This window comes from Nakamurella endophytica (genome assembly GCF_014646215.1).
Lineage (GTDB): Bacteria > Actinomycetota > Actinomycetes > Mycobacteriales > Nakamurellaceae > Nakamurella > Nakamurella endophytica.
The window spans coordinates 383,827-441,497 of record NZ_BMNA01000001.1 but is presented as its reverse complement, the minus strand read 5'-3'; the positions used below and the strand labels follow the sequence as shown (position 1 = coordinate 441,497).

Below are 57,671 nucleotides of genomic sequence, written 5' to 3'. Positions count from 1 at the left end.
CTCGCCGTGGATGTTCGGCACGTCCGTCCCGGCGCTGGCGCGGGGGTTCTGGCACGCGCACATGGGTTGGCTGTTCCACCGGGACAACACCAACCAGGAGCGCTTCGCGCCCGACCTGCTCGCCGACCGGGACATCGTCCGGCAGGACCGCATCTTCTGGGTCTGGACGCTGGTGTCCATCTTCGGCCCCGGTCTGGTCGGCGGGCTGGTCACCTGGTCCTGGCAGGGCGCGCTGACCGCGTTCTTCTGGGCCGGCCTGGTCCGCATCGCGCTGCTGCACCACGTCACCTGGTCGGTGAACTCGATCTGCCACATGATCGGCGAGCGGCCGTTCTCCGCCCGCGACCGGTCCGCCAACTTCTGGCCGCTGGCGTTGCTGTCCTTCGGCGAGTCCTGGCACAACCTGCACCACGCCGACCCGACCTGCGCCCGGCACGGCGTGCTCCGTGGCCAGCTGGACATCTCCGCCCGGGCCATCTGGTTCTTCGAGCGGTTCGGCTGGGCCACCAAGGTCCGCTGGCCCAATGCCCAGCGGTTGGCGCGGATCCAGGCCACCGCCGGCGAGATGGGGCACTGACCGCCGCCCCAGGCACGCCCACCGCGGCGGCGGTCCGCGCGGCTGTGGCCGCCGTCCTCCCGGTGGCGCGACGGTGACCGCTGTCGGTCCCCGCGGGTAGCGTGGATGCCACAACCCCCCTCCGAGATCGGTGGGGGGCTTGTGTGCGTGCGCCGGGGACCACCCCGGCCGGCGCGCTGCCCCCGGCGGGTGGCGTGCCGGCTCCTCGCGCGCCGATCGTGGAGGGAACCACCATGTCCGACATCGCGCCGCTGAGCGGGCTGCTCGACGGTGTCCTGACCGACCCGTTCGTCACCGCCACCGTGGAGGCGGCGGGGACACCGCGCCATCGGATGACCGCGCCGGCCGGTCTGCGGCCCTTCCTGGCCGCCGCCCTGGCCCGCGACACCGGACGCGGCGGGGCCGGCGTGCCGGTGCTGCTCGTCACGGCCACGGGCCGGGAGGCCGAGGTGGCGACGGCCGCGGTGGCGGACCTGATCGGCGCCGACCGGGTGACGCTCTTCCCGTCGTGGGAGACGTTGCCGCACGAGCGACTCTCGCCGCGGTCGGACACGGTCGGCCGCCGGCTGTCGACGCTGCGCCGGCTCGCGCACCCGGACCAGCATCCGGCGGGCGCCCCGGCGGTCGTGGTGACGACGATCCGCTCGATGATCCAGCCGATGGCTCCGGGACTCGGCGACATCGTGCCGGTGTCCGTCCGGGTCGGCGACTGGGTCGACCTCACCGAGCTGGTCGAGCGGCTCGCCGAGCTGGCCTACAGCCGTGTCGACATGGTGGAGAAGCGCGGCGAGATGGCCGTGCGGGGCGGCATCCTCGACGTCTTCCCGCCGACCGACGACCACCCCAGCCGCATCGAGTTCTTCGGCGACGAGGTGTCCGACATCCGGCGGTTCGCCGTCACCGACCAGCGGTCGCTGGACCGCGTGGAGGTGCTGGACGCACCGGCCTGCCGGGAGATCCTGCTGACCGCCGAGGTGCGGGAGCGGGCGGCGACGCTGTCCGCGGAGGGCACCGGCGACCCGACCCTCGCCGAGATGCTCGGCAACCTGGCCGAGGGCATCGCCGTCGAGGGCATGGAGGCGCTGATCCCGGTGCTGCTGCCGGGACGGCTGGTCCTGCTGTCCGAGCTGTTGCTGCCGGGCACCCACGTGCTGCTGGCCGACCCGGAGCGGATCCGCACCCGCGCCGACGACCTGGTGCGCACCGGCGCCGAGTTCCTCGCCGCCTCGTGGATGGCGGCCGCGTCCGGCGGGCGCGCACCGATCGACCTGGCCGAGTCCGCGTACCGCACGCTCGGCGAGGTGCAGGACGCCGTCCGGGACGCCGACCTGCCGCTGTGGCGCATCGGGTCCTTCGGCGTCGACGTCCCGACCGACAACGCGGCGGCCACCGACGGCAGCGCCGGTGCCGGTGCGGCCGCGGCGGAGGCCGGCGAGCCGCCGGCGCTGCCGGCCCCGTCCTACCGCGGAGACCTGGCGTCCGCGATGAACCAGGCGCGGGACCGGTCGGCCGCCGGCGGGGCGACGGTCGTCGTGGTCCCCGGTGCGGGCACGGCGGAGCGCGCCGTGGAGCAGATCGCCGAGGCCGGGCTGTCGGTCACCGCGGCCGCCGACCCGATGCTGCACCCTCCGGCCGCCGCCGTAGTGACGGTGGCCCGCGGCCGGCTGGAGGACGGGTTCGTGCTGGCCGGATCCGGCGTGGCCGTCATCACGGAGACGGACCTGACCGGCAACCGCGGGGGCGCGGTCCCCGGCGCCGCCACCAAGATGCCGTCGCGCCGCCGCAACGCCATCGACCCGGTGGCGCTGACCCCCGGCGACTACGTCGTGCACAGCCAGCACGGCATCGGCAAGTACGTCGACCTCGTCTCCCGCACCAGCGGCGGGGCGACCCGCGAGTACCTGGTGGTGGAGTACGCGCCGAGCAAGCGCAACCAGCCCGGCGACCGGCTCTTCGTGCCGACCGACGCCCTGGACCAGCTGTCCAAGTACGTCGGCGGCGAGGTCCCGACGCTGAACAAGCTCGGCGGTGCCGACTGGGCGAAGACCAAGGGCCGCGCGCGCAAGGCCGTCCGGCAGATCGCCGCCAAGCTGGTGCAGGTCTACGCGGCGCGGGCGTCCGCGCCCGGTCACGCCTTCGGTCCGGACACCCCCTGGCAGCGCGAGCTGGAGGGAGCCTTCCCGTTCACCGAGACGCCGGACCAGCTGGCCGCCATCGACGAGGTCAAGTCGGACATGGAGAAGCCGGCCCCGATGGACCGGGTGATCTCCGGAGACGTCGGCTACGGCAAGACCGAGATCGCGGTGCGCGCCGCCTTCAAGGCGGTGCAGGACGGCAAGCAGGTCGTCGTCCTCGTCCCGACGACACTGCTCGCCCAGCAGCACCTCTCGACGTTCGGCGAGCGCATGGCGTCCTTCCCCGTCACCATCCGGGGGCTGTCCCGGTTCACGTCGGACGCCGAGGCCACCGAGACCATCAAGGGTCTCGCCGACGGCACGGTGGACATCGTGATCGGCACCCACCGCCTGCTGCAGCCGTCGGTGCGTTTCAAGGACCTGGGGCTGGTGATCGTCGACGAGGAGCAGCGCTTCGGCGTCGAGCACAAGGAGCACATCACCGCCATGCGCGCGCACGTCGACATGTTGACCATGTCGGCGACGCCCATCCCGCGCACGCTCGAGATGAGCCTGGCCGGCATCCGCGAGATGTCGACGATCGCCACTCCGCCGGAGGAGCGGCACCCGATCCTGACCTACGTCGGCGCCTACGACGACAAGCTGGTCGGCGCGGCGATCCGGCGGGAGCTGCTGCGCGACGGGCAGGTGTTCTTCGTGCACAACCGGGTGGCCGACATCGAACGGGTCGCCGCCCGGATCCGCGAGGCCGTGCCCGAGGCCAGGGTCGCCGTGGCGCACGGCCAGATGGGCGAGGACGCGCTGGAGCGGGTGATCAACGGCTTCTGGGACCGCAGCTTCGACGTGCTGGTCTGCACCACGATCGTCGAGACCGGGTTGGACATCAGCAACGCGAACACCCTGATCGTGGACCACGCCGAGATCCTCGGGCTGTCCCAGATGCACCAGCTCCGCGGTCGTGTCGGGCGCTCGCGGGAACGCGGGTACGCCTACTTCCTGTATCCCGCCGAGAAACCGCTGACCGAGACGGCGCACGACCGGCTGGCCACCATCGCGCAGAACTCGGACCTGGGTGCCGGCATGGCGGTCGCCATGCGCGACCTCGAGATCCGCGGCGCTGGCAGCATCCTCGGCGCGGAGCAGAGCGGCCACATCGCCGGGGTCGGCTTCGACCTGTACGTGCGGCTGGTGGGTGAGGCGGTCACGGCGTTCAAGAAGGCGGCCGGGGCGACGGCCGCCGAGGGCGTGGAGGAGGAGCCGGCCGAGGTCCGGGTGGAACTGCCGGTGGACGCGAGCATCCCGCACGAGTACATCCCCGGCGAGCGGCTGCGGCTGGACGCCTACCGGAAGATCGCCGCCGCCACCGGCGAGGAGGACCTGGAGTCGGTGCGGGCGGAGCTCGCCGACCGGTACGGGCCGGTCCCCGACGACGTCGAGCGGCTGCTCGCCGTGGCCGCGTTCCGGCAGCGGGCCAGGGCGGCCGGCGTCACGGAGGTCGTCCTGGGGCCGCAGGGCCTGCGGTTCTCGCCGGTCGAGCTGGCCGAGTCGGCCCAGATGCGGATCATCCGCACCCACCCCGGCGCCCGCTACCGGGAGAACACCCACACCCTGACGCTGCGGCCGCCGGTGGAGGGCGGCCGGATGGGCGCGGCACCGCTGCGGGACCAGCCGCTGCTCGACTACTGCGCCCAGGTCCTCGAGGCGCTGCGGTCCCCGGTGCTGGCCGGCTGAGCGCCCTGCCCCGGGACGGCGAAGGCCCCGCACCGACAGGTGCGGGGCCTCGACCGTGCGACCGGGCGTGCGGGCACCGGACCCGCGGCAGGGTCAGCGAGCGGAGGTGCGGCGGGACAGGCGGGTGCCGACGACGACGAGCGCCGCGCCCACCAGCACCACGAGCACGCCGATGGTGATGGCGAGACCGAGGTTGAAGCCGGCGCCCGTGTAGGACAGCGACTGTCCCGCGGTCGTGCCGCTGACGTCCTGGACGACGGCGGAGTTGTCGGACGGCCCGACCGGCGCCGGCACGTAGTCCTGGGCAGAGGCGACGCCGACGGACAGCAGCAGGGTGGCCAGGGCCAGGGTGACGACGGCGGAGATCCGGCGGATCATGGCGTGCTCCTCACGGGTCGGACGCGACTGCGCCCGGCGACGACGGATGTACAGGTGCCGAGACCCCGATCTCCAGCGCGGTCAGACTACACGGCTGGACCTGACCGCTCCACGTCCCTGGTACGCCCGGTCGGGTGAACCTGTCACTCGGTGTGCGCGCCCAGCGGGCGCACCGTCCACCGCGGTCGGGCAAGCGCCGTCCGGTGCGGGGCCGATCCGGCGACCGCGGTGACCCAGCGCAGCGACCGACCGGGGGTGGGCGGACGGCCCTGGCGCCGGACCCACGGGCCGTGACCCCCGGGCCGGTGCCCCTCAGCCGCAGGACTCGGCCGGCTGGACCGTCAGCCGCAGGACTCGGCCGGCTGGACCGTCGTCCGCCAGGTCTGGATGCCGGGCGTCAGCAGCACCCGCGGGGCCGCGGTGGTGCCGGGAGCGACCCGCAGGGTGAGCGTGGCGGTGAGCGTGGCGGAGGACCCGGGCGGCAGCTCGACGGTCACCATGGCGACCGCGCGACCGTCCTGCGTCGTCCGGGCCACCGGCACCGCCCGGCCGTCGACCTGCACCTGCCCGAGGCCGGCGCCCAGCGGAGCGACGACCAGCACGTTGGTGCGCAGCACGTAGTCCCCGGCCTTGGCCAGCCCGAGGACGTAGTCGGACAGGCCGCTGGACGGCGCGCTCGAGGACATCGGGACGGACAGCTGCAGCACGCGGTCCGCGCCCTGGCACGCGCCGGCGGCCAGGGTGGCGGAGCCGGAGGCGTAGAAGCCGAGCTTGGCCCCGGTCGCGTCGTTGCGGAAGACCCCGACCGTCGGACCGGCCGAGTCGTCGCCGAGCTGGCCGGAGATCTCCGTGGCCGCCAGGTCCTGCTGCTCCGCCGGGTGCGCACTCCAGAGGAGCAGCCGGCCCTCGGCGGAGGCGCGGGTCAGCCCGCGGAGCTCCGCGGAGGCGTCGTTCGGCGACCGGGTCACCGCCTCGAAGGCCTTGGCGGTGGCCGCGGACAGGAAGGAATCCCGGGCCTGTGCGTCCGACGGCTCCGGGAACAGCTGGTAGACCCGGGACAGCAGGATCTCGGTGATGGTCGACGACGTCAGCTGCTGCCCGCGGCCGATGTCGATCGGGTCGGCGCCCTGCAGCATGTAGCCCAGCGCCACCGGATCGATCGCCAGCACACCGTCCACCGCCGCGCCCTTGCGCTCGGCGTACATCCGGGCGAACAGCTGGGCCGCCGTCGGGAAGTCCGGCATCAGGTTGACGTCGGTGGGGTAGCGGCCGGGCAGGTCGCCGTACAGCGTGCGGGAGACGATCGGCGGCAGCGACAGCGGCGGGTCGAACTCCGGGAGTGTGCGACTCGACGCACCCTGCTCGGCCACCGAGATCGCGCCGTGGTCGACGACCAGGCGCGCGTAGGACCCGAAGATCCCGCCGGTGGCCCGCGGCTCGGCCAGGTTCTGGAAGACCACCAGGTAGCTGCGGGCGCCGTCGGCTCCGAGCATGGCCGGCGCCAGGCGGGCGATGCGGGCCGCCGGGCCGGTGGTGCCCTGCAGGTCGGTGAGCTTGTCCTGCAGCTGTCCCACGGCCTGCGCGACGGGTCCGACGAGGCCGGACCGGTCGATGCCGGTCATCCGGGTCAGCGCCGTGGACACCTCGCGGTCGGCCGCCTGCAGGTCGTTGCTCGCGGCGACCAGCGGGGCGACCGGGATGGCACCGTTCACCGGGACCATCGCCGCCGGCGTCACGGTCGTGGCCGCCTCGAGCAGGGCGGGTGCGGTGGTGTGGGACAACCCGTCCACGGTCTGCGCGATGCCCTGGATGGCCGACAGGTTCGGGCCGACCCACGGCAGCACGGTGGCGGCGCGGTAGAAGGGGTCGGACGTGGCCGACACCGCGTCCGAGGACGAGTCCTGCAGCACCGCCACCGAGGCGCGGGCCGACGGCACGTCGATGTCCGCCACACCGCGGATCGATCCCTGCAGCTGGGTGACCTGGTTCGCGGCGTCGGACAGCGCGCGGTAGGCCTGGTAGGTGCGCCAGCCGACCCACCCGGCGAACAGCAGCACCAGCACACCGACGCCGAGCAGGACGCGGCCGACGAGCCGGCGCCGCCGGTAGGCCGCGCTGTGCGTCCGGCGCACCCGGCAGACGAGCTCGGCCGGGGGATGCAGCGGGCCGGGGGACGTGCCGGTGATCCCGTGATCGGGGCCGGGCGGGCGGCTGCGCTCCACCGGCGGGGGACCGGCGAGCGGGTGCGTGCCGGGCGGGACCGCGGGCCGGTCCGGGCCGGCGGTGCCGGTGCGACGCGGTCCGGCGCCTGTGGCGGGTACGGCAGCCGGCCCGTCGCCCGGTGCGCCCGGCGGCCCTTCCGGCGGTCCGTCCCCGGTCGTCGGTCGGGCGCCCTCGAACCGGGGGGCGCCGGGGTCCGCGGTACTCCCGGGTCCACCGGTGTTGCCGGTTGCGGTGTTGCCCGTTGCGGTGCTGCCGGCCGCGGCACGGCCGGCCGCGGCGGCCCTCGCCGCTGCGGCGGCCCGGCCCACGGCCGCGGACGGATCGAGCCGGTGGCTGGCGGGCCGGTGCCGCTGCGCCGCGGGGTCGGCCGGAATCGGCCGGTTCGGCCGGAGCGGCAGCGCGCCACCGGCCGGCGGAGCCTGGTGCGTCCCGGCGGGCCGGCCCTGGGCGTCCGGCCGCGGCGGGACCGGGCCGTCCGTGGGCGCCGAGCCGTGGCGCGGCGCCGGACCCGTTCTCGGCGGACCCGGTGCGGTGTCGGCGTCGTCGCCGGGCGGATCCCCCGGTGAGGCGGGACCCGGATGGTGCGGATCGGTCACGGGCGTCCCAGCGCGCGGTAGGTCCAGCCGGCCGCGCGCCAGCGTGCGGGATCGAGGGCGTTGCGCCCGTCGAGCATGCGGCGTGCCGCGACCAGCTCGCCGACCGCCTCGGGGTCGGCGTCGCGGTACTCCTGCCACTCGGTGAGCACCAGGACCAGGTCCGCACCGGTGACGGCTTCGGTCATGGAGTCCGCGTAGGCCAGGTCCGGCCAGGCCCGACGGGCGTTGTCGACCGCCTCCGGGTCGGTGACCACGACGGACGCACCCTGCAGCTGCATCTGGGCCGCGACGTTGAGCGCGGGGGAGTCGCGGATGTCGTCGCTGTTCGGCTTGAAGGCCGCGCCGAGGACGGCGACCCGCTTGCCGACGATCGTCCCGCCGCACACTTCGCGGGCAAGGTCGACCATGCGCACGCGGCGGCGCAGGTTGATCGAGTCGATCTCCCGCAAAAAGGCCAGGGCCTGGTCGGCTCCGAGCTCGCCGGCGCGGGCCATGAACGCCCGGATGTCCTTGGGCAGGCAGCCGCCGCCGAAGCCCAGCCCGGCGTTCAGGAACCGCCGCCCGATGCGGGTGTCGTGGCCGATCGCGTCGGCCAGCAGGGTGACGTCGGCGCCGGTGGCCTCGCAGACCTCGGCCATGGCGTTGATGAACGAGATCTTGGTGGCCAGGAAGGAGTTGGCCGCGACCTTGACCAGCTCGGCCGTGGCGTAGTCGGCCACGACCAGCGGGGTGCCGTCGGACAGCGGCGTGGCGTACACCTCGTCGAGCAGGTCCTTGGCGGTCTTGCCGGCGTCACCCGCGGGCAGCCCGTAGACGAGCCGGTCCGGGTGCAGGGTGTCCTGCACGGCGAAGCCCTCGCGGAGGAACTCCGGGTTCCAGGCCAGCAGCGCGCCGCTGCCGGCCTCGTCGACCAGATCGGCCAGCCGGGCGGCCGTGCCCACCGGGACGGTCGACTTGCCGACGACGAGGTCGCCGTCCGACAGGTGCGGCAGCAGGGACTGCATGGCCGCGTCCACGAACTTCATGTCGGCCGCGTACTCGCCCTTGCGCTGCGGGGTACCGACGCACAGGAAGTGCACCCTGTTGCCGGCGGCGGCGGCCATGTCGGTCGAGAAGCGCAGCCGGCCGGAGGCGAGCGAGGACTGCAGCAGCTCGGGGAACTCCGGCTCGAAGAACGGCGACTGCCCGGCGGCCAGCTGGGCGATCTTGCGTTCGTCGACGTCGATGCCTGTCACGTCGTGCCCGAGCGCTGCCATGCACGCCGCGTGGACGGCCCCCAGGTAGCCGCAGCCGATCACGGTCACAGTCGTCATGCGTCGCATCCATTTCCTCGTCCGACGGGCCGCGCCGGTTGGGGTCGGCCCAGGGGGCGTACCGCCGTGGTGCGGCGGTCAGCCGGTGTTCCGCATGCCTGCCGCCACCCCGTTGATGGTGAGCAGCATGGCACGTTGCAGCGCGGCCTCGTCCTCCTCGGACGCGCCCGGATCGGCGTCGATCCCGCTGCCGTGCCGCAGCCGCCGGAGCAGGTCCACCTGGAGGTAGGAGATCGGCGCCAGGTAGGGCTCCCGGACGGTCAGCGTCCGCTGCAGCTCCGGCTGGCCGGCCAGCGGCTCCGGTTCGCCGGTCACCCGCAGCACTTCCTGCACGGTCAGGTCGTGCTCGGCGCGGATGGCCTCGAAGACGTGCGCGAGTTCCGGCGGCACCAGAGCCTGCACGTACAGCGCCGCGATGTCCAGGTCCGTCTTGGCCAGGGTCATCTCGACGTTCGAGACGAACGTGCGGAAGAAGTGCCAATCGCGGTACGCCTCGGCGAGCTGGGCCTCGTGACCTGCGAGGCGAGCGGCACGGAGACCGGACCCCACCCCGAACCACCCCGGGACGATCTGCCGGGACTGTGTCCAACCGAACACCCACGGGATGGCCCGCAGACCGCCGATCCCGGCGCCGGAGTCCGGGCGGCGGGACGGCCTGGACCCGATGTTCAGCGAGCCCAACTGCTCCACCGGGGTGGACGCCAGGAAGTAGGCGGGCAGGTCCGGGTCGTCGATCAGGGCGCGGTACGCCGCGAAAGCGGCGGCGCTGACGGTGTCCATGGTCTCGTCCCAGACCCGGGTCTGCTCGGGCGAGAGGCGTGGTTCGCGGTGCAGCACGCTGGCCTGCAGCGCTGCGGCCAGCGTCAGCTCGAGGTTCTCCTTGGCCAGCTCCGGCAGGGCGTACTTGTCGCTGATCACCTCGCCCTGCTCGGTGAACTTGATGGCGCCGGTGAGGACGCCGTGCGGCTGGGCGAGGATCGAGTCGTAGGTGGGCCCGCCACCCCGGCCGACCGTCCCGCCGCGGCCGTGGAACAGCACGAGCGACACGCCGTGCCGGGCGGCGACGTCCCGGAGCTTGCGCTGGGTGCGGTGGATCTCCCACTGGCTGGTGGTGATCCCGGCCTCCTTGTTCGAGTCCGAGTAGCCCAGCATCACCTCCTGCACGTCGCCGCGCAGCCGCACGATCTCCCGGTAGGTCGGCTCGGAGAGCAGCTCGTCGACCACCTCGGCGGAGCGGCGCAGTTCCTCGACCGTCTCCAGCAGCGGGGCGAAGCCGATGCGCGCGGTGGGGCCCTCGCCGGCTCCCGCGCCCAGCCCGTGGACGTCGATCAGCCCGGCCTCGCGGGCCAGGACCGCGGCGGCGAGGACGTCGTCGGCGCCGTGGGTCATCGAGATGATGTAGGTCCGGATGGTGTCCGGACCGTAGGTGTCCAGCGCCCTGCCGATCTCGGTGAACACGTCGAAGGTCCGGGTCCCGGCCTCGTCGAGCCGGACGGGGCGGGTGGCCAGCGGGCGGCGCGAGGCCAGCTCCGCGCCCAGCAGCCGCAGTCGCTCCGGCCGGTCCAGGTCGGCGTAGGGCACCGACAGCTCGCCGAGCCGGTCGACCAGCTGGCCGACCGCCTGGTGGTGGGCGTCGGAGTGTTCGCGCACGTCCATCGTGGCGGCCTGCAGACCGGTGGCGGCGACCGACCGCCGCGCGGCGGCCAGGATCCCGCCGGCGGCCAGCTCGCCGGCGTTGCGGTCCAGCGAGTCCGCGACCACCGCCAGGTCGGCCTGCAGCTGCGACAGCTGCGCGTAGTCCCGACCCGGTTCGTGCGGCGTGCCGGCGACGACCCGGCCGCGGGTGTTGAGCAGCTTGGCCTTGATGCACGTCAGCTTGAGCCGGTACGGCTCGTCGCGGTTGAGCTCCTTGACCCGCGGGTCGAGGCCGGGCAGCCGCCGCAGGTCCTCGGCCAGCGAGTCCAGCAGCTCGACGGAGACGGTCACGATCTCCGTGGACGGCGACAGGGCGGCGATCAGCCGGTCCACGGTGTCCAGGACCAGCGCGACCGCCAGCTGGAAGTCCAGCTCGAGGACCTGCCGGGTGACCGGTGCGGTGACGTTGGGGTTGCCGTCGCGGTCGCCGCCGATCCAGGTGCCCATGGTCAGCGGGACGGCATCCGCGGGCAGCTCGACGCCGTGCCGGCCGAGGTGGTCGGCGAGCTCGTCGAGCAGCTCGGGCAACGTGCTGCCGAGGATCTGCCGGAGGTAGTAGGCGACGTTGCGGGCCTCGTCCATCGGCGTCGGCCGCACCTGCCGCAGCTCGTCGGTCTGCCAGAGCAGGTCGATGGCCTCGGCCAGGTCCCGGTCCTGCCGGGCCCGTGCCGCGGAGCCGGGCACGGTGTCGGTGGCGAGCAGGTCGGACACCCGGCGGAGCTTGGTGAGCACGCTGCGCCGGGACGCCTCGGTCGGGTGCGCGGTGAACACCGGCCGGACGTCCAGGTCCGCGATCGCCTGCCGGGTGCCCTCCGGGCCAAGGGTGGCGACGACGTCGTCGACGGCGCGGGCCAGCCACCCGCCGTCAGCCGGCCGCCGGCGCAGCTCGCGCACCCGGTCGACCTGCTCGGCGGCGTTCGCCAGGTGGAAGTACGCCGAGAAGGCGCGCACGAGCGCGGTGGCCCGGTCGGTGGGGAGATCGGCCAGGATCGCGCGCACCTGCGCCGTGGCCGCCGCCCGCTGGGCCGGGTCACCCGCCTCCGCCGCCTGCTTGGTCAGCGCCCGGACCTGCTCGACGAGGTCGAGCAGGTCCTGCCCGTCCTGGCGCACGAGCGTCCGGCCGAGCAGCGTGCCGACCCGGCGGACGTCGGCGCGGAGGCGAGCGCCCTGCTGCTCCGTAGTCAGCGATCCATCACCGTCGGTGACGTCGGACGGGGACGGGTGGTGCGGGACGGACGTGGTCGACATGCCCAGATCGTCCCCGATGCGGATGACGGCGGTGTGACGCGGGCCCGGAGACCACCTTCCCGAAAGGGATGGTCCTACCCGTCCGGACCAACCGAGCCTGCTCTCTGGGTGATGCGGCGACGTAACCTACTCCTCCGGGCGATGGTCCGCGGCATATCCGATCGCGCGGTCGACGCCGTGAAGTCTTCGCGGCGAAGACCGACTCACCGCGGAGGGTGATCTCCACCCGGTCGCTCGCGCCAAGGGGTGGATTGGTCACGGTTCTGTTGCACTCCCGGGACACCGCAGTGACGAAGTGTTATCGTTGCCGTACTCCGATCGGAGTGCAGCGCAGGTGTGACGTCGGGGATCCCTGCAAAGCGGTAGGCCAGCACCACACCGAGGGGATCCCCAACTTTGTCCGGCACCTTGCACCGGCGCGCGCGCAGACACGCCGCGCGACTGTTCACCGCCACCTCGACGGCAGCGTCGTTGCTGCTCGTCCCGGTCGTCTCCGCGCACGCCGCCGGCGCTCCCGCGCCGGCCAGCAGTGTCGCCCCGAGCCCGACCGGAGCCTCGTTCCTCGGGATGACCATGGTCACCGCTGCCTGGGCCGTCGCCGGCCTGCTTGCCCTGATCGCCGGCCTCGCCGTCGCCGGCCGGGACCGCACCCGCCGCCACTCCTCGACCGCCTCCAACCCTGTCGCCGCCGCGGCGCCGCTGGCCCCGTTGTCCGTGGTCCCCGCCATCGCGCCGGTCCGCATCCCGGAGCAGCGGTCCGGACCCCGAGCGGCGGTCTGACCGGTGTCGCACTCCACCTCTCCCTCGTCCCGGCGAGGGCCGCTGACGATCGCCCTGATCGGCACCCGCGGGGTGCCGGCCCGCTACGGCGGGTTCGAGACCTGCGTCGAGGAGGTCGGCCGCCGGCTGGCCGATCGCGGCCACCACGTCACCGTGTACTGCCGCAACGCCGACGCGGACCGGCCGGCCCGATACCTCGGGATGGACCTGGTCCACCTGCCGGCCCTGCACCAGCGCACGCTGGAGACGCTGTCCCACACGGGTCTGTCGGTCGCCCACGCGGTCACCCACCGCCCGGACGCGGCGGTCGTGTTCAACTGCGCCAACGCCCCCTTCCTGCCCTTGCTGCGGGCTGCGCGGGTGCCCTTCGCCACGCACGTCGACGGGCTCGAGTGGCGGCGCGCCAAGTGGGGACCGACCGGGCAGCGGTACTACAAGCGCGCCGAGCGGATGGCCGTCCGCTGGTCGGACGCCTTGATCGCCGACGCGCAGGGCATCGCCGACTACTACCGCGAGACCTACGCCGCGCCGACGGATCTCATCGCCTACGGGGCTCCGGTCGTGGACCGCGAGGCGCACCGGTTGCCCGAGCTCGACCTGCGCGCCGACGGCTACCACCTGGTCGTCGCGCGGTTCGAGCCGGAGAACCACGTCCTGGAGATCGTCCGCGGCTACTCGGCCAGCAAGGCCGAGCTGCCGCTGGTCGTCGTGGGCTCCGCGCCGTACGCCCAGGAGTACACCGACCGCATCCACCAGGCCGCGGACGCCCGGGTGCGGTTCCTCGGCGGCGTCTGGGACCAGGAGCTGCTCGACCAGCTCTACGCCGGCGCGCGGACCTACTTGCACGGGCACTCGGTCGGCGGCACCAACCCGTCGCTGCTGCGAGCGGTCGGCGCCGGCGCGGCGACAAGCGCGTTCGACGTCGGCTTCAACCACGAGGTGCTGGGCCGGTCCGGCCGCTTCTTCCGCAGCTCGGAGGACGTCGCGGAGCTGGTCGAGGACGCCGAGCGGCATCCCGAGGAGGTGGCCGAACGGGGCCGCCTGGCCCTGGAACAGGCGCGCCGCTACGACTGGGACGACGTGACGGACCGCTACGAGGACCTGTGCCGCCGGCTGGCCACCAGCCGGGCGACGCGGCGCCGCGGACGACGAGCAGAGGGGACGGCGTGATGGCCGCAACCGACCAGAGCACCGCACCCGCGGGACGGCCGACCGTGGGCGGCCGGCTGCGGCCGGCGACCTACCGGGACACCGTCGAGGCCCTGGCGCGGGCGCAGAAGACCAGCAAGGGCGCACCCGCGTACTCGCGGTTCGTCAACCGCCCGCTGGGTCGCCGCATCGCCGCCGCCGCCTTCCGGCTCGGCATGACGCCGAACCAGGTGACGGCGATCAGCGCCGCCTGGTCGTTCGCCGGCATCGCCGTGCTGGCGCTGATCCGGCCGAGCTGGCCGATCGGACTCGTGGTCGCCGCATGCCTGGTCCTGGGATACGCCTTCGACGCAGCGGACGGCCAGCTGGCCCGGCTGCGCGGCGGCGGCAGCCCGTCCGGCGAGTGGCTGGACCACATGGTCGACGCGACCAAGATCTCCAGCCTGCACCTCGCGGTGCTCATCAGCTTCTACCGCTTCGTCGACCTCCCGGCCCGGGCCTTCCTCCTGGTGCCGATCGGGTTCGCCGTGGTGGCGGCCGTCATGTTCTTCGGCATGACGCTCAACGACCTGCTGCGCCGCACGGTCACGGCCCGAACCGGCCGGACCATCGAGCGGGGGACGACCTCTGGTCTGCGGTCGCTGCTGGTCGTGCCGACCGACTACGGCCTGCTGTGCGTGGTGTTCCTGCTCCTCGGGGCACCCGTGGTCTTCGCCTGGGTCTACCTGGCGATCTTCGCGGCCAATGCCGGGTTCATGGCCCTGGCCGCCGTCAAGTGGTTCACCGACATGAAGAGCCTGTCGGAACCGGGGGACACGTCCGTCAGGAGTACGGGAACAGTGCGAGGCACCACCACATGACCACCATCCACACCGCGCAGCGGCGCCGCTGGGCGGCCGTGCTGGCCGCGGCCGGCGCCGCGATCGTGCTGACCGCGGGCTGCACGTCCGCCCCGGACGGCGCGACCAGCAGCTCGGCGTCCGCGACCGGCACCTCCTCGTCCGCGTCGGCCGCAGGCGGGAACGGCGTCACCGACTCCGGTGTCGCCGCGGCCACCACGGGCGCCGCCGCGCCGTCGACCGGTTCCGGCACCGACAGCTCGGACAGCTCCGCCGGTGTCACCGGGGCACCGACCGGCACCCGCACCGGGACCGGCACCGGCACCGGCACCGGCACTGCCGCGACGACCGGCAGCAGCTCCGGCCGCAGCACCTCGGCGCAGGGTGGCACCGGCCACACCAGCGCTCCCGCATCGACGCCGGCGCGGGTCACCACTCCGGTGCCAGCACCGGGCGGCGGGAACGTCCACCAGACGGTGCCCACCGGGACCGTCGAGACCGCTCCGCCCGTACCGCTCACCAGCGCCGCCGCCTACGGCAACGGCGTGACCGTCACGGTGTCGTCGATCAAGAAGGTGACGACGACGGCGCAGCTCCCGGGCGAGATCTCCGGGCCGGGCGTCCAGATCTCGCTGACCTTCCGCAACGCCTCGTCCGCACCCATCGACCTGGGGAACGTCGTCGCGGATCTGCAGGACGCCTCCGGGGTCTCGGCCGGCGCCATGTCGGCCAGTCCCGCGAAGCCGGTGACCGGCTCGCTCGCTCCGGGGGCCACGGCCACCGGCATCTACGTCTACACGCTGGGCGCGCAGTTCAAGAACCCAGCACACCTGTCCGTCAGCTACTCCGCCCAGGCGCCCGTCGCCCTGTTCAGCGGAACCCTCTCATGACCAGAAGGAGCACTGCGGTGCGCGTTTCCACGACGACGCGGAAGCTGTCGAGCATCGTCCTGACCGGTGCGCTGGTTCTGGGCGGACTGGGGGTCGCCGCCGTCGCGGCGCCGTCGGCGCTCGCCGACCCGGGACCCGTCCTGCCGATCACGTCGACCATGCCGACGACCGACGTGCTGCCCACCACGCAGATCGACGGCGTGGCGTTGACCCAGCTGATCGTCGGCAACACGGTCTACGTCGGCGGCAAGTTCGCCAACGCGCGGCCGGCCGGCGCCGCGCCCGGGACGAGCCTGACTGCCCGGTCGAACATGCTGTCGTACAACCTGAGCACCGGGGCGCTCAACACGGCGTTCAACCCGGCGCCCAACAACCAGGTCAACGCCATCGCGGCGTCCCCGGACGGCAAGCGCATCTACGTCGCGGGCCAGTTCACCACGATCGGTGGCGGATCCCGAGCCAGGGTGGCCGCGCTCGACGCCACCACCGGTGCGCTCATCACCACGTTCAACGCCGGCGTGGACTACACCGTCAAGGCCATCGTCGCCACGGACACCACCGTGTACGTCGGCGGGGCGTTCGCGAAGTCGGGAGCTGTGGCGCGCTCCCGCTTCGCCGCGTTCAACGCCAGCAACGGCGCGCTCACCGGCTGGGCCCCGACGGCCGACAACACCGTCAACGCGCTCGTCGTGTCCCCGGACGGAGCGATCATCGCGGGCGGCGCGTTCGCCCACGTCAACGGGGACACCACCCAGTACGGGTCCTACGGGCTCGCCAAGCTGGACCCTGCCAATGGCGCGCTGCTGCCGTGGAACGCCACGAACACCGTGCACAACGCCGGCAACGACTCGGCCATCCTGTCGCTGAAGACGGACGGGCAGAACATCTTCGGCAGCGGCTACACCTTCGGCGGCGGCGGCAACCTCGAGGGTGCGTTCTCCGCGGACCCGGTGACCGGCAACATCAACTACCTGGAGGACTGCCACGGCGACACGTACGACGTGTGGCCGGGCGCCGACGCCTTCTTCACGGTGAGCCACGACCACTACTGCGGCAACATCGGCGGCTTCCCGCAGTCCGACCCGTGGTCGGTCAACATGCGGCACGCCCTGGCCTACACCAAGCGCGCCACCGGCACGGCCGCTCATGACCCGTACGGCTACTGGGACTACTACGGCACGCCGACCCCGTCGCTGATGCACTGGTTCCCGGAGTTCGCCGTCGGCAGCGTCACCGGGAAGGACCAGGCCGCCTGGTCGGTCACCGGCAACAGCCAGTACGTCGTCATGGGCGGGGAGTTCCCGTCCGTCAACGGCATCGCGCAGCAGGGCCTCGTCCGGTTCGCGGTCAAGCCGATCGCCCCGGGCAAGTCGGGTCCGCAGTACCTGGGCAGCAAGACGAACCCGACGGTGACGGCCATCGGTGCCAAGGCCCGTATCTCGTGGCGTGCGAACACCGACGAGGACAGCGACACGCTGACCTACGTGCTGACCCGCAACGGCACCGAGATCTACCGGACGACCGCCAAGTCGAACTTCTGGACCCGGCCGACCCTGGGCTACATCGACTCGAACGTCGTGCCCGGAACGACCTACAAGTACCAGCTGACGACCTCGGATCCGGACGGCAACTCCACGCAGAGCCTGTCGATCACCTACAAGGCGCCGGCCGACACGCAGACCGCCTACGCCAAGCGGGTCCTCGCCGACGGAGCGGCGACGTACTGGCCGATGAACGAGTCGACCGGGACCATCCTCATGGACAACGCCGGCTTCAACGACGCAGACGCCGGGGCGGGCATCACCCGCGGCACGGCAGGTGCCATCCCGGGCGACGCGGCGACCACCTTCGACGGCAGCACCAGCGCGGCCACCCGGACGGCGATCGACAGCCCGGACACGTTCACGGCCCAGGCGTGGATCAACACCACGACCACGTCCGGCGGCAAGATCCTCGGCTTCGGCAGCAGCGCGACCGGCTCCTCGGGCTCCTACGACCGGCACATCTACATGGACAACGCCGGGCACATCTGGTTCGGCGTCTACCCGGGCTTCACCGCGACGGTGAACTCGGCCGGCACCTACAACGACGGCCAGTGGCACCAGATCAGCGCGTCGCTGGGCCCGGACGGCATGAAGCTGTACGTCGACGACCGGCTCGTCGGTCAGCGCACCGACGTGACCTCCGGCCAGGACTTCTCCGGGTACTGGCGCATCGGCGGCGACAACATCGGTGGGTGGCCGAACCAGCCGGCGTCGCAGTACTTCGCCGGTGCCATCGACGAGGTCGCGCTGTACCCGACCGTGCTGTCCCGCAAGACCGTGGACGCCCAGTGGGTGGCGTCCGGCCGCACCACCACCATCCCGGCGGCCCCGTCGGACACCTACGGCGCCACCGTCTTCAACGACAACCCCCTGCTGTTCTGGCGTCTGGGCGATACCAGCGGCACCACCGCTGCGGACTCCGGACCCGACGGAGCCCAGACCGGCACCTACTACGGCGGCTACACCCTCGGCGTGCCGGGCGGTGTGAAGGGCACCTCCGACACCGCGGTGACCTTCGACGGCCAGAACGGTCACGTCACCGGCACCGGCCAGTTCGCCAACCCGATGAACTACTCCGAGGAGGCGTGGTTCAAGACCACCTCGACCGGCGGCGGCAAGATCATCGGCTTCGGTGACCAGCAGGCGAACCAGTCGGGCAACTACGACCGGCACGTCTACATGAGCCCCAACGGCCGGGTGAACTTCGGCGTGTGGACCGGCTTCTCGAACGTGATCACCAGCCCGACGTCGTACAACGACGGGCAGTGGCACCACGTGGTGGCCACGCAGTCCAACACGGACGGCATGAAGCTGTACCTCGACGGCCAGCTCATCGGCACCAACGGCCAGACGCAGGCGCAGGGCTACAACGGCTACTGGCGCGTCGGCGGGGACAGCACCTGGGACGGCAACCCGTTCTTCGCCGGCACCATCGACGACGCCGCCGTCTACGGCACGGTGCTCTCCGCGGCACAGGTCTCGGCGCACTACGCGGCCGGCTCCACCGGCACGGCGCCGAACCAGCCGCCGACGGCGGCCTGGACGTCCACCAAGAACGGGCTCAGCGTGTCGGTGGACGGCTCGTCGTCCACGGATCCGGACGGGACCGTGGCGTCGTACTCCTGGAACTGGGGTGACGGCACGGCCGCCGGGACGGGTGCGACCGCGTCGCACACCTACGCGGCCGGTGGCACCTACACCGTGACGCTGACCGTGACCGACGACAAGGGTGCGACGGCGACCAAGTCGGCCGACGTCTCGGTCGTCGCTCCGAACCAGCCGCCGACGGCGGCCTGGACGTCGACCAAGAACGGTCTGACCCTGTCGGTGGACGGCACCCCGTCCTCGGACGCGGACGGCACCGTCGCGTCGTACTCCTGGAACTGGGGTGACGGCACGGCCGCCGGCACCGGGGCGACCCCGTCCCACAGCTACGCAGCCGGTGGTACCTACACCGTCACGCTGACGGTGACGGACAACCAGGGCGCCACGGCCACCAAGTCGGCCGACGTCTCGGTGGTGGCGCCGAACCAGGCCCCGACGGCCTCGTTCGTGGCCCCGACGTCGCAGCTGACGGCGAACTTCGACGCCAGCGCGTCGAGCGACCCGGACGGCACCATCACCGCGTACGCCTGGAACTTCGGGGACAACAGCACGGGCTCCGGGAAGACCGCGGCGCACACCTACGCCGCGGGGGGTACGTACCCGGTGACGTTGATGGTGACCGACAACCAGGGCGCGACGACGTCGACGACCCAGAACGTCTCCGTCACCGCGCCGCCCCCGAACCAGCCCCCTGTGGCGACGTTCACGGTGGCGCAGAACAACCTGACGGTGAACGTCGAGTCCACCTCGACCGATCCGGACGCGAACGGTTCGATCGTCAGCACCTCGTGGAACTTCGGTGACGGCGCCTCCAGCACCGACACCGCGACCACGCACACCTACGCCGCCGCCGGGACGTACTCGATCACCCTGACGGTGACGGACAACGCCGGGGCCACCGCGACCAAGACCACCGCGGTCTCGGTCACCGCGCCGCCGCCCACGAATAAGGCGCCGGTCGCGGCCTTCACCGCGGGGAGCAACGGCCTCACCGCCGCGTTCGACGGGTCCGGGTCCTCCGATCCCGACGGCACGGTCAAGAGCTGGGCATGGGACTTCGGCGACGGCGCCACGGACGTCTCCGGAGCCACGGTGTCCCACCCGTACGCGGCTGCCGGCACGTACCGCGTCACCCTGACGGTGACCGACAACGCCGGGGCCACTGCCACGGTTTCCCACGACGTGACGGTCACCTCGCCCGCTCCCGCCGCGCTGGTCAAGGACACCTTCTCGCGCACCGCGACGGGTGGCTGGGGATCCGCGGACACCGGCGGGGCGTGGACGGTCGCCGGCGGCGCCGCGAACTTCTCGGTCGCCGGCGGCATCGGCCAGATCAAGCTGGCGGCGGCCGGCGCAGGGCCGTCCGCGACGATCGGTGCGCCGTCTTCGGCGGACGTCGACGTCCTGGTCGACGCCTCGATCGACAAGGCGCCGACCGGCGGCGGTGTCTACCTGCAGATGGGTGCCCGCAAGGTGGGCAACTCCGAGTACCGGACGACGGTCAAGCTGCTGGCGAACGGCCAGGTGCAGCTGCAGCTGGTCAAGATTGTCAACGGCGCCTCGACCACTCTGAAGGCCGTGACGGTCACCGGACTCACCTACACCGCCGGCGACTCGGTGACCACCCGGTTCCGGATCACCGGCGACAGCTCGGTGGCGGTGTCGGCCAAGGTGTGGAAGACCGGGGCTGCCGAGCCGTCCGCGTGGACCGCCACGGCGACCGATAGCAGCAGCCCGCTGTCGACCACGGGCTCCGTGGCGCTGTACCCGTACCTGTCCGGCTCGTCGACGAACGCGCCCGTTGTGGCCCGTTACGACAACCTGACGGTCTCCGGGGTGGCACCGTAAGCGGAATGGATCGACGGTCGCTGCTCATAGCCCACCCCAGCGCGGACCTGTACGGGTCCGACCGGGTGATGCTCGAAGCGATCGACGCGGCCGTGGGCCGGGGCTGGCAGGTGCACGTCACCGTGCCGGGCCCCGGCCCGCTGGTCGAGGAGGTCCGGCTGCGGGGCGGGGACGTCTCGTTGTGCCCCACGCCGGTGCTCCGCAAGAGCGCCCTGCGGCCGGCCGGCCTGGTGCGGCTGATCGGCGCCACCGTGCGGGGGACGGTGGCGGGCGTCCGGTTGCTCCGGACCGTCCGGCCGCAGGTGCTGTACACGTCGACGTTGACGATCCCGCTCTGGATCGCGCTGGCCCGGCTGTCCCGCCGGCCGGTGCTGGTGCACGTGCACGAATCCGAGCGGGCGGCGCCGCGGCTGCTGCGCCGCCTGCTCGCCACGCCGCTGCTGGTGGCCACGGCGGTGGTGGTGAACAGCGAGTTCTCGCGCTCCGTGCTGGCGGACTCGTTCCGCTCGCTCGGTCGGCGGTCCAGGGTGCTCTACAACGGTGTGCCCGGCCCGGAGCACGCGGTGCCGCCCCGTCCCGCCATCGCCGGTCCCGCCCGGCTGCTGTTCGTCGGGCGGCTCTCACCCAGGAAAGGTCCGCAGGTCGCAGTGGAGGTGGTCCGGTTGCTCACCGAGGCGGGTCGGGACGTCACGCTGGACGTCGTCGGCTCGGTGTTCCCCGGCTACGAGTGGTTCGAGGAGCAGCTGCGGAGGCAGATCCGCGAGGCGGGGCTCCTGGACCGGGTGCGGCTGCAGGGCTTCCGCCCGGACGTGTTCCCGAGCCTGGCGGCCGCGGACGTGCTGCTGGTGCCGTCGCAGGGCGACGAACCGTTCGGCAACATCGCGGTAGAGGGTGCGCTGGCGGCCCGTCCGGTGCTGGTCAGCACCGGCAGCGGGCTGGACGAGGCGGTGCAGGGGATGGCCGCCGCGCGCCGGCTGCCGCCCGACGACGCCACTGCATGGGCCGACGAGGTCGTCCGGCTGCTCGAGGACTGGGACGCGGTCCGCGGGGATGCCGTCACGGACGCCGTCACGGCCCGGAGCCGGTACGCGCCCGAGGTGTTCCGCACCGCCCTCGCTGATCGGCTGGACGAGCTGGCCGGCACCCCGGCGGTGACCCGATGAGCGGGTCCGTTCCGCCCACCGGGCCGGTGGCGGCCGGCCTCCCTGCCGGGTCGCCGCCGGTCGTCGTCGCCATGCTGACCTACCGCCGTCCCGACGACCTGGAAGCCGCGGTCCCGGCGGTGCTGGAGCAGGCTCGCGCCGTCGAGCCGCCCGCGACGCTGCTGGTCGTGGACAACGACCCGGCGGGCAGCGCCCGGCAGGTCCTGCAGCGGTGGGCGGCGCCGGACGTCCGGTACGTGCACGAGCCGCGCCCCGGCATCGCGGCGGCGCGCAACCGCGCCCTGGACGAGTGCCCGGACGGTGCCCTGCTGGTGTTCATCGACGACGACGAGCGCCCGCGGCCGGGCTGGCTGGCGGCACTGCTGCAGACCTACCGTGAGCACCGGCCCGCGGCCGTCGTCGGCGCCGTGGTGTCCGAGTACGACGCCGAACCCGACCGGTGGATCCGCGCCGGCCGTTTCTTCGACCGCCGGCGGTTGCTGACGGGCACCCCGACCGACGTGGCGGCCACCAACAACCTCCTGCTCGACATTGCGGTGGTGCGACGCGCCGGACTGCGGTTCGACGACCGCTTCGGGCAGAGCGGCGGGTCCGACACCCTGTTCTCCCGGCAGCTGTCGCAGGTCGGCGCGTTGATCTGGTGTGACGAGGCCGTCGTCGTGGACCGGGTGCCGGTGTCCCGGCTGACCCGGTCCTGGGTGCTCCGACGTGCGTTCCGGTCCGGCAACTCCTGGGTCCGCACCTCCGTGGTGCTCGCACCGGACGCGCGCGCCCGGTCGGCCGTGCGGTTGCGTGCGACCGGTCGCGGCGCGGTGCGCACGGCGGGCGGCTCCGCCCGGCTCGCGGTCGGCGTGGCCACCCGGTCGCTCGCCCAGCAGGCCCGCGGCCGCCGCACCCTCGCCCGCGGCGCGGGCATGCTCGCCGGCGTCTGGGGACACGTGCACGTCGAGTACCGGCGCGCGCCGGAGGCGGCGTCCGACGGTTCCGCGCCGGCGGGCGTCCCGACGGGTCGGCCCGGCCGGCTGGGCATCGTCGTCGTCAACTACGGCTCGACCGCCCTGCTCCCCGGCGCTCTCGACGGCCTGGCCGACGGGGTCCCCGCCGACGTGGTGGTGGTGGACAACTGGCACTCGGCCAAGGAACGGGCGGCGGTCGCGGAGCTGTGCGCGGACCGGGGCTGGACCCTGGTCGCCCGCGCGGGCAACGACGGCTTCGGGACGGCGGCCAACGCGGGGGCGGACGTGCTGCTCGGCCGCGGCTGCGACGTCCTGCTCGTCCTCAACCCCGACGCCCGCATCGGCCCCGAGCAGTGCCGGCAGCTGGCCGAGCGGGCGCGCCGGCAGCCGGACGCGCTGATCAGCCCGCGCATCGTCCGCCCGGACGGGACCACATGGTTCCGCGGTCTCGGGCTCGACCCGCGCTCCGGCCGTGTCGTGCGGCCGGCGGAGTGGAGGTCCGGACCGCACAGCTGGCTGACCGGCGCGTGCCTGACCGCCTCTGCGCAGCTCTGGCGCCGGCTGGGCGGTTTCGCCGACGGCTACTTCCTCTACTGGGAGGACGTGGACCTCAGCACCCGGTGCGTCCTTGCCGGCGGCACCCTGGTGGTGGCGGACGACGTGGTCGCCGAGCACGCCGTCGGGGCGACGCAGCAGTCGGCCGACGGCCGCGGGCGGGCGAAGTCCCGGGTCTACTACCGGTACAACACCCGCAACCGGCTGGTGTACGCGGCGCGGAACCTCCCGACCCGGCAGCTGCTGCGCTGGCTGGCGCACACCCCGGCCGAGAGCACGGCGATCCTGCTCCGTGGCGGCCGCCGGCAGCTTCTGGCGTCGCCCGGCGTCGCCGTCGCCGCGCTGCGGGGCACGTCGGAGGGCGTCGTCGCGAGCCTGCGCGAGCTGCTGTCCCGAGCGCGCGGCGGTGCGCGGCGGAGTCGCCAGCCGACGCGCCGGGTGGAGTCCGTGCGCCCGGACCGGCACGTCCGGATCTACGGCAACGTCCGGACCGCACATCTCGAGCGGCTGGCCGCGATGTCGCCGGCCGCGCTGGTGTACCGCCGCCACCGCTACGACTTCGACCCGGGCACCGCTCCCGCCGGGGCCGTGCTGGCGCGTCGGGGACGGCTGGCCACGATCGGCCACCTGCTGCGGCGCCGTTACGACGTCGTGGAGCTGAACGAACCGATGGCCTACGGGCGCTGGCTCGATCTCGTCGCGCAGGTCGCGGCCGTGCGGCTCCGCGGCCTGGTCACCGGACGACGGACGACGGTCGTCGCGTACTGCATCGGCTACTCCGACCCGGCGGTCGAGCTGACCGAGCGGTGGCCAGCCCTGCCGGTCCGGCCGGCTCGCGCACTGACGCGCATCGCGGTCCGGACCCTGAGCCGCTCCATGGACCGCCTGGCGTTCGGCACCACCGGCTCGCTGGAGCTCTACCGGCGGTACGTGCCACGGGCACGAGGGGACTGGCAGGTCTTCGAGGGTTTGTCAGCCCCCTGCGAATGCCTGGCCGACGGCGCGGGCAACCCCTCACCGACGGGCGCCCGGATCCTCTTCCTCGGGGCGTTCAGCGACCGCAAGGGGATCCGGCAGCTGATGCAGGCGTGGGACCAGCGCGGACAGCTCCCCGACGGTGCCTGCCTCCGGCTCGTCGGCAAGGGCCCACTGACCGACCTCGTCCGGGAGTGGGCGGACGACAGGAACGACGTCCGGGTCGAGGTGGACCCGCCCCGAGCGGAGATCCACCGGGCGCTGCGGGATGCCGACGTGCTGGTCCTGCTGTCCCAACCGGTGCGGGGGTGGCGGGAACAGATCGGCCTGCCGATCCTGGAAGGACTGAGCCACGGGGTCCGCATCGTCGCTTCCGACGAGACAGGACTGGCGTCCTGGCTGGAACGGCACGGGCACTGCGTGCTGCCGGCCGACTCGCCGCCGGCGACGACGCTCGACGCGATCCTGCGGACCGCCCGGGATCCGCGCTCCCGCGAGTCGGTGCTCGCCGACCTGCCGCACACCGACCAGCGCCTCGCGGCCGACCTCTGGCTGCACGCAGAAGGGAACAAGGCATGAACACCGCCGTCCCCGCCGTCCGGCGGATGGCCGGGCGTGGCCGCCGGCTCGCGCGGCGGCTGCGGACCGATCCCTCCGGGGCGTGGCGGACGATCCGCGTACGCACCCGGATGGCGGTGTTGCGCGCGGTCAACCGGTGGAGCCCCCGACCGGTCGTCGGCACCGGGCAGGTCGTGGTGAACCTGACCACCTACGGCCACCGGGCGGACACCGCCTTCTACGCGATCGAGTCGATCGGGCTCGGATCCGTTCGTCCGCGACGGCTGATCCTGTGGCTCGACGATCCTGCGATCCTCGCTCATCCGCCCAGGTCGCTCGACCGGCTGCAGCGGCGAGGTCTGGAGCTCCTGCCGTGTCCGGACTTCGGTCCGCACAACAAGCAGTACCCGTACGCGGTCTCGACCTCGCGGCACGACCTGCCGCTCGTGGCCGCGGACGACGACATGCTCTACCCGCGCCGCTGGCTGCGGGGCCTGGTGGCGGCATACCGCGAAGCACCCGACGTCATCAACTGCTATCGGGCCCACCTGCTGGAGTTCGACGGTGACCACCTCAGGCCGTACCTGGAGTGGACACCGCGGACGGGGCGGCAGGCGTTGCTCTCGGTGTTCCCCACCGGTGTGTCCGGGGTCATCTATCCGCCGGCGCTGCTCGACCGGTTGGCGGCGGCGGGCACCGGATTCCTCCAGGTCGCGCCGCGGGCCGACGACATCTGGGTCCACGCCGTCGCCGTCGCGAACGGCATCCGTACCCGTCAACTGGGCGACCGGCAGCAGCATTTCACCGCGGTGCCGGGGACGCAGATCGGCACGCTCTACCGGGCGAACGTCCGCGAGGGTGGGAACGACCGCCAGATCGCCGCGGCGTACAGCGACCGTCTCCTGCGTCCGCTGATCGAGGAGCGACGCCCCGCATGACCGAGCCGACGGTGGCGACGCCGGCGAAGCGACCGACGATGTCCCGGTCGGTCCTCATCACGGTCGTCGGCAACCTGTTCCCGAACGTCGCCGCGCTGGCCAGCGGTCCGATCCTGGCCCACGCGCTCGGCGTGGACGGCAGAGGTGTGGTGGCCGCAGCCACCGCACCGCTGACGCTCGTCACCACGATCGCCACCTTCGGTATCCCCGAGGCCACCACCTACACGGTGGCGCGGCACCCGGGGCTGGCCAGGATGACGATCGGCCGTGCCGCGGCCTTGACGACGGTGGCGGGCGTGTGCGCGATGGGTGCCGTGGTGGGCGCCGCCGGCTGGCTGAGCGGCGGTTCGCCGCAGGTCCACCAGCTGATGCTGATCGCCGTGCTGGCCGTGGTGCCCAACCTGCTCGTCGGGGTGCTGCGGGGGGTCGCCTCGGCTCACCACCTGTGGGGTCGGGTGGCCTTGGAACGGATCTTCGCCTCCGGACTGCGGTTGCTGGCGCTGCTCCCGTTCTGGCTGACCGGCCACCTCGGGCCGACCGTCGCCACGGTGATCCTCGCGGTGATGCCGCTGATGGGGGCACTGGCCTACCTCGGTCTCTTCCGGCGGTTCGCCGACCCGGCGGAGGACGTCACCGGTCATGCCAGCTACCGGGCGCTGTTCGGCTACGGCATGCGGATCTGGGTCGGTTCGATCTCCGGCATCCTGCTGTCCCGTCTCGACCAGACCTTGATGACCCCGTTGACCGGCTCGTACCAGCTCGGTCTGTACGTCATCGCGGTCACCGTCAGCGAGCTACCCCTGATCATCAACGGCTCCGTCCGAGACGTGACCTTCGCCCGGGATGCGTCCGAGAGCGCCGACGACCGGCTCGCGGCCGCAGCCCGCATCTCCTTCTTCCTGTGCTCCGCCTTCGCAGCGGGCATCGCCGCGACGATGTGGTGGTGGATACCGCGCCTCTTCGGTGCCGGGTTCGAGCCGTCGGTGCAGGTGGCGCTCATCCTGCTGGTGGCCGTCGCGCTCGGCACTCCCGGTTCCATCGGCGGTGCCGGACTGAGCGCGCGAGGCCGGCCCGGACTGCGCAGCCTGTCGCTGGTCGTCGCCTGCGCGGTCAACGTCGTCCTGCTGATCGTCCTGGTGCCGCCCTTGGGCGCGACGGGCGCGGCGCTGGCCACGCTGGTCGGCAACCTGCTGTCCAGCAACCTCAACCTGGTGCTGCTGCAGCGATACTTCGGCGTGCCGGTCCGGCTCTTCTACGGCCTGCGGCGGTCGGATGTCCGCATGCTCCGGAACCTGCTGACCTCGGTGCTGCGTCGCGGACGCTGACGTCTACCGCGAGCGGCGTAGCTGCGCGGCGCGTCGGTACGCCGCGGCGTGCCGAGCGGCGATCCCGGCCCACTCCCGGCCGCTCAGGTCGGGCCCGGCGCCGTCGGGGACGGTGGCGAGCGCGTCGGCCAGGTCAGCCGCAGTGAGCGGGGCGGCGTAGGTCCGCACCCACGCGGATCCGGTCTCCTCGGCCAGCGCCGACGTGACCGGGTTCCGTGGGACCAGGATGGGCCTGCCGAGCGACAGCGCCAGCAGCGCGGTCCCCGAGTTGTGCATCTCCCGGTACGGCAGGACGACGAGCTGCGCCCGTCCCACCTCGTCGGCGAGCTCCGCGTCGGAGACGTAGTCGAGTCGAGCCGAGATCCTGGGATCGTCACGGGTCGCCGCGGTGATCGCCGCCGCAAGCCGGTCGCTCTGCGCCTTGCCCACGATGCGCAGCGTCCACGTCGGATGCTCGGCAGCGGTCCCGCCGAAGACCGCGACCAGTTCCTCGACTCCCTTGTAGGGCCGGACGAGACCCACGTAGGCCATCCGCCCGGCCTCCGACGGGGGCACCGCGAGGTGCTCGAACCATTGCCGGTAGTCGCCGTGCGGGATGACCTCGAACGGCCTGTCCGCGACCGGAAGTGGCGTGGTCGGCACGAGCAGGACGAACAGCGTGGTCCACCGGTCGACGACCGTGAGCAGCGCTCGTTCCACCGCAGAACCCGTTTCGTGCGGCTCGGGGTTGTGCACCGTCCGCACCAGCGCACGCCGGCCGACCCGGATACGCAGCAGCAGGGCCAGGACGGCGATCCGGCGCAGGGCCCGGCGCGTAGCGGACGGGGACCGGAGCAGCAACTCGGGCCAGTGCACGTGCAGGACGTCGAAACGCCCGAGCAAGGCGTCCCGCCAGGAGAACACGCGGACGTCGACGTGCTCCGACAGCCCGGCGTGCAGTTGTTTCAGGTACGGGTTCGTCGTGTCCCGGAGGGCCGAGTAGGACTGCATGACCCGCAGCCGCCTCGGCGCAGACCGATGGTCGGTCACCTGGGAGCGCCTGTCCGTGTCCCCGTCACCTGCTCCATCCTTGCGGACGGCTCCGTCGAGACTGCGCCAGGAGCTCATCCTCGTCGGAAGAGCAGGACCGAGTCGAGCGGCCCGCGCCACAGGAGCCGGCCGGCGAGGCCGGACCGCTCCAGCAGGGTCTCGTCCGCTGCGGCGAAGGGCTGCGGGTAGTCGTTGCGCTCGACGACCCACACCCGCGGGCAGCGGGCGATGTCCGTCGCGGCGTCGGACAGCGGGCGCGAGACGCCGGTGAGGTTTCCGGCGGCGGCCGGTGTCCGGAGAAGCGTCAGGTCGAGCAGGCCGGCGAAGTCCCGCGGATAGGCGACGGCGATGCCGCGAGTGGTCTGCCCGATCAAGCCGGCCGCTCCCGGGTAGCGGGGGGTGTAGTAGATGCAGTCGCCCGCCTGCCGCCCCGCGTGCACCACACCGGCCACGGATACCCAGTCGCTGCCGTTCTTCGCGTACAGGTGTCGTTGCGAGACGTACACCGGCACGGTCGCCACCAGGAGTACCAGCGCGACGACCCACCGGTAGTTCCGGGCCACCGCGTCCAGGCCCGTGGCGATCAGCAGCGCGACGGCCGGCGCCGCGAACGTCAGGTACCTCGGGCTGTAGACGGGGGACCCGACGACGGAATATCCGACGACGACCACCGTCGGGACGAGCGCCCACGGAACGGCCCAGGCGAAGGGCCGGTCCCGTACCCACGTCCAGACCGACCGGTGGCGGACAGCGGCGCGGACGACCCCGAAGGCCACCGTCGACCAGCCGGCGATCGCGAGCACGACGGCCGCCGGCGCCCACCACGACCCGACGTCGCCCAGGCGCAGGACCGTCACGTCGCGACCCGTGGTGGTCGTCGGGGTGTCCCCCAGGAACCACTGGTTCACCACGACGTTGCGCAACCAGTCGAACGGACCGCGGACCGCAGAGCCGAGCTGGCCGGTCTGTCCGAGTGCCACCCAGAGCAGCGGGGCGCTGAGCACCGCGGCCCCGACGGCGGACGCCAGCCAGGCCCGCCGGGCCTGCGCCGTCACGCGGCGGTCCAGGACCACCGAGCACAAGTGCGCGACGCCGAGCAGTGCGACGTAGACGTTGAGGTAGCAGCCCGCCGCCAGCAGGACCGAATACCCTACCCACACCGTGACGGACGGCCGGCTCGTCGCGCGCAGGAGGACCGCGGTGGCGGCCGCCGCCAGCGCCACGGTGGCCGCGTACGGACGGGCCTCCATCCCGGCCCAGGTGATCCGGGGGAGCAGGGCGACCACCACACCGGCGGAGACCGCGACGCGCGTGTCGGCGAGCCGCTGGGCCACCACCACCGTCAGGCCGGCTGCCACCCCGACCAGCACCGCCGAGGGCAGCCGGATCGCGAACGCGGACCGGCCGAACATCTCGGTCCAGTAGTGCAGGAACAGGTAGTAGCAGCCGTGCACGACATCGACGGTGTGCACCATCCGCCAGAGATCGCCGACCGAGCGCCCGGCCGCGCTGATCGACGCCGACTCGTCCGTCCACAGCGACGGGTGCCACGACCAGAGGAGAGCGACCAGCGTGCCGAAAGCCCCGACCGCCCAGCCGTACCAGCGGGCGGGACGGGCGCGGAGGTCCGGCTCGCCCTCGCCCCGGGCAGCTGTGCGGACTCCGGTGGGACGGGCCGAGCCGGCGGATCGGCCCGCCGTCCCTTGTGGCCGACCCGACTGCGACACGCTCTCGAGCGGCGCTTCGGCCCGCGGTCGCGGCGTCCTCGGGACGGACGTGGGCCTTGCGTCGCCAGGACCGGACTGGCTCACCGCCCGCGAGTCCCGCCGACAGGTACCTCCGGAGAGCCTGCGGCCCCCGGAGCCGGCCTCCGGTCCTCCTCCTCGGCGCGCCACCGGCCCAACGACCCGCAGCCGAGGATGGCGACGAACAGGACCAGCGTGGAGAGGCGGTCGAAGAGGTCGAACGAGAAGAACATGAGGAACATGGAGATCAGGGCCGGCCGCACGGTGGGGGGGATCCCCCGGAACGAGGCGACCAGCGCCCCCACCACGCATCCCACGCCGACGAAGCCGCCGAGCGCGAACAAGGTGACCCACTGGTTGTCGACGGCGGTGAAGTTGTCGGTCTGCAGCAGTCCGAGGTCGAACAGCCTGGAGATGGACCCGGCTCCGCTGCCGAACAGCAACTCCGGGACAGAGCGCCCGAACAGCTTGTCGAGGGCGTCCAGCGCCGCGAGTCTGTGGTCGAGGCTGCCGGTGCCCTCCAGGCCGAGGGACGAGACGAGTTCGCTGACGCCGCTGAAGACTCCGAAGCCGAGGGCGGCCAGGCAGGTGGCGAGACGCCACGCCAGATAGTGGCGGGTCAACCGGCTCGAACACAGGCCGAACAGCAGTGCGATGACGACGCTGAGCAGCGCACTCCGGGTACCCGACAGCATCAAGCCCAGGACGAACAGCGCCGCCATCCCGATGCGCACGGACAGCCGCAGGCGGCGGAGATGGAACAGCACGAGGAGAGCCGCCACCGCCATGAACAGCCCGAGCGGGATGGCATGCCCGAAGGTGCCCGGCGCGCGCCCGGTCCACGGCAGCAATTCGTTGACGTCGAAGGTGCTGCCGCTGCGGGTGCCGTAGCCCCGCGGCGCGGACAGACCGAGGAAGGTCTCGGCCACCGCGAACGCCAGTTGGATGCCGCAGACAACGAGGATGCCGCCGACCAGGATCCCGACGTCGCGACGGTCGAACGTGGAGACCACGGCCGAGAGCGACGCCACCATCGCCAGGGTGAACGCGGTCTCCGTGTAGTCCAGGCCGGTGCCGTAGCGGACACCGCCGACGAACACCACGACCCAGAAAAGGGCCAGGGAGATCGTGACGGCGGGCCACCTCGGCGGCCGGCGGTACAGGGCAAGGATCATGACGAAGAGCAGGGTGAACAGCACCCCGGCCACCCAGGTCGTCGATCTCGGGGCCAGGAAGTCGGGGATGTAGGTGAAGACGCCGACGGCGGCCGAGACGATGACCGCGGGCACTGCGGACCGGGGGGAATGGCCCGGCGTTGCCGTGACTGCCCTCGCCGTCGACCGCGTCGGGGAAGGTCGCGTCACCACATGGAGAAGTACAGCACGCCCGTTCGTCCGTCCGGTGCCGTTCGCTCGGGACCACTGCAACGCATGAGCGCTCCGGAGAGGGAGCACCCGGCAATGTCGCCGATCCGAGCAACGCGGGCGGGGCGACGCATAGCGCATCGGTCGCTCGGTCGAGTGTGACTCAGATCACTATCGCTACTCAGCGTGCAACCTTGGTCGTCGCTCAGTCCATTGGCAGTGCACGGTCAGCCTCGGTCGGCCTAACGACCAGTCCGTGCAGTGCCGAGTAATCCGACATTACGTCGCCCTGCGGACCTGAATGCGGGGCGAGCGTCCTTGGTCACACTACCGCGCGTGATGGGAGCGAATGCGGCAGAACCCGACATACGGGGCGGCTGCGACGCTTCAATGATCAAGCTCTTGCTTATCACGAGTTTATATCTTTGAATCTTTTCGCAGCCGCAACGCCGGTCGATGCGGACACATCAGGGACGACGCAGCGGAGCGGTCGACGTCAGGTCGACAGCTCCGCGGCTCCGTCGCGCCCGCGTCGGGGCATTCCGTCGCGGACAACTGTCAAGGAGTCGGGGACATTGTTGGAATCGGGCAGGACCGGGGCGGACGGCGTCCGTCGCGGCGGGGCGTTCGTCGTGGATCGCAGGACCGCACTGCGCTCGGCGGCGGTGTTCGGCGTCTCGGCCGGACTCGCAGTATTGGGCGCGGAATCGGCGCGGGCGGTCACCGGGGTCACCACGACCGCCTTCACGCGGCCGACGGGCACCGGAATCTACGCGTACGAGAATCTCGGTGTCAGCGGCAACAATCTCGTCGCCGCCATGAACGCGGCGATGTCGAGGGCGCGCAGCCAGGGCATCAGCAAGCCGACCCTCACCTTGCCCGCCGGTGTTTTCGAGACGCACGGTTTCGGGCAGTCCGCCAACAATTGCGGTTTCCTCGTCCCGCAGAACCTGTCCATCGTGGGGTCCGGCCCGTCGACGGTGCTGCGCGTCGCGGAGAACAGCCTCACCTCGGCCCAGGCGAGCGTGCCGCTGAAGCTGATGATCCTGCCCAAGGGTTCGGGGGTGCTGCTCAGCCAGTTCACGCTCCAGGGTCTGCCGCAGCGCGGCAAGATCTACGAGGGCATCAACGTCTACGGCTGCTCGTCGCCGGTACTCCGCGACATCAAGGTCACCGGCGTCCCGGGCAACTTCAACAGCCCGCCCGGTGAGACCTTCGGGATCAACATCAACGGCGGATCCGGCGCAAAACTGTACCGGGTCGAGGTCGACGGGCGTGACGGGTCGGGGAAGAAGGTCGGGGCCTGTGGCATCGGGGTCAACAACTCCTCGGGCGTGGAGCTGCACGACTGCTACACCCACCACATGGGCTTCTCGCACGGGGTCAGCCTGTGGCAGTCCACGGGTGTGACGACCTGGAACCACCGCTCCGAGTACAACGGGACGGCCCTCAACGCCGGCGGTTCGTACGGGTCGCTGGGCTGCGGGATCAACCACGAGAAGTCCACGAACACGACCCACTACTCGGTGCGGCTCGGCAACAACACGCATTCCGAGCTCCGGTACTACGCCGTCCCGTACAAGAGCACGGATCCGCACTCGGGCGACACCAGGGGCCACCGGGTGAGCACGCTGACCCTCACGGACACCGACGGCTTCCGCGTCCGCATCGACAACACGCAGAGCACCTTGCCGGCGCTGTCGTCGGCGCCCACGCCGCACTACTACTACACCTGAGTTCCCACTCACTGGACGTGGGTTGCCGCGTCTGCGGGCCGGGAGCCGGTGCGGGGCGACGCGAGCACGTCGCCCCGCACCGGGTTGCGGTGGCGGGCAGGCCTCTCCCTGAACAGATCCGCCGGTTGGCCGGTTCGGCGCGGCGGTCGGTGCACCAGCACGCGTGACGGTAGCGCCCGCGAGACGGCGGCCGCCTGCCCGGCACTGGCCGGCCGGGCCCGCTCCACTCAACGGCGGCAGCGGGCGGGGCTCGATCCGTCGGCTGGGAGGGCGGCTCGGTGGCGGCGACCGAGGTCCCGGCCACGGCTCGTCCCGACGAAGATCCGCCGGTTATCCGGGTGACGGGACGCCGCCCGCGCTGAGGCGATGACGGGATACCGGCCGACCGGCGTGCCTGGGCGTGCCTCCCTCTCGCCCGTCGTGCCTTCCTTCCCCTCACCTTTTCATGGACACGCCTGCGCCAGCCGGCGGCAGCATCGGACCACCCTCGCGGATGCGGGGACCCGGCTCACCTCTTCCCGCCCGGTGCGAGCGACCGACACCGGAGCCGACCGCGGCCCGGCAGTCCACCCGCGTCCCCCCGGTGCCATCCGCGTCCCCCCGTGCAGCAGTGGATTCGGCAGTGGACCGCCAGCACCGCCATGATCGCCGGAGAAAGCACCGGTTCGCGCACCTCTGTGACCGTGCGTCACGACAGCAGTTCCTGGTATGCCGTCGGCGCGGTGGCTGTAGAGGACGATCGTCACCCCTCTTAGGTACAGATCGGTTCACAGTTCGACGTAGAGGCGTCGATCCGGTGCCTCCGGGCGGTCCTTGGCAGGCGCGCTGCCGCCTTTGGCTTAGTAACCCGCAGTCAGAATGAGTTGACAGTCAGTTACGGGCCTCTCTACTCTCCGTATATCAACAACTACAGGGCGTCGATCGTTTCCGCGAGAGTCGCCTCCTTGCTTAAGGAGACACGGTGAACGACAACCGGACCGGCTCGGTGCGACCGACAATGCTGTCCCGGCGCAACGCACTCCGCCTGGCCGCGGCGGCGGCCCCCCTGGTCGCCCTCGGCGCGTCCTCGATGCCCGCCTGGGCGTCCGCCCGCACGCAGCCGGTCCGCGCCGCGGCCACGACGACCGGGGCAGGGGTGTCCGTCATCAACGCCCTTGCCTACAACAGTGACGAACGGCCGACCGGCGAGACCTACTTCCCGATCGAGGATCTCGGCGTCGGCAACAACATCCAGGCCGCGCTGAACAAGGTGGCCAAGCTGGCCGCGGCGCCGACGCTCACGCTGCCGGCCGGAGTGTTCGAGGCCATCGGTTTCTCCCAGTCGGCCGACTACATCGGCATCCTGATCCCGCCGAACGTCAGCCTGATCGGTTCCGGTCGCGACACCATCCTCCGGGTCCGCCCGGACACGGTGACCGCCGCGCAGGTGCAGCGATGGGTCCCGCCGACCTACCCGCTCGGCACGACGAACGGTCTGCAGGTCATCCGTGCGGCCAGAGGCAGCATCCCGATCACGCTGTCCAACTTCACGGTCGACGGCACGGTGCAGCGTCCGGCCGGTTCCTCGACCAAGACGCTGTACAACGGCTTGGTGCTGGCGAACTGCCCGTCGCCCACGCTGAGCAACCTGCTGGTGCGCGGCATCCCCGGTAACCTCAACTCCCCGCCCGGAGAGACCTTCTCGATCAACATCCTGGGCGGCAGCGGCGCCAGCTTCTACAACGTCGAGGTCGACGGCCGCGACGCGGTGACCGGGACCAAGATCGCAGGGTGCGGGGTCGGCATCAACTCGACGTCGAACGTGGTCATGTACGACTGCAACCTGCACGACATGGGATACTCGCACGGGATCTCGTTCTGGCAGTCGACCGATGTGACGACCTACAATCTGCGGTCCGAGTTCAACGGCGTCGGCCGGGAGAACGGCGGCGGGGGCGGCACGTCCGGCACCGGTATCAACAGCGAGAAGTCGCGGAACACGGTGCATTTCGCGCCGCGCCTGGGTGGCAATTCGCTGTCGTCCATGCGGTACTGGGGATCGCCGCTGTCGAGCACGGACGCGCGCTCGGGCGACACCGGTGGGCACCGCGTGGTCAACGCGGTGCTGACCGACGGCAAGCCCTTCGTCGTGCGGCTCGATCGCGCGCAGGCCACCCGGCCGCTGTTGACCAGCTGCCCGACCCCCGTGTGGGACCGCCGTCCCTGATCGACCTGGACGTACACGCGGGACGCACCGATGGTGCGTCCCGCGTCGGGCGTTGCGGGGTTGCGCCGACTCGTTCCGGGGGCCGGGTCAACGCACGCGGAGGACCGCTGACGCGATGTTGTCCTTGCGGTCGGGATCGGGCGCAGAAGCGTAGGTGGCGACGGTGACCCGGCCCGGTCCGCGGGCCGTCCCGTACAGGTAGTAGTGGTATTCGGAGACCGAAGGGCCGTCGTTCGGGTCGATGGCGTGCTCGAGGATGACCCGTTCGTTCGAGAGCCCGATCACCGTGGTCTCGTAGTCGTCCATGATCGCGCGTTTGACGTTGCGCGGCAGAGCGAGCACCGCGTATTGATCCCTTGCGTATCCGGCGCCCTTCGTCACCGTGAAGACGAATTCGGTCGCCCGGTGGTAGCCCACCGTCAGAGGTCCGTTAATCCGGACCGAGAAGGACACCGCGGCCGCTCGGGTGGCGACGGCAGCGGGCTTGGTCGCGGACGGCTGCACGGCACCCGCCGGAGTGGCGGTCAGGAGCAGGGCGGCGGCCGACAACGCGGCCAGGCCGGCACGGAGGAACGACAGGCGCTTGGACATGGGGCGACCCTGGCATGCGAGCCTCAAGTCCACGCCGCGAATGACGCACAGTCACCCGATAAGCCGATAGGACGAACCCCGGAGGGGCGCGCCCTCGCTCTGACGGACGCATGAGGGACGGATGCGGTCACTTCGGGTGACAGCGGCAGACCGGATCCAGGAGGGACACCGTCCGGCACCTTGGTCGCCGGGCCGTGCGACGTGTCCGACCACACCGTTCATGCCCTGACCCACTGCCGCCGTCGCCGAGGCGTTCGAGCGTCCACGACGGGCCGCAGAGGCAGGAGCTCTGGACGGTGCAAGCACGGCTCGGTCGGGTGCTGGTCACCGTCGTGCGCCGGCTGCACGGACTTCGCTCGCCTCGTCGGGTGAATGCTCGCACCGAAAGGCGTAGGGCCGAACGGCGGTGCCTACAGCCTGTTATGCTGATCCGGATTCCGGCATCTCTGCTCAATTCCCCATCCCCGCACTCGCTGCGGTCATGGGTGAGGAAGCAGGGATGCGCCCGGCCGCGGGGGCCCGGGCACACCATCACAAGGCCGTCGTCTCGACCCAGGAGCAGCGCGTGCGTCCCCGTCCTCTTTTCCGGACCGCCCTCACCGCGACCGTCGCCGCTGCCCTCGCCGCGGTCGGTCTGGTTGCCGCGCCGGCGACCGCGTCCGCAGAGCCCGCGTCCGAACAGCAGCGTTCGGACGGCGTGGTGACCGCCGACGCCCTGCCGACCGCGCAGATCGACGGCGTGGTCTGGTCCCAGGCGATCGCGGGCAACACGGTGTTCGCCGGCGGGCAGTTCACCAAGGGCAGGCCGGCCGGTTCCGCGCTCGGGCAGAACGAGGTGGCGCGGAGCAATCTGCTGGCCTACAACCTCTCGACCGGCGCGCTCACATCGTTCGCACCGGTCGTGAACAACCAGGTCCGGTCGGTGGCACTGTCGCCCGACGGCAAGCGGGTCTACATCGGCGGCTACTTCACCGCGATCAACGGGACGAAGCGTGACCGGATCGCCGCATTCGACGTCGCCACCGGGACGCTCATCGCCTCGTTCGCACCGTCCGTGGACTACACGGTCGAGACCATCGTCGCGACCAACAGCACGGTCTACGTCGGAGGCGCCTTCACCAACGGTGGCACGCGCAATCGTCTCGCGGCCTTCAGCGCATCGACCGGCGCCCTGCTGAACTGGGCGCCCAGTGCGGACAGCACCGTCAGGTCGATGGTCCTCGCTCCCGACGGCAGCAGGCTGATCGTCGGCGGATTCTTCACCACCATCAACGGCCAGTCGGCCCGCGGGACGGCGTCCATCGACGCGACGACCGGTGCGCTCCTTCCCTGGGCGCTGAATTCCGTGGTGACCAACAGCGGGACCAACTCCGCGATCCTGTCGCTGTCGACGGACGGGACGTCGATCTACGGCGGTGGCTTCAAGTTCGGGTCCGACGGCAACCTCGAGGGGATGTTCAAGGCGGACCCCTACACCGGTGCGGTGCAGTGGATCGAGGACTGCCACGGTGACACCTACGGTGTCTATGCCAACTCGGCCGCGGTCTACAACGTCGGGCACGCCCACTACTGCGGCAACGACATGGGCTGGCCGCAGCCCTCCGCCTGGAAGTTCAACCGGGCCATCGCCTTCACCCCGGACGCCACCGGGACCTTGCTGCACGACAACCTGGGGTACACCAACTGGGTCAACCGGCCCTCGCCGTCGCTCCAATCCTGGTTCCCCAAGCTCGATCCCGGCACGTACACCGGCAAGGACCAGGCCGCCTGGACCGTCACCGGCAACAGCGACTACGTCGTCCTGGGGGGCGAGTTCGTCAACGTGAACGGCAAGGCGCAGCAGGGCCTGGCCCGGTTCGCGGTCAAGTCCCTCGCCACGAACAAGCAGGGCCCGTTCGTCAGCAGTGCCGACCTCACGCCGACGCTGACGACGCCGTCCGCCGGTGCCGTCAAGGTCGCCGTACCGGCAGCGTGGGATCGGGACGACCGGCAGCTGACGTACACCCTGCAGCGCAACGGTGTGGCGATCTGGACCACCACCGTCGGTTCCGCCGAGTGGGAGCGGCCGATGGTCGGCTACACCGACACGGGTCTGACACCCGGACAGACCGTCAGCTATCGGTTCCTGGTCAAGGATCCGTCCGGCAACCAGGTGCTGGGACAGTCGTCGAGCGTCGTGGTGGCCGCGAGCGGCAGTGTCTCCTCCTACGGCCAGACGGTGCTCGGTCAAGGCGCGTCGTTGTACTGGCCGATGAACGACACCGGGGCGGGCGTGGCCCGCGACCTCGCCGGCTACAACGACGCGGTGCTGGACGCGGGCGTCACCCCCGGTGCGGCCGGCGCGGTTCCGGGCGACACGGGCATGACCTTCGCCGGCAACACCACGGCGACCGCCTCGACGAAGGGCGCCCTCGTCGCGCCCAACGTGTTCAGCGCGTCCGTGTGGTTCAGGACGACGTCCACCTCCGGCGGCCGGATCCTCGGGTTCTCCGACATGCAGACGGGCACCTCGGCTCACCGGGACCGGCAGATCTACATGGGCAACACCGGCAAGCTGAACTTCGGCGTGTGGGGCAACGGCGCGTCGGCATCGACCTCGCTGCAGACCGTCAAGTCCTACAACGACGGCGCCTGGCACCAGGCCGTGGCCGAGCTGAGCCCGGCAGGCATGGTGCTCTACGTCGACGGCGTCAAGGTCGGCTCCCGGACGGACGTGACCGCCGGTGAGAAGTACGTCGGCTACTGGCGCGCCGGCGGCGACAGCACCGGCGGCTACGCCAACGCCGGATCGTCGGGCTACCTCAACGGCACTCTCGACGAGATCGCCGTCTTCCCGACCGCCCTGAGCCAGGCGCAGGTCGTCGCGCAGTACAACGCCTCCGGGCGCACCTCCACGGTGCCGTCCGCGCCGGCCGACAAGTACGGGAGCGCGGTCTACGGCGAGGACCCGACGCTGTTCTGGCGGCTCGGTGACGCCAGTGCCGGCACCACCGCGGCCGACTCGGGTCCGGGCGTGAACCCCGGCACCTACCAGGGCTCGGTCGCCAAGCAGGTGGCCGGTGCCATCAGCGGAGTGTCCGACACCGCCGTCACCTTCGACGGCGCCACCGGCTTCGTGTCGTCCAACGCCTCGTTCACCAACCCGACCACCTACTCGCTCGAGTCCTGGTTCAAGACCACGTCGACCACCGGTGGCAAGATCATCGGGTTCGGCACCGCCAAGACCGGCTTGTCGACCTCCTACGACCGACACGTCTACATGCAGGCGGACGGCCGCGTCGCGTTCGGCGCCTACAACAACGGCAAGATCGCCGTGGCCAGCCCGGCTGCCTACAACAACGGGCAGTGGCACCACGTCGTAGCGACCATGGGGTCGACCGGCATGAACCTCTACCTGGACGGCGCCCGGGTCGCCGGCAACCCCAACACCGGGTCCCAGAACTACACCGGCTACTGGCGGGTCGGTGGCGACGCCAGCTGGTCCGGCGGCGCCTACTTCAACGGCACCATCGACGAGGCCGCGGTGTACCCGAAGGTGCTGACCGCCGCCCAGGTCGCGCAGCACTACCAGACGGGTGCCGCGGTGAACGCCGCGCCGACGGCCGCCTTCACCGCGACGGTCTCGAACCTGCGGGCCGCCGTGGACGGATCCGCCTCCGCGGACACGGACGGGACGGTCGCCGGCTACGCGTGGAACTTCGGCGACGGCGGCACCGGGACAGGCGCCACGGCGACGCACGACTATGCCGCGGCCGGCACCTACACCGTGACCCTGACTGTGACCGACGACGCGGGTGCCACCAACACGGTGAGCCACCCGGTGACGGTCACGTTGCCGCCGAACGTCGCGCCGACGGCCTCCTTCACGGCGTCGAGCGACAACCTGGCGATCACCGTCGACGGGAGCGGGTCGTCCGATCCGGACGGCACCGTCCGTTCCTACGCTTGGAACTTCGGCGACGGCGGGAACGCGACCACCGCCACCGCCATGCACACCTATGCCGCGGCCGGCACTTACACCGTGACCCTGACCGTCACCGACGACCGGGGTGACACCGGCACCGTGACCAAGTCGGTGACCGTGTCGCCGGCCAACCAGACGCCGACCGCGTCGTGGACGTCCACGGCCGACGGCCTGGGCCTGTCGGTCGACGGGAGCGCCTCGGCCGATCCGGACGGCACCATCGCCTCGTACGCCTGGAACTTCGGGGACGGCGGTACGGGCTCCGGTGCGACGGCGACCCACACCTATCCGCGGTCCGGCGACTACCAGGTGACCCTGATGGTGACCGACGATCGCGGCGGCAAGGACACCGCGACGCGCACCGTCACGGTCACCGCGCCGAACAGCGCCCCGACCGCGTCCTGGACGTCGACGGCCGCCGGACTGACGCTGTCGGTCGACGGCAGCGCGTCGAAGGACACCGACGGCACGATTTCGTCGTATTCCTGGGACTTCGGCGACGGTGCCACTGCGACCGGGAAGACGGCGTCCCACACCTACGCGACCGCCGGCTCCTATGTGGTGACCTTGACCGTCAAGGACGACGGGGGACTGGCCGGGACGAGCGCACGTTCGGTGACGGTGTCCGACCAGCTCTTCGCCGACGCCTTCGGCCGGACCGTCCCGTCCGGCTGGGGGACGGCTGACGTGGGTGGAGCCTGGGCGGTCACGTCCGGGACACCAGCCGCGTCGGTCGCCGGTGGTTACGGCCTGCTGCCGACCGGCAAGGGTGTCACCCGCACCGCGTCGCTGAGCAGCGTCCAGGCGGCCGACGTCGATCTCAGTTGGATGGTGAACCTGGACAAGGCGCCGACCGGCGGTAGCACCATGGTCTCCGGGTCCGTGCGCAAGACGTCGTCGGGCGAGTACCGGACGACCGTCGTGTTCACGACGACGGGGACGGTGACCCTGCAGCTCGTCCGGATCAGTGGCGGCGTCTCCACGACGCTCAAGGCGCTCTCCGTCGCCGGGCTGCGGTACACGGCCGGATCGGACCTGCATGTGCGCTTCTCCGTGGCGGGGACCACGGACGTCACGCTGCAGGCGAAGGTGTGGCTCGACGGGACCACCGAGCCCGACTGGCAGAGCTCCGTCATCGATCCCTCACCGGCAGCTGCGCTGCAGGGGAGCGGATCCGTCGCGCTCGTGGCCTACGTCTCGTCGGCTGCGACCAACGCCCCGGTCACCGTGGGCGTCAAGGACCTGACCGGTCGACGACCCGTCGCCTGAGGCCGGGCGGCACAGCGGACGCGCTTCACCCTCCTGGGTGTGGGAGGTTCACTCCAGGGTGCTGGTCGGCCTGGAGTGAACCCACCCGGCACAGCAGACAACCCACCTAGAATTCGTTACGACAGCGAGCCTTCCGCCGGCACCGGTCCCCGAGACAGCGACCGCGGACCAGGTCGTTCGTTCGGTCAGGAAGGACCCGCCAGGATGGATTTCCGCTGGTACGTACGCGCGATCCGGAAGAGCTGGTGGGTCGTCGCCCTGTGCACCCTGCTCGGCGTGGGCGGTGCGATCGGACTGAACGAGACCGCGACGCGGCTGTACGCAAGTTCGGTCACCTTCTACGTGTCCACGCCGACGGACGCGGCCGGGGGTAACGCCTACCAGGCCAACCTCTACGCCCTGGCCAGGATCGCGACCTACACCAAGCTGCTCAAGAGCCAGGAGCTGGCGGAGCTCGTCGTCGAAGACGCTGGGCTCGACATCCCGGCGACCAAGGTCGCATCAGAGATCACCCCGTCCTCCGATGCGGAGACCGTCATCTTCACGGCCACGGTGATCGACACGTCGCCGCAGCGGTCGCTCGCCATCGCGACGTCCGTGGCGAAGGAGTTCGGACCTCTCGTCGACCGGCTCGACAACCGGCGCAGCAGCACCGGCCCCAGCGGCGCGACCGTGGCCTTGAACGTGACGTCGGATCCGACGCTGAACCCCGTGCCCGTGTCGCCGCGGACGTCGCGCAACCTGATGCTGGGGATCGGATCGGGCCTTGTCCTGGGCATCCTGCTCGCCTTGCTGCGGGCGCTCCTGGACACCTCGATCCGCTCCCTGGCCACCCTCCGGGAGGTCACCGGACTGCCGGCCCTGGGCACGCTCTACTACGACGCCTCCGCGAAGCGGACCCCCATCCTGGTCGGGCCGGCGGTCCGGTCCGTCCGGGCGGAGGCCTTCCGGCAGCTGCGGACCAACCTCCAGTTCGTCGACGTCGACAATCCCGTGCACGTGCTCGTGGTGACGTCGTCGCTACCGAACGAGGGCAAGTCGACCACCGCCGCGAACCTGGCCATCCTCTACGCCGAGACCGGCCGGCGGGTGCTGCTCATCGAGGGCGACATGCGCAAGGGTCGGGTCGCCGAGTACCTCGGGCTCGAGCGTGCCGTCGGCCTGTCGGACGTGCTGGCCGGCAACGCCGACGTGCGGGACGTGCTGCAGACCTGGAACGCCGACGGCCTCACCGTGCTGCTCGGCGGATCCGTCCCGCCGAACCCGTCCGAGCTCCTGGGCAGCCACAACATGGCCATGCTGCTGGGCCAGCTGCGCGGCATGTTCGACGTGATCGTCATCGACACCCCGCCGCTGCTGCCGGTCACGGACGCCGCGGTGGCCGCGACGCTGGCCGACGGCGTGCTGCTCGTCGTGCGGCAGGGCAGGACCAGCCGCACGCAGGTCGCGGCCTCGGTGCGATCGCTGCAGGCCGTCGACGCCCGCATCCTCGGCGCGGTGCTCTCCATGGTGCGCAAGCGCTCGGACGACACCAAGGCCTACGGCTACTACGCCGAGGCCACCAAGGGCCCGGAGGAGCCGCCGGGTCCGACCACGGCCGTCGCCAGCTCCACGCTCGACGGCGGACGCCGGAGCGGCGCGGAACCTCCCGTGCTCGTGCGCAGCCTGCTCCGGCGGCACCGGCGACAGCTGGGCTGAGGTCGGCTCAGGGCTGCGCGAGCAGCCGCTGGAACTGGGCGACGTCCCGGGACAGGATCTGCGCGCACTCCCGGAAAGCCCGCAGCGGCCGGTCCACCGGGTCGGCCAGGTCGTCCTCGACGGTCCGCGCCTGCACCCGCCCGCGCGCGGCCACGGCCGCGTCGATGAGTGACCGGCCGGCCTCGGCGGCGGTCTGCGCGGGCGGCGGGACGGGCGAGTGCGCGAGCAGGTACGCGAACTGGTTGACCGTGAAGAGCTTGCGCAGCACCGGCGGGTGCAGCCGGGCCGCCTCCGCGCGATGGTCCCGGGTCGCCGTCAGCACCAGGTCGGCCGACTCCAGCAGCGACGGTCGCAACCGGCGGCTCCGGAAGCGGGATCCGTCGATGCCGTGGTCCGCCAGGACCTTGGCGGCCCGACGGTGCATCGGTCGGTTGTCCGCCGCGAGCACGCCGGCCGACCCGACGATCCACCGCCCGTGGCCGGCCCAGGCGGCCGACACGGCGGTGTCCAGCAGGAACTGGCCCATGGGTGAGCGGCACAGGTTGGCCGTGCACACCAGCAGGACCCGGAAGTCGTCGAAGCCGTCTGCGACGGCCCCGGCTCGTTCCCCTGCCTCCTCGGTCGACCGGTGACTGACCACCGCCCACCCCCCTCGCTGTGTCGACGCGTACCGCTCCATGCTGGCAAACCGCCTCCGACCGGGTGGTAGGAGGTCGCCGTCGATACCGGCGTGCTGCCCTCGTCACTCGTCCGTCCGGCGACCGCTGCCGGCGCCCGTACTCGGAGGAGTGGCGACGTCCTTCGGTGCCGTGCATCCGGGTGATGAGTGGGTGTCCACCCGACGCCTGGTCACCGATCGGACGGTTCATGATCGCGCAGTAGGGGCAAACGGTGCCCATTGGGGCCGAAGTCGACTACTATCGGAGACCACCGAAGGGGCCGTCAGTTGTCGGGGCTGACCGGGCGTAGGGCGAAGCTGCCCACCTCGGATCTGTTCCCGGCGACGAGAGGCCACCACCGTGCCGACACGCATCGGCTATGCACCTGGCGCCTACGACATGTTCCATGTCGGGCACCTGAACATCCTGCGACACGCCCGCTCGGAGTGCGACTACCTGATCGCGGGCGTCGTGTCGGACGAGATGTGCGAGCTCACCAAGGGCAAGACCCCGGTCGTCCCGCTGGCCGAGCGCATGGAGATCGTCCAGGCGATCAACGTCGTCGACGAGGTCTACGCCGAGGTCACGCCGAACAAGCTGGACTCCTGGCGCGACCTGGGCTTCACCCACATCTTCAAGGGCGACGACTGGCGGGGCACCGCCAAGGGCGCCAAGCTCGAGCAGGACTTCGCCGCGGTCGGCGTCGAGGTCGTCTACTTCCCGTACACGATGCACACGTCGAGCACGTTGCTGCGGCGCGCCCTCTCCGCCCTCGACGACAGCAGCCGTCGAGTCGCCCTCTGAACGAGTCCTCGGATTGCTACAACCGGTGCATGTGACCACCCGTTCGGGTGCCGTGAGCTGGTTCTTGCTTCTCGATCGAGGTCGTAACGATAGCTTTTCGGTGCCGAGGGTGAGCAGACATCCCTCGGCCGCCGGACCGCGAGGTCCGGGCAGTGAACCACAGACGTCCGCGGTCCCCCCGGGGTCGGGACGATCAGCCAGGAAAGCGGGGTACTCGGCGTGAGCGTCGAGGAGACGGTGCAGCCGGCAGCGGCGGCACCAGCGCGGGTCCGGCCGAGCGGACGGTCGACGCTGCGCCGGGCGCCGCGGGCCCGGGTGTCGGTGGACCCGCCGCCCGCGCGTCCGTGGGCCGCACGGTACGGCCGCCGGCTGATCCTCACCGACATCCTGGTGACCGCCTGGGCGGCGATCGGCACGCACACCGTCCAGTTCGGCGCGGCGTCGACCCGGGTGTCCCGGGATCCCGACTCCACCGTCTACATCTCGCTGACCATCGCGCTGTCGGTGCTCTGGCTCGTCGCCCTGCACCTCGGCGGCACCCGCGAGGCCTCGGTGGTCGGGCACGGTCCCGACGAGTACAAGCGGATCGTTCGTTCCACCATCGTGCTGTTCGGTCTGGTGGCCATCGCGTCCTACGTGTTCGCGCTGCACCTGCCGCGGGCCTATGTGCTGGTCATGATGCCGGCCGGGCTGGTGGCGCTGCTGGCCAGCCGCTTCATCTGGCGCCGCTGGCTGCACGGCCGCCGCATGCACGGCGAGTACTCGTCCCGGGTGCTGGTCGTCGGCAACGTCCGGACCATCCGCGAGTTGCTCGCCGACCTGGCCAGGGCGCCGCTGGCCGGCTACCGGGTGATCGGCGTCTGCACCGTTCCCGGTGCCGACGGTCCGGTCGATGCCGCCGGGGTCCCGCTGGTCGACGGCGTGCCCGTCCTCGGCGGTCTCGACGAGGTGGCCGCGGTCGCGGAGCGGTACGGAGCCGACACCGTGGCGGTGACCTCGACTGCGGCGTTCGGCCCGAGCAGGGTCCGCGCACTGGGCTGGGAGCTGGAGAAGACGTCCATCGACCTGGTGCTGGCGCCCGCACTCACCAGCATCGCCGGTCCTCGGGTGCACACCAAGCCGGTGGCCGGCCTGCCGCTCATCCACGTCGACCGGCCCACCTACCGCGGGGCCAACCGGCTGCTGAAGCGGGTGTTCGACATCGTCGGCGCGTCGGTGCTGCTGGCGCTGCTCACCCCGGTGTTCGTCGGCCTGGGTCTGGCGGTCAAGCTCACCGACCGCGGGTCCGTGTTCTTCCGGCAGCAGCGGGTGGGTCTCAACGGCCGCAGCTTCAAGATGATCAAGTTCCGGTCCATGGTGCCGAACGCCGAGGCGCTGCTGCCGCAGCTCATGCTGGCCGAGCGCGACGCCGGCAACACCGTGCTGTTCAAGCAGAAGAACGATCCGCGGGTCACCCGGGTGGGGCGGATGCTGCGCCGGTTCAGCCTGGACGAGCTGCCGCAGCTGTTCAACGTGCTCAAGGGCGACATGAGTCTGGTCGGCCCCCGGCCGCCGCTCGCCGCCGAGGTGGACGGCTACGGCGAGGAGGCCAAGCTGCGGCTGCTCGTCCGGCCGGGGATGACCGGCCTGTGGCAGGTCTCCGGCCGCTCGGACCTGTCGTGGGAGGACACCGTCCGGCTCGACGTCTACTACGTCGAGAACTGGTCCATCACCGGTGACCTGCTGATCCTGTGGAAGACGGCCAAGGCGGTCGCCGCCGCGTCCGGGGCGTACTGACGCCGGCAGCGGACCGCGGGCTGCGCTGCCGCGGGTAGGTCCCGGGACGTCCGGTCGGGCTGTGGCATGCTGCGCGCATCCCGACGACGAGGAGCGAGCCGTGAGCCCGACGCTGACCCACGACGACGCGGGTCCGCGGCGCGTCCGCCGCAGCCGATGGGCGGCCCTGCTCGCCGGCGTGCTGCTGCTCAGCGGCTGCAGCTCGCAGCCCGGAGCGGCCGTCGTCGTGGACGGCGCGGTGGTCTCGCAGGACGCGCTCGAGGCGCGGACCAGCGAGGTCCTCGCCGCTTCCAGCCAGGGTGACGCCGCGGATGCGTCGACCCGGTCGGCCGTCAACCGGGCGCAGCTGACGGACGTCATCCGGCACCGGATCGTCGCCGCCGCCATCGCGGACGGGACCGTGCAGGTCACCGACCCGCAGGTGCAGCAGGTGCTGGACCACAACGACGCTGCGTCGCTGGCCGGCCAGCTGCAGGTCCCGCGCTCGGACGTCCGGGACGCCGTCCGCGACGTGCTGGCCATCGACCAGCTCCTGAAGAAGCTGCCCGGCGGCGGCACCGCGGTGCAGGACGTCACCGTGCGGGTGGAGGGTCTGAACGCCACCGACCGGTCGGATGCCACCGTCCAGCGGAACCGGTTGCTCGGCACGTCCGCCCAGGTGACGTCCGCGCTGTCCGCGGCCGGCAGCCGGGCGCTGGCGCCGACCGACGTCTCGATGGTGGGCCGCGGCGGCAACGCCGGCCGTCCGGACCTGATGCCCACCGGGCTGTTCGACGCGGCCGTCGGCGACGTCGTCCTGGTCCCGCAGGGCGGCGAGACGCAGTACCCCTACGTCGTGCTGCGCATCCTGTCCCGGACGGTGGCCGACACCCCGCTGACCACGGCGCAGCTGTCCGACCAGGGCACCGCCACCGTCATCGCCCTGGGCACGTTGCTGATGGGCAGGCAGGCGGCCGGGCTGGACGTCCGGGTCAACCCGCGCTACGGCGTCTGGGATCCGGTGGCGCTGCAGGTCGTCCCCGGCAACGGCGGATGGTGACCCCGTGACCCTCGACGGAGCGCCGGGGTCCGGCGCGCCCCTCGGGGCGGCACTGCCCGGACCGCCGGCGGACCGGCTGGCCGAGGCCGTCACGGTGATGGACCGGCTGCGCTCACCGGGCGGCTGCGTGTGGGACGCCGAGCAGACCCACGCCTCGCTGGGCCGGTATCTGGTCGAGGAGTGCTACGAGCTGCTCGAGGCGATCGAGGACGGCGACAGCCGCGCCGTGCGCGAGGAGCTCGGCGACGTCCTGCTCCAGGTGCTGTTCCACGCCCGGATCGCCGCCGAGACGCCGCGCGACGAGGGCGGGTTCGACATCCAGGACGTCGCCGGTGCCCTGGTGGACAAGCTGATCAGCCGGCACCCGCACGTGTTCGGCACCGACGGTGGGCCCGTCGTCACCTCGGCGGGGGACCAGCAGCGACAGTGGGACGAGCTCAAGCGGTCCGAGCGGGGCCGCTCGGGCCCGCTGGCCGGGGTGGCGACGGGACAGCCGGCGCTGGCGCTCGCCGGGAAGCTGGGCGCCCGGGCCGCCCGGTTCGGTCTCGACGTCCCGCTGCCGGACGGGGACGGGGTCGCCGAGCAGATCTTCCGGCTGGCCTACGCCGCCGGTGCGGCGGGCGAGGACCCCGAGACGGCGCTGCGGGCGGTGGCGCGCGGCCATGCGGCGGCGCTGGCTGCGGCCCACCGCGATGGCGGCGGCGGCGAGGACGAGGCCCGGGAGCAAGGCCGGTCCGGCGAGGACTGAGACCGGGCATCCGTCGGCGCCGCCGGTCTCAGCCGGCGTCCCGCCGGCGCAGGCCGACGGCGGCCAGCACGACCACGGCGACGGCGAGCACCAGCAGACCGATCGGACCGGTCCAGCTCATCGCCACCGCCGGCAGGCGTGGGACGTGGGCGAACGGCGACAGCCCGGTGACCCAGCCCGGCAGTTGCAGCAGGCCGCCCAGCTGGCCGAGCACGACCGCGGCGCCCCACGCGAGCCAGGCGGCGCCGGACGCGACCGGCATCGCCCCGACGAGCAGCGCGGCCACCGCGGCCATCACCAGCACGGCCGGGAACTGCACCACGGTGGCGGCCAGCGCATCACCGAGCAGCCCGCCGCGGCCGGTGCGGCCGGCCAGCACCGCCCCCATCGACGCGCCGCCGGCGGCCAGCGCGAGCGCCGACCAGAGCAGCGCGGCCGCCAGGTGCAGCACGAGCATCCGGACCCGGGACAGCGGCTGCGGCAGCAGCAGGCTCCACCGCCCGGCGGTCTCCTCCCGGCGCAGCGCGAGCACGGCGGCCACCGCCTGCGCCGCAACGAACAGGCCGACCATCGCGCCCATGGTCGCCAGGTAGGCGGGAACGAGGCCACCGGGCCCGCCGATCCGGCGCAGGAGGTCCTCGACCGCCGGCGTGCTCTGCAGCAGGCCCGCCGGGTCGGCGCCCACGCTGCCGGCGAGCGCGCCGAGGGCAGCCATGCCGACCACCGTCCCGACCCCCGGGCCGCGGAGCAGTCGCAGCGACAGCGACCACCGGCCGGCCAGCACCCGGGTCCCCGCCGGTCCGGGCCGAGGCGGCAGCAGCCCGACGCCGACGTCCCGGCGTCGGGACACCGCGACCGCGACCAGGGCCAGTACCGCCGCTGTCGCCGGGTACCGCACCAGGTCCCACCACCGGTCCGCGCCGAACGGCTGGACGACGGCCGGCCAACCCAGCGGTGACACCTGGTTCAGCCAGCCGAGGCCGGCCACGGTGTCCGCCAGCGCGCGCAGCGCGAAGCAGGCGGCCAGCACCGTCACCGCGCTGCCGACGGCCGCCCGTCCCGACCCGGACAGCTGCCCGGTCACCGCGGCGACGCCGGCGAAGACCAGCGCCGACCCCGCCACGCTGCCGGCCAGCCCGACCGCGCCGGTCACCGGCAGGCCCTGCGAGACCAGGCCCGCCGCCGTCAGCAGGCCGACCGCCAGCGCCGCTGCGCCGGCGACCGCCAGCGCGGCGACCGTCGCGGCCGCCCGGCCGGCCCCGGCCGCGACGAGGAGGTCACCGCGCCCGGCGTCCTCGTCGCCGCGGGTCCGCCGCACCACGGTCACCAGACCCATGACGCCCGCCGCGACCGACAGCAGCACGCCGAGGCGCCAGCTGGTCAGCCCGCCGACCGAGGTCGTCGCCACCCGTCCGGTCAGCACGACCAGCGACGGGTCCGCGGCGATCCCGGCCGCGAGCGCCGCCCGCTCCGCCGCCCCCGGGTAGAGCCCGCGGATGGCCGACACCGTCGAGACCGCGGTGAGGACGAGCACCGCCACCCACGCCGGCAGCGCCCACCGCTCCTGCCGCAGCTGCAGCCGCACCAGCCGGCCCGCGCCCGCGGCGTCCGGCGCCCGCCGCGCCGGCGGCCGGTCCGTCGCCACGCCGACCCGGGACGTGGTCACGACGCGCCCACCGCCGGCCGTGCCGGCGACCGGGCCGGGTCGGCGCCGGCGTAGTGCCGCAGGAACAGCTGCTCGAGCGTCGGTGGGGACGCCTGCAGCGCCGTCACCGGCCACCGGCCGAGCAGGTGCACCGCCGCGGTCAACCCGGCCGGGTCCGCGTCGAACCGGACCCGGACACCGTCCACGGCGACGTCGTGCACGCCGGGGACCGCCTGCAGGTCGGCCGCCGCGGCGGCCGGCGGGACACCGCCCAGCTCGACGGTGACGGCCGTGCGGGTCAGGTGGCGCAGCTCGGCGAGCGTGCCGCTCTCGATCACCCGGCCGGCGCGGATGATGCTGACCCGGTCGCACAGCACCTCGACCTCGGACAGCACATGGCTGGACAGCAGCACGGTCCGGCCCCGGGCCGCCTCATGCGCCACCGCCTGCCGGAAGACCTGTTCCATGAGCGGGTCGAGGCCGCTGGTCGGCTCGTCGAGCACCAGCAGCTCGGCGTCCGAGGCCAGGGCCGCGACCAGCGCCACCTTCTGCCGGTTGCCCTTGGAGTAGCCGCGGCTGCGCCGGGTCGTATCCAGCTCGAACCGCTCGACCAGCTCCGCGCGCCGGGTCCGGTTGACGCCGCCGTGGAGCCGTGCCAGGAGATCCAGCACCTCCCCGCCGGACAGCCCTGGCCACAGGCTGACGTCGCCCGGCACGTACGCCATCCGGCGGTGCAGCAGCACCGCGTCCCGCCACGGGTCGCCGCCCAGGACGCGCAGCCGCCCGGCGTCGGCCCGCGCCAGTCCGAGCAGCAGCCGGACGGTGGTCGACTTGCCGGCGCCGTTGGGCCCGAGGAACCCGTGCACCTCGCCGCGCCGGATCTCCAGGTCCAGCCCGTCGAGGGCGCGGACCCGGCCGAAGGTCTTGACGACCCCCCCGAGCACCACCGGTGCGTCGGCCGTCCCCGTGTCGGACGCCCCGCCGTCGGTCCCGGTCCCGGTCATGGCCGTGGCTCCTCTCCGGGTCGGTGGTCCAGGTACGCCTGCAGCAGCCGGTCGTCGGTGAACAGCCCGTGGGTGAACAGCTCCAGCGCCGGGCCGGTCACCCGCTCGGAGACCGCGGCCAGCAGCCGGTCGGCCGGCGTGCCGGGCGGGGCCAGGTGGTGCGCCAGCAGCTGGGCACCCAGGCTGAGCACGACGAGCAGCTCGGCGCGGGTCTCCTCGTCCCGGGTCGGGAGCACCCGGCCGGCCGCCGTCGCCTGCTGCAGCCAGCGTCGGGTGTCGTCCACGAGTGCGGTCCAGAACCGGCCGGCCGACCGCTCGTCGGTCACCGCCCGGCGGACGTAGGCGGCCAGCGGTGCGAACTCGGGATCGCGGTCCAGGATCGCCCAGGCGGACGCGGTGGCCAGCTCCTGGGCGGTCATCCGGTCCGTCTCCCGCGCGAAGCGGTCCAGCACGTACTCGTCGCAGGCCTGCCGCAGACCGTCCTTGGATCCCCAGTGGTGCAGCAGCAGCGCGGGCGAGACTCCGGCATCGGCGGCGATGCCGCGCACGCTCGCGCCGAACCCGTCCGTGCCCCAGCGCCGGATGGCGGTGTCCCGGATCCGGGCCCGCGCGGTGAGGTCGGCATCGTCGGCTGAACGCACGGACAGGATGCTAAACGGGTGTTCAGCCTCCGGCAAGGGTCGACTGCGGCGCCCGGCCCGGAGCCGGGCTACTCGCCGGGGTAGGTGACGCCGACCTGGCGCCGGAGCGTGTCCATGGTGGCCATCACCTGCTGGCTCTCGGCCAGCGGCAGCAGGGGCGACTCGGGTGCTCCGTCCGCCACGAGCGAGGCCATGTGGGCCGCCTCGTAGGCCAACCCGTCCTTGTGTGCGCCGCCGGGTGCGGGCAGCACCAGCCGGCGGCCGTCGCGGTGCACCAAGGTCAGCGACGTGGGGGAGTAGAACGGCTCGCCGAACTCCATCCGGGCCAGGCTGCCGGACACGCTGGCGGTCGTCGGGGTGGCGGCCGCCAGCGTCGTGTGCAGGACCGCGACCGCGGAGCCGGTCCGCAGCACGGCCGAGATCTCGGCGTCGACACCCGTGTTGGTGAGCCGCCCGGTGGCGTGCACGGCATCGGGTGCACCGAGGACGAACGAGGCGAACGAGACCGGGTAGACCCCCAGGTCCAGCAGCGCGCCGCCGGCCAGTTCCGGGGCGAAGAGCCGTTCGGCGGTGGCCGGGTCGAACCACGCCCCGTGGTCGGCGAGCACCGTGCGCACGTCGCCCAGCGTGCCGTCCGCCAGCAGCTGCCGGGCCACGTCCGTGTGCGGCAGGAAGCGCGTCCACATGGCCTCGACGAGCGTGACGCCGGCTGCCCGGGCCGCGGCCACCAGCTCGGCGGCCTCCGCCGCGTTGCGGGTGAACGACTTCTCCACCAGCACGGACTTGCCGGCCTGGACGGCCCGCAGCGCCTGCGCGTGGTGCTCGCTGTGCGGCGAGGCGACGTACACGACCTGCACGTCCGGGTCGTCGTAGAGCTCGTCGTAGCTGCCGTAGCCACGGTCGATGCCGTGCGCCTGCGCGAACCGGTCGGCCCGCTCGGCCGAGCGCGAGGCGGCGGCGACGAAGCGCTGCCGGGTGAACCGGTGGGCGGCCCGGACGAAGTGGTCCGCGATGCCGCCGGGAGCCACCACCCCCCAGCGCAGCGCCGGGGCGGACAGCGGGTCGGGGGTGCGGGGCAGGGGCAGCGCCGACGGGAAACCCGATCCGGCGCCGGTGTCCCCGGTGTCCACGGTGTCCACGGTGTCCACGGTGTCCACGGTGTCCGCCGCGATCCCGCCGCCGGCGGCGTTGCTGAGGTCCGTCATGGGTCCATCCGTTCTGGCCGGGCGGGCGAGCTGGTGCGCAGGGCGGCGACCGGCCCGGGACGCGGCCGCCGGTCGGGACACGGCCGCGGCCTCGTCGCACCTCGGCCGGCAGCCACCCGCCGGGGCGGTGCCCGGACTCCTCGCGGTCGAACCACGGGCCGGGCGGGAGCTCGGCGAGGGGCCCGCGCGTGGCCGGCACACTACCGGGCGGCGGCTCACCGTCCTCGCCCGGTCGGGCGCGTGCGGCTAGACTCCGTGCCAGGTCATGAGCGCCAGCGCCAAGCCCCGGCTCGCTGGCCGGCAACCCTCCACTCGCGGTGGGGTGCCCCGGGTGATGACCAGGCGGGACGTGCGAACCGGCGTCCCGCAAGCGCGGGCCGCCCACTCCGGGCCGGCCCTGAGGATGCCGAACGGAGTTGGTCGTGGCCGACCGTATGTGCTGTCGCAGCTGAGCCGGCGGCACGACCGTGCCCTGCGCTCCGATCCGGCGGTCCTGCACCGCTGATCCGCCCCCGTCCCCCCACCGGACCCGCCGGGGGCACCACCGGCCGTCCCCGACGGGACGGCACCGCCACGCCCCCACCGCGCCTGCCCTGCCTAAGGGCGTCCGGCCGGCGGGGCCGCCGCCCCCTCACAACCAGGAGCCACCGTGAGCCCCAACTGGTCCTTCGAGACCCGCCAGATCCACGCCGGCCAGCAGCCCGACCCGACCACCAAGGCGCGGGCGCTGCCGATCTACCAGACGACGTCGTTCGCGTTCGACTCGTCCGAGCACGGGCGCAAGCTCTTCGCGCTCGAGGAGCTCGGCAACATCTACACCCGGATCCACAACCCCACCACGGCCGTGGTGGAGGAGCGCATCGCCTCGCTCGAGGGCGGGGTCGGCGCGCTGCTGGTGGCGTCCGGGCAGGCCGCGGAGACGCTCGCGGTGCTGACCATCGCCCAGGCCGGCGACCACGTCGTCGCGTCGCCGCGGCTGTACGGCGGCACCTACAACCTGTTCCACTACACGCTGCCCAAGTACGGGGTGACCGTCGACTTCGTCGAGGACCCCGACGACCTGGACTCGTGGCGGGCGGCGGTCAGGCCCAACACCAAGCTGTTCTACGCCGAGTCGATCTCGAACCCGCAGCTGGACGTGCTGGACTTCGAGGGCGTCTCCGGCGTGGCGCACGCCGCCGGGGTCCCGCTGGTCGTCGACAACACCGTCGCCACGCCGTATCTCATCCGCCCGTTCGAGCACGGCGTGGACATCGTCGTGCACTCGGCGACCAAGTACCTGGGCGGTCACGGCACGGCGATCGCCGGCGTCATCGTCGACTCGGGCAACTTCGACTGGACCGCGGACCCGGAGCGGTTCCCCGGCTTCAACACTCCCGACCCGAGCTACAACAACCTCACCTGGGGACGGGATCTCGGGCCCGAGGGGCTGTTCGGCGTCAACGTCTCGTTCGTCTTCAAGGCGCGGCTGCAGCTGCTCCGCGACGTGGGGCCGGCGATCTCGCCGTTCAACGCCTTTTTGCTGTCGCAGGGCATCGAGACGTTGAGCCTGCGGATGGACCGGCACGTCGACAACGCCACCGCCGTCGCCCGTTTCCTGCAGGGGCGGGACGACGTCGAGTCGGTGTCCTACCCCGCGCTGGAATCCAGCCGGTGGCACGCGGCGCAGCAGAAGTACTCGCCCCGCGGCGGCGGCCCGATCGTCACCTTCGAGATCAAGGGCGGCGTCGACGCCGGGCAGCGGTTCACCGACGCGCTGGAGCTGTTCAGCAACCTGGCCAACATCGGGGACGTCCGGTCGCTGGTCATCCACCCCGCGTCGACGACGCACGGGCAGCTCACCGAGCAGGAGCAGTTCAGCACCGGCGTCACCCCCGGGCTGATCCGGCTGGCCGTCGGCATCGAGAACATCGACGACATCCTGGCCGACCTCGAGGCCGGCTTCCGGGCGGCGAAGGGCTGACGTGCCGCCGTCGGGTCACGGCCGCGCCGCGGCGTGCGCGTCCGCCGGTGTCCGGGCGACCGGGCCGGCGGGCGGTGCCGACGCGCGCGCGGCCGGCCCGACCGACGGTCGGCGCTACGCCGACGTCGGGCCGCTGGCCACCGAGTCCGGCGCGGTGCTGCCCGCGGTGCGGATGGCGTACGAGAGCTGGGGGACGCCGAACGCCGCGCGGGACAACGCGGTCCTGGTGCTGCACGCCCTCACCGGGGACGCGCACGTGGTGGGTCCGGCCGGCCCGGACCAGCCCACGCCCGGCTGGTGGCCGGGCCTGATCGGACCGGGCGCGCCGCTGGACGACCGCTGGTTCGTGGTGGCCGCCAACGTCCTCGGCGGCTGCCGCGGGTCCACCGGGCCGTCCAGCAAGGCTCCCGACGGACGCCCGTGGGGCTCGCGCTTCCCGCGGATCACGGTGCGGGACCAGGTCCGCGCCGAGGCGGCGCTGGCCGACCAGCTGGGTCTGCCCGGCTGGGCCGCCGTGATCGGCGGGTCCATGGGCGGCATGCGCGCACTGGAGTGGGGGGTGATGTACCCCGAGCGGGTCCGCCGGGTCGTCGCGGTGGCCACCACCGCGGCCGCCAGCGCCGACCAGATCGCCTGGGCGACCCCACAACTCGCCGCGATCCGGATGGACCCCGCGTTCGCCGGCGGCGACTACTACGGCGGTCCGGCGCCGCTGGCCGGCATGGCCGTCGCCCGGCAGATCGCGCACGTCACATACCGCAGCGCGCAGGAGCTGGACGTGCGGTTCGGCCGGGCGGCGCAGTCCGGCGAGGACCCCACCGCCGGTGGCCGTTTCGCGATCGAGTCCTATCTGCAGTACCACGGCGCCAAGCTGGCCGCGCGCTTCGACCCCAACTCCTACCTCCGCCTGACGGAGTCGATGAACCTGCACGACATCGGCCGCGGACGCGGCGGTGTCGACGCCGCACTGCGCCGGATCAGCGGGGCGCTGACCGTGGCGGTGGTCGACAGCGACCGGCTGTACACCCCGGCCGAAGGTGCCCGGCTGGCCACGGCGCCCACCGCGCGACCGCTGGTCACCATCCACTCCGACCACGGCCACGACGGTTTCCTGGTCGAGTCTGACCAGGTCGCCGAGGTGGTGCGGGGCGCGCTCGCCGCGCCGGCCTGACCGCGCCCCGCCCGGCCGGTCCAGGGGGTGCGGATCGGTGCCGACCGCGGTCCCCGGTGCCCGTGCCGGCCCGGAGCGGGGCGGGACCGGCCCGGCGCCGCCGCCCGGCGGGCGGGCATGATCGGAGCCGGCGCGCCCGCTCCGGGCGCCCGGACGGAGGGAGATCGGCATGCCGTTGCGGCTGGGCTACAAGGCGTCGGCCGAGCAGTTCGGCCCGCGCGAGCTGGCGGACTTCGGGGTGCTGGCGGAGCAGGCCGGCTTCGACTCGGTGTTCGTCTCGGACCACCTGCAGCCGTGGCGGCACGACGGCGGGCACGCGCCCGCGGCGCTGCCCTGGCTGGGCGCGCTGGGCTCCCGGACCGAACGGATCGTGCTCGGCACGTCGGTGCTGACCCCGACCTTCCGCTACCACCCGGCGGTCATCGCGCAGGCGTTCGCCACCCTGGGCGTGCTGTTCCCGGGCCGCGTCGTGCTCGGGGTCGGCTCCGGCGAGTCCCTCAACGAGGTGCCGCTCGGCCTGCAGTGGCCGGACGGCAAGGAGCGGTTCGCCCGCCTCAAGGAGGCCGTCACGCTGATCAAGGCGCTGTGGGCGGGCGAGCGGGTCACCTTCGAGGGCACCTACTACTCCACCGACAAGGCCACCATCTACGACCGGCCGGAGACCCCCGTCCCCATCTACATCGGCGCCTCGGGCCCGGCCGCGACGCGGCTCGCCGGCCGGGTGGCCGACGGGTTCATCACCACCTCGGGCAAGCAGGACTCGCTCTACCGCGACACCTTGCTCCCGGCGCTCGCCGAGGGAGCGGAGAAGGCCGGCCGGACGCTGGACGACCTGGACCTGTTGATCGAGATGAAGGTGTCCTTCGACCACGACCACGAGCGGGCGATGCAGGACACCCGGCACTGGGCGGCGCTCGCGCTGACCCCCGAGCAGAAGTCCGGCGTCGAGGACCCGATCGAGATGCAGAGGCTGTCCGACGAGCTGCCGGTCGAGCAGGCGGCCAGCCGGTGGATCGTCTCCACCGACCCGGACGAGCACGTCCAGCGGGTGCAGCACTACATCGACCTCGGATTCCGCCACCTGGTGTTCCACGCCCCCGGACCGGACCAGGCCCGCTTCCTCGAGCTGTACGGCGAGGAGGTCCTGCCGCGGCTGCGGGCGCTGGGCTCCTGAGCCCCGCCGGGCGAGTCCCCGGCAGGCCTCGCACCCGCCGCCGATAGGCTGCGACGGCAGCACGAGCCGACCGCACCCCGGGCGGCCGTGCGCCGTGCGCGGTGCCACCGCCGCCCGACCGACCGGTCGGGGACCGGCGGACACCGCCTGCACCAGCCGGACGACAGACGAAAGGTGCCGATCGTGGCCGCCATCGAACTCATCGGAGCGCGAGAGATCCTCGACTCGCGCGGCAATCCGACCGTCGAGGTCGAGGTCGCACTGGAGGACGGCTCGCTCGCTCGGGCCGCGGTCCCGTCCGGCGCCTCGACCGGCGAGCACGAGGCCGTCGAGCTGCGGGACGGCGACGCCGCCCGCTACCTCGGCAAGGGCGTGCAGAAGGCCGTCGAGGCGGTGCTGGACGTCATCGGCCCGGAGCTCATCGGCGTCGACGCCATCGAGCAGCGCGTGGTCGACCAGAAGCTGATCGACCTGGACGGCACCCCGGACAAGAGCCGGATCGGCGCCAACGCCATCCTGGGCGTCTCGCTGGCGGTGGCCAAGGCCGCCGCGGAATCCGCGGAGCTGGAGCTGTTCCGCTACCTGGGCGGCCCGAACGCCCACGTGCTGCCGGTGCCGATGATGAACATCCTCAACGGCGGCGCGCACGCCGACACCGCCGTCGACGTGCAGGAGTTCATGATCGCGCCGATCGGCGCGCCGACCTTCCGGGAGGCGCTGCGCTGGGGCGCCGAGGTCTACCACTCCCTCAAGTCGGTGCTCAAGAAGAAGGGCTACGCCACCGGCCTGGGCGACGAGGGCGGGTTCGCGCCGTCCCTGGAGTCGAACCGGGCGGCGCTGGACCTGATCGCCGAGGCCGTCGGCGCCGCCGGCTACACGCTCGGCACGGACATCGCGCTGGCCATGGACGTCGCGGCGACGGAGTTCTACGCCGACGGGGCCTACACCTTCGAGGGCGCGCAGAAGTCGGCGGACGAGCTGATCGCCTACTACTCCGAGCTGGTGTCCGCGTACCCGATCGTCTCGATCGAGGACCCGCTGTCCGAGGACGACTGGGACGGCTGGATCTCGCTGACCGGCCAGCTGGGCGGCAAGGTGCAGGTCGTCGGCGACGACCTGTTCGTCACGAACCCCGACCGGTTGGAGGAGGGCATCGCCCGCGGCGCGGCGAACGCCCTGCTGGTCAAGGTCAACCAGATCGGGACGCTGTCCGAGACCC

At 72.6% G+C, this 57,671-nt stretch carries 37 protein-coding genes and 1 riboswitch (2 of these 38 only partly in view); of the genes, 23 read left to right on the top strand and 14 right to left on the bottom strand.

Going from position 1 to position 57,671, the window contains the following annotated elements; translation table 11 throughout:
• Window positions 1–577, top strand: partial view of an acyl-CoA desaturase gene (locus IEY37_RS01920; RefSeq protein WP_188940152.1) — the 3' portion only. The gene continues 335 nt to the left of window position 1, outside the view; only the last 577 of its 912 coding nucleotides appear in the window; the start codon falls outside the window, past its left edge; it ends in the stop codon at window positions 575–577.
• A 233-nt stretch (window positions 578–810) separates the two neighbouring features.
• Window positions 811–4,443: a transcription-repair coupling factor gene (gene mfd / locus IEY37_RS01915; RefSeq protein ID WP_188939792.1), complete on the top strand. Its 3,633-nt coding sequence runs from the start codon at window positions 811–813 to the stop codon at window positions 4,441–4,443.
• A 93-nt stretch (window positions 4,444–4,536) separates the two neighbouring features.
• Here the strand turns inward: mfd and IEY37_RS01910 are convergent, their stop codons facing one another.
• The 4 genes from IEY37_RS01910 to ppc form a co-directional block, all read right to left on the bottom strand.
• Window positions 4,537–4,821, bottom strand: a complete 285-nt coding sequence (locus tag IEY37_RS01910; protein WP_188939791.1) for a hypothetical protein — start codon at window positions 4,819–4,821, stop codon at window positions 4,537–4,539.
• Window positions 4,822–5,162: 341 nt separating this feature from the next.
• A complete protein-coding gene (locus IEY37_RS01905; RefSeq protein ID WP_188939790.1) occupies window positions 5,163–7,043 on the bottom strand; it encodes a DUF4012 domain-containing protein in 1,881 nt (626 codons plus the stop codon).
• A gap of 593 nt (window positions 7,044–7,636) precedes the next feature.
• Window positions 7,637–8,953, bottom strand: a complete 1,317-nt coding sequence (locus IEY37_RS01900; RefSeq protein ID WP_188939789.1) for a UDP-glucose dehydrogenase family protein — start codon at window positions 8,951–8,953, stop codon at window positions 7,637–7,639.
• 78 nt (window positions 8,954–9,031) lie between these two features.
• Window positions 9,032–11,896, bottom strand: coding sequence for a phosphoenolpyruvate carboxylase (gene ppc / locus IEY37_RS01895; protein WP_188939788.1), 2,865 nt, complete (start codon window positions 11,894–11,896; stop codon window positions 9,032–9,034).
• A gap of 396 nt (window positions 11,897–12,292) precedes the next feature.
• Between ppc and IEY37_RS01890 the strand changes: the two genes are divergently transcribed.
• The 3 genes from IEY37_RS01890 to IEY37_RS01880 are packed head-to-tail and all read left to right on the top strand — an operon-like array spanning window position 12,293 to window position 14,685.
• Entirely contained in the window at window positions 12,293–12,676 is a 384-nt protein-coding gene (locus IEY37_RS01890) for a hypothetical protein (RefSeq protein ID WP_188939787.1), read from the top strand.
• A 3-nt stretch (window positions 12,677–12,679) separates the two neighbouring features.
• Complete coding sequence (locus IEY37_RS01885; protein ID WP_229673564.1) at window positions 12,680–13,846, top strand: DUF1972 domain-containing protein; 1,167 nt, start codon at window positions 12,680–12,682, stop codon at window positions 13,844–13,846.
• Window positions 13,846–14,685 (top strand): CDP-alcohol phosphatidyltransferase family protein, encoded by an 840-nt coding sequence (locus IEY37_RS01880; RefSeq protein ID WP_188939786.1) that lies wholly within the window; start codon window positions 13,846–13,848, stop codon window positions 14,683–14,685. The genes IEY37_RS01885 and IEY37_RS01880 overlap by 1 nt, the downstream gene beginning before the upstream one ends.
• Here the strand turns inward: IEY37_RS01880 and IEY37_RS01875 are convergent.
• Window positions 14,648–15,148, bottom strand: a complete 501-nt coding sequence (locus IEY37_RS01875) for a hypothetical protein (protein WP_188939785.1) — start codon at window positions 15,146–15,148, stop codon at window positions 14,648–14,650. The genes IEY37_RS01880 and IEY37_RS01875 overlap by 38 nt on opposite strands.
• Between IEY37_RS01875 and IEY37_RS01870 the strand changes: the two genes are divergently transcribed.
• From IEY37_RS01870 to IEY37_RS01845, 6 genes are read left to right on the top strand one after another with little or no spacing between them, the layout of a single operon-like run.
• Entirely contained in the window at window positions 15,141–15,554 is a 414-nt protein-coding gene (locus tag IEY37_RS01870; RefSeq protein ID WP_188939784.1) for a hypothetical protein, read from the top strand. The two genes, IEY37_RS01875 and IEY37_RS01870, sit on opposite strands and share 8 nt — an antisense overlap.
• A gap of 17 nt (window positions 15,555–15,571) precedes the next feature.
• On the top strand, window positions 15,572–20,551 hold the full coding sequence (locus tag IEY37_RS01865) for a PKD domain-containing protein (RefSeq protein WP_229673562.1): 4,980 nt from the start codon (window positions 15,572–15,574) through the stop codon (window positions 20,549–20,551).
• 5 nt (window positions 20,552–20,556) lie between these two features.
• The gene (locus IEY37_RS01860) at window positions 20,557–21,714 is read left to right on the top strand and encodes a glycosyltransferase family 4 protein (RefSeq protein ID WP_188939782.1); all 1,158 of its coding nucleotides are present in this window, start codon (window positions 20,557–20,559) and stop codon (window positions 21,712–21,714) included.
• The gene (locus IEY37_RS01855) at window positions 21,711–24,779 is read left to right on the top strand and encodes a glycosyltransferase (protein ID WP_188939781.1); all 3,069 of its coding nucleotides are present in this window, start codon (window positions 21,711–21,713) and stop codon (window positions 24,777–24,779) included. Before IEY37_RS01860 ends, IEY37_RS01855 begins: the two co-directional genes overlap by 4 nt.
• On the top strand, window positions 24,776–25,696 hold the full coding sequence (locus IEY37_RS01850; RefSeq protein ID WP_188939780.1) for a hypothetical protein: 921 nt from the start codon (window positions 24,776–24,778) through the stop codon (window positions 25,694–25,696). The genes IEY37_RS01855 and IEY37_RS01850 overlap by 4 nt, the downstream gene beginning before the upstream one ends.
• A complete protein-coding gene (locus IEY37_RS01845; protein ID WP_188939779.1) occupies window positions 25,693–27,021 on the top strand; it encodes an oligosaccharide flippase family protein in 1,329 nt (442 codons plus the stop codon). The genes IEY37_RS01850 and IEY37_RS01845 overlap by 4 nt, the downstream gene beginning before the upstream one ends.
• A gap of 3 nt (window positions 27,022–27,024) precedes the next feature.
• Here IEY37_RS01845 and IEY37_RS01840 read toward each other — a convergent pair whose 3' ends face one another.
• The 3 genes from IEY37_RS01840 to IEY37_RS01830 all read right to left on the bottom strand — a co-directional run bounded on the left by IEY37_RS01840 (window position 27,025) and on the right by IEY37_RS01830 (window position 31,084).
• On the bottom strand, window positions 27,025–28,011 hold the full coding sequence (locus IEY37_RS01840) for a glycosyltransferase (protein WP_188939778.1): 987 nt from the start codon (window positions 28,009–28,011) through the stop codon (window positions 27,025–27,027).
• A 113-nt stretch (window positions 28,012–28,124) separates the two neighbouring features.
• Window positions 28,125–29,777, bottom strand: coding sequence for a glycosyltransferase family 39 protein (locus IEY37_RS01835; RefSeq protein WP_188939777.1), 1,653 nt, complete (start codon window positions 29,775–29,777; stop codon window positions 28,125–28,127).
• Window positions 29,778–29,857: 80 nt separating this feature from the next.
• On the bottom strand, window positions 29,858–31,084 hold the full coding sequence (locus tag IEY37_RS01830; protein ID WP_188939776.1) for an O-antigen ligase family protein: 1,227 nt from the start codon (window positions 31,082–31,084) through the stop codon (window positions 29,858–29,860).
• Window positions 31,085–31,737: 653 nt separating this feature from the next.
• On the opposite strand from IEY37_RS01830, the gene IEY37_RS01825 reads away from it, so the two are divergent.
• Window positions 31,738–32,895, top strand: coding sequence for a hypothetical protein (locus IEY37_RS01825; protein WP_188939775.1), 1,158 nt, complete (start codon window positions 31,738–31,740; stop codon window positions 32,893–32,895).
• A 961-nt stretch (window positions 32,896–33,856) separates the two neighbouring features.
• Window positions 33,857–35,101 carry a hypothetical protein gene (locus tag IEY37_RS01820; protein WP_188939774.1) on the top strand — a complete coding sequence of 415 codons (1,245 nt, stop codon included), beginning with the start codon at window positions 33,857–33,859 and terminating at the stop codon, window positions 35,099–35,101.
• Between the two features lie 87 nt (window positions 35,102–35,188).
• On the opposite strand, the gene IEY37_RS01815 is transcribed toward IEY37_RS01820, so the two are convergent.
• Window positions 35,189–35,692 carry a hypothetical protein gene (locus IEY37_RS01815; RefSeq protein WP_188939773.1) on the bottom strand — a complete coding sequence of 168 codons (504 nt, stop codon included), beginning with the start codon at window positions 35,690–35,692 and terminating at the stop codon, window positions 35,189–35,191.
• Window positions 35,693–36,173: 481 nt separating this feature from the next.
• On the opposite strand from IEY37_RS01815, the gene IEY37_RS22620 reads away from it, so the two are divergent.
• Complete coding sequence (locus tag IEY37_RS22620) at window positions 36,174–40,925, top strand: PKD domain-containing protein (RefSeq protein ID WP_308426357.1); 4,752 nt, start codon at window positions 36,174–36,176, stop codon at window positions 40,923–40,925.
• Window positions 40,926–41,129: 204 nt separating this feature from the next.
• Window positions 41,130–42,623, top strand: a complete 1,494-nt coding sequence (locus tag IEY37_RS01805) for a tyrosine-protein kinase domain-containing protein (protein ID WP_188939772.1) — start codon at window positions 41,130–41,132, stop codon at window positions 42,621–42,623.
• 7 nt (window positions 42,624–42,630) lie between these two features.
• Here the strand turns inward: IEY37_RS01805 and IEY37_RS01800 are convergent, their stop codons facing one another.
• Window positions 42,631–43,263 carry an arsenate reductase/protein-tyrosine-phosphatase family protein gene (locus IEY37_RS01800; protein WP_188939771.1) on the bottom strand — a complete coding sequence of 211 codons (633 nt, stop codon included), beginning with the start codon at window positions 43,261–43,263 and terminating at the stop codon, window positions 42,631–42,633.
• Window positions 43,264–43,681: 418 nt separating this feature from the next.
• On the opposite strand from IEY37_RS01800, the gene IEY37_RS01795 reads away from it, so the two are divergent.
• The 4 genes from IEY37_RS01795 to IEY37_RS01780 all read left to right on the top strand — a co-directional run bounded on the left by IEY37_RS01795 (window position 43,682) and on the right by IEY37_RS01780 (window position 47,649).
• A complete protein-coding gene (locus IEY37_RS01795; RefSeq protein ID WP_373298240.1) occupies window positions 43,682–44,086 on the top strand; it encodes an FAD synthase family protein in 405 nt (134 codons plus the stop codon).
• A 219-nt stretch (window positions 44,087–44,305) separates the two neighbouring features.
• A complete protein-coding gene (locus IEY37_RS01790) occupies window positions 44,306–45,862 on the top strand; it encodes a sugar transferase (RefSeq protein WP_229673560.1) in 1,557 nt (518 codons plus the stop codon).
• Between the two features lie 100 nt (window positions 45,863–45,962).
• A complete protein-coding gene (locus IEY37_RS01785; protein ID WP_188939769.1) occupies window positions 45,963–46,901 on the top strand; it encodes a hypothetical protein in 939 nt (312 codons plus the stop codon).
• A gap of 4 nt (window positions 46,902–46,905) precedes the next feature.
• On the top strand, window positions 46,906–47,649 hold the full coding sequence (locus IEY37_RS01780) for a nucleoside triphosphate pyrophosphohydrolase (protein WP_229673558.1): 744 nt from the start codon (window positions 46,906–46,908) through the stop codon (window positions 47,647–47,649).
• A 28-nt stretch (window positions 47,650–47,677) separates the two neighbouring features.
• Here IEY37_RS01780 and IEY37_RS01775 read toward each other — a convergent pair whose 3' ends face one another.
• The 4 genes from IEY37_RS01775 to IEY37_RS01760 form a co-directional block, all read right to left on the bottom strand.
• Window positions 47,678–49,315: an efflux permease Rv1217c-related protein gene (locus tag IEY37_RS01775; protein WP_188939768.1), complete on the bottom strand. Its 1,638-nt coding sequence runs from the start codon at window positions 49,313–49,315 to the stop codon at window positions 47,678–47,680.
• On the bottom strand, window positions 49,312–50,298 hold the full coding sequence (locus IEY37_RS01770) for an ABC transporter ATP-binding protein (RefSeq protein ID WP_188939767.1): 987 nt from the start codon (window positions 50,296–50,298) through the stop codon (window positions 49,312–49,314). The genes IEY37_RS01775 and IEY37_RS01770 overlap by 4 nt, the downstream gene beginning before the upstream one ends.
• Entirely contained in the window at window positions 50,295–50,939 is a 645-nt protein-coding gene (locus tag IEY37_RS01765; RefSeq protein WP_229673556.1) for a TetR/AcrR family transcriptional regulator, read from the bottom strand. The genes IEY37_RS01770 and IEY37_RS01765 overlap by 4 nt, the downstream gene beginning before the upstream one ends.
• Window positions 50,940–51,007: 68 nt before the next feature.
• Window positions 51,008–52,144 (bottom strand): Gfo/Idh/MocA family protein, encoded by a 1,137-nt coding sequence (locus IEY37_RS01760; protein ID WP_188939766.1) that lies wholly within the window; start codon window positions 52,142–52,144, stop codon window positions 51,008–51,010.
• Between the two features lie 261 nt (window positions 52,145–52,405).
• Window positions 52,406–52,523, top strand: a riboswitch (SAM riboswitch).
• A gap of 270 nt (window positions 52,524–52,793) precedes the next feature.
• Between IEY37_RS01760 and IEY37_RS01755 the strand changes: the two genes are divergently transcribed.
• From IEY37_RS01755 to eno, 4 genes are all read left to right on the top strand, one after another.
• Window positions 52,794–54,107 carry a bifunctional o-acetylhomoserine/o-acetylserine sulfhydrylase gene (locus tag IEY37_RS01755; protein WP_188939765.1) on the top strand — a complete coding sequence of 438 codons (1,314 nt, stop codon included), beginning with the start codon at window positions 52,794–52,796 and terminating at the stop codon, window positions 54,105–54,107.
• Between the two features lies 1 nt (window position 54,108).
• Window positions 54,109–55,278: a homoserine O-acetyltransferase MetX gene (metX, locus tag IEY37_RS01750; RefSeq protein ID WP_188939764.1), complete on the top strand. Its 1,170-nt coding sequence runs from the start codon at window positions 54,109–54,111 to the stop codon at window positions 55,276–55,278.
• 169 nt (window positions 55,279–55,447) lie between these two features.
• Window positions 55,448–56,452: a glucose-6-phosphate dehydrogenase (coenzyme-F420) gene (gene fgd / locus IEY37_RS01745; protein ID WP_188939763.1), complete on the top strand. Its 1,005-nt coding sequence runs from the start codon at window positions 55,448–55,450 to the stop codon at window positions 56,450–56,452.
• 183 nt (window positions 56,453–56,635) lie between these two features.
• A protein-coding gene (gene eno, locus IEY37_RS01740; protein WP_188939762.1) for a phosphopyruvate hydratase crosses the window boundary here: on the top strand, window positions 56,636–57,671 show its 5' portion. Its footprint extends 248 nt past the window's final position; 1,036 of the gene's 1,284 nt are visible here — the first part of the coding sequence; the start codon lies at window positions 56,636–56,638; its stop codon lies beyond the right edge, outside the window.

Excerpts from the sequence above, each read along its gene's own strand:
- IEY37_RS01880 (WP_188939786.1), top strand. The coding sequence starts at position 13,846 with ATGGCCGCAACCGACCAGAGCACCGCACCCGCGGGACGGCCGACCGTG.
- IEY37_RS01815 (WP_188939773.1), bottom strand. The coding sequence starts at position 35,692 with ATGTCCAAGCGCCTGTCGTTCCTCCGTGCCGGCCTGGCCGCGTTGTCG.
- IEY37_RS01855 (WP_188939781.1), top strand. The coding sequence starts at position 21,711 with ATGAGCGGGTCCGTTCCGCCCACCGGGCCGGTGGCGGCCGGCCTCCCT.
- IEY37_RS22620 (WP_308426357.1), top strand. The coding sequence starts at position 36,174 with ATGGGTGAGGAAGCAGGGATGCGCCCGGCCGCGGGGGCCCGGGCACAC.
- IEY37_RS01910 (WP_188939791.1), bottom strand. The coding sequence starts at position 4,821 with ATGATCCGCCGGATCTCCGCCGTCGTCACCCTGGCCCTGGCCACCCTG.
- IEY37_RS01770 (WP_188939767.1), bottom strand. The coding sequence starts at position 50,298 with ATGACCGGGACCGGGACCGACGGCGGGGCGTCCGACACGGGGACGGCC.
- IEY37_RS01805 (WP_188939772.1), top strand. The coding sequence starts at position 41,130 with ATGGATTTCCGCTGGTACGTACGCGCGATCCGGAAGAGCTGGTGGGTC.
- IEY37_RS01795 (WP_373298240.1), top strand. The coding sequence starts at position 43,682 with ATGTTCCATGTCGGGCACCTGAACATCCTGCGACACGCCCGCTCGGAG.
- IEY37_RS01760 (WP_188939766.1), bottom strand. The coding sequence starts at position 52,144 with ATGACGGACCTCAGCAACGCCGCCGGCGGCGGGATCGCGGCGGACACC.
- IEY37_RS01860 (WP_188939782.1), top strand. The coding sequence starts at position 20,557 with ATGGATCGACGGTCGCTGCTCATAGCCCACCCCAGCGCGGACCTGTAC.
- mfd (WP_188939792.1), top strand. The coding sequence starts at position 811 with ATGTCCGACATCGCGCCGCTGAGCGGGCTGCTCGACGGTGTCCTGACC.
- IEY37_RS01850 (WP_188939780.1), top strand. The coding sequence starts at position 24,776 with ATGAACACCGCCGTCCCCGCCGTCCGGCGGATGGCCGGGCGTGGCCGC.
- IEY37_RS01845 (WP_188939779.1), top strand. The coding sequence starts at position 25,693 with ATGACCGAGCCGACGGTGGCGACGCCGGCGAAGCGACCGACGATGTCC.
- fgd (WP_188939763.1), top strand. The coding sequence starts at position 55,448 with ATGCCGTTGCGGCTGGGCTACAAGGCGTCGGCCGAGCAGTTCGGCCCG.
- IEY37_RS01840 (WP_188939778.1), bottom strand. The coding sequence starts at position 28,011 with ATGCAGTCCTACTCGGCCCTCCGGGACACGACGAACCCGTACCTGAAA.
- IEY37_RS01900 (WP_188939789.1), bottom strand. The coding sequence starts at position 8,953 with ATGACGACTGTGACCGTGATCGGCTGCGGCTACCTGGGGGCCGTCCAC.
- ppc (WP_188939788.1), bottom strand. The coding sequence starts at position 11,896 with ATGTCGACCACGTCCGTCCCGCACCACCCGTCCCCGTCCGACGTCACC.